At 41.8% G+C, this 40,777-nt stretch carries 43 protein-coding genes; 30 read left to right on the top strand and 13 right to left on the bottom strand.

Annotation, left to right across the window (positions count from 1 at the left end; all coding sequences use genetic code 11):
• Positions 1-27 precede the first annotated feature (27 nt).
• Positions 28-936 carry a replication initiation protein gene (locus AABI99_RS08685; protein WP_338365265.1) on the top strand — a complete coding sequence of 303 codons (909 nt, stop codon included), beginning with the start codon at positions 28-30 and terminating at the stop codon, positions 934-936.
• Positions 937-974: 38 nt separating this feature from the next.
• Here the strand turns inward: AABI99_RS08685 and AABI99_RS08680 are convergent, their stop codons facing one another.
• On the bottom strand, positions 975-1,394 hold the full coding sequence (locus AABI99_RS08680; protein ID WP_338365262.1) for a hypothetical protein: 420 nt from the start codon (positions 1,392-1,394) through the stop codon (positions 975-977).
• A gap of 513 nt (positions 1,395-1,907) precedes the next feature.
• On the opposite strand from AABI99_RS08680, the gene AABI99_RS08675 reads away from it, so the two are divergent.
• From AABI99_RS08675 to envZ, 4 genes are all read left to right on the top strand, one after another.
• Entirely contained in the window at positions 1,908-2,033 is a 126-nt protein-coding gene (locus AABI99_RS08675; RefSeq protein ID WP_338365261.1) for a hypothetical protein, read from the top strand.
• A gap of 266 nt (positions 2,034-2,299) precedes the next feature.
• Positions 2,300-2,509 (top strand): hypothetical protein, encoded by a 210-nt coding sequence (locus AABI99_RS08670; RefSeq protein ID WP_338365260.1) that lies wholly within the window; start codon positions 2,300-2,302, stop codon positions 2,507-2,509.
• 864 nt (positions 2,510-3,373) lie between these two features.
• Positions 3,374-4,093, top strand: a complete 720-nt coding sequence (ompR, locus tag AABI99_RS08665) for a two-component system response regulator OmpR (protein WP_338365259.1) — start codon at positions 3,374-3,376, stop codon at positions 4,091-4,093.
• Positions 4,094-4,098: 5 nt separating this feature from the next.
• Positions 4,099-5,415 (top strand): two-component system sensor histidine kinase EnvZ, encoded by a 1,317-nt coding sequence (envZ, locus tag AABI99_RS08660; protein ID WP_338365258.1) that lies wholly within the window; start codon positions 4,099-4,101, stop codon positions 5,413-5,415.
• 45 nt (positions 5,416-5,460) lie between these two features.
• On the opposite strand, the gene AABI99_RS08655 is transcribed toward envZ, so the two are convergent.
• Positions 5,461-7,503, bottom strand: coding sequence for a glycoside hydrolase family 97 protein (locus tag AABI99_RS08655; protein ID WP_338365257.1), 2,043 nt, complete (start codon positions 7,501-7,503; stop codon positions 5,461-5,463).
• A 159-nt stretch (positions 7,504-7,662) separates the two neighbouring features.
• On the opposite strand from AABI99_RS08655, the gene AABI99_RS08650 reads away from it, so the two are divergent.
• Entirely contained in the window at positions 7,663-8,286 is a 624-nt protein-coding gene (locus AABI99_RS08650; RefSeq protein WP_338365256.1) for a methylamine utilization protein, read from the top strand.
• Positions 8,276-9,505: a hypothetical protein gene (locus AABI99_RS08645; RefSeq protein WP_338365255.1), complete on the top strand. Its 1,230-nt coding sequence runs from the start codon at positions 8,276-8,278 to the stop codon at positions 9,503-9,505. Before AABI99_RS08650 ends, AABI99_RS08645 begins: the two co-directional genes overlap by 11 nt.
• Positions 9,506-9,551: 46 nt before the next feature.
• Here the strand turns inward: AABI99_RS08645 and speE are convergent, their stop codons facing one another.
• The gene (gene speE / locus AABI99_RS08640) at positions 9,552-10,415 is read right to left on the bottom strand and encodes a polyamine aminopropyltransferase (protein WP_338365254.1); all 864 of its coding nucleotides are present in this window, start codon (positions 10,413-10,415) and stop codon (positions 9,552-9,554) included.
• 197 nt (positions 10,416-10,612) lie between these two features.
• Here speE and speA point away from each other — a divergent pair, with 197 nt between their 5' ends.
• Genes speA through AABI99_RS08620 form a run of 4 tightly spaced genes read left to right on the top strand, consistent with a single transcriptional unit; the run spans position 10,613 to position 15,636 of the window.
• Positions 10,613-12,493: a biosynthetic arginine decarboxylase gene (gene speA, locus AABI99_RS08635; RefSeq protein ID WP_338365253.1), complete on the top strand. Its 1,881-nt coding sequence runs from the start codon at positions 10,613-10,615 to the stop codon at positions 12,491-12,493.
• 60 nt (positions 12,494-12,553) lie between these two features.
• Positions 12,554-13,432 (top strand): acyltransferase, encoded by an 879-nt coding sequence (locus AABI99_RS08630; RefSeq protein ID WP_338365252.1) that lies wholly within the window; start codon positions 12,554-12,556, stop codon positions 13,430-13,432.
• 27 nt (positions 13,433-13,459) lie between these two features.
• A complete protein-coding gene (locus AABI99_RS08625; RefSeq protein WP_338365251.1) occupies positions 13,460-14,380 on the top strand; it encodes an acetyltransferase in 921 nt (306 codons plus the stop codon).
• Positions 14,377-15,636, top strand: coding sequence for a mechanosensitive ion channel domain-containing protein (locus tag AABI99_RS08620; RefSeq protein ID WP_338365250.1), 1,260 nt, complete (start codon positions 14,377-14,379; stop codon positions 15,634-15,636). Before AABI99_RS08625 ends, AABI99_RS08620 begins: the two co-directional genes overlap by 4 nt.
• Here the strand turns inward: AABI99_RS08620 and chrA are convergent.
• Positions 15,593-16,744 carry a chromate efflux transporter gene (gene chrA / locus AABI99_RS08615; protein ID WP_338365248.1) on the bottom strand — a complete coding sequence of 384 codons (1,152 nt, stop codon included), beginning with the start codon at positions 16,742-16,744 and terminating at the stop codon, positions 15,593-15,595. The two genes, AABI99_RS08620 and chrA, sit on opposite strands and share 44 nt — an antisense overlap.
• A 181-nt stretch (positions 16,745-16,925) precedes the next feature.
• Between chrA and AABI99_RS08610 the strand changes: the two genes are divergently transcribed.
• Together AABI99_RS08610 and AABI99_RS08605 are read left to right on the top strand one after the other, a co-directional pair.
• Positions 16,926-17,558, top strand: a complete 633-nt coding sequence (locus tag AABI99_RS08610; protein ID WP_338365247.1) for an OmpA family protein — start codon at positions 16,926-16,928, stop codon at positions 17,556-17,558.
• Between the two features lie 95 nt (positions 17,559-17,653).
• Positions 17,654-18,319: a hypothetical protein gene (locus AABI99_RS08605; RefSeq protein ID WP_338365246.1), complete on the top strand. Its 666-nt coding sequence runs from the start codon at positions 17,654-17,656 to the stop codon at positions 18,317-18,319.
• A gap of 14 nt (positions 18,320-18,333) precedes the next feature.
• Here AABI99_RS08605 and AABI99_RS08600 read toward each other — a convergent pair whose 3' ends face one another.
• On the bottom strand, positions 18,334-20,112 hold the full coding sequence (locus tag AABI99_RS08600) for an ABC transporter transmembrane domain-containing protein (protein ID WP_338365245.1): 1,779 nt from the start codon (positions 20,110-20,112) through the stop codon (positions 18,334-18,336).
• A gap of 91 nt (positions 20,113-20,203) precedes the next feature.
• On the opposite strand from AABI99_RS08600, the gene AABI99_RS08595 reads away from it, so the two are divergent.
• Genes AABI99_RS08595 through AABI99_RS08585 form a run of 3 tightly spaced genes read left to right on the top strand, consistent with a single transcriptional unit; the run spans position 20,204 to position 21,418 of the window.
• Positions 20,204-20,602, top strand: coding sequence for a DUF3224 domain-containing protein (locus tag AABI99_RS08595; RefSeq protein ID WP_338365244.1), 399 nt, complete (start codon positions 20,204-20,206; stop codon positions 20,600-20,602).
• 15 nt (positions 20,603-20,617) lie between these two features.
• On the top strand, positions 20,618-20,800 hold the full coding sequence (locus AABI99_RS08590; RefSeq protein ID WP_338365242.1) for a hypothetical protein: 183 nt from the start codon (positions 20,618-20,620) through the stop codon (positions 20,798-20,800).
• Positions 20,801-21,418 carry a LysE family translocator gene (locus AABI99_RS08585; protein WP_338365241.1) on the top strand — a complete coding sequence of 206 codons (618 nt, stop codon included), beginning with the start codon at positions 20,801-20,803 and terminating at the stop codon, positions 21,416-21,418.
• A 22-nt stretch (positions 21,419-21,440) separates the two neighbouring features.
• Here the strand turns inward: AABI99_RS08585 and AABI99_RS08580 are convergent, their stop codons facing one another.
• A complete protein-coding gene (locus AABI99_RS08580; protein ID WP_338365239.1) occupies positions 21,441-22,178 on the bottom strand; it encodes a MipA/OmpV family protein in 738 nt (245 codons plus the stop codon).
• Positions 22,179-22,421: 243 nt separating this feature from the next.
• Here AABI99_RS08580 and AABI99_RS08575 point away from each other — a divergent pair, with 243 nt between their 5' ends.
• Positions 22,422-22,961 carry a PH domain-containing protein gene (locus AABI99_RS08575; RefSeq protein WP_338365238.1) on the top strand — a complete coding sequence of 180 codons (540 nt, stop codon included), beginning with the start codon at positions 22,422-22,424 and terminating at the stop codon, positions 22,959-22,961.
• Here AABI99_RS08575 and AABI99_RS08570 read toward each other — a convergent pair.
• Positions 22,958-24,736 (bottom strand): alkaline phosphatase D family protein, encoded by a 1,779-nt coding sequence (locus AABI99_RS08570; protein WP_338365237.1) that lies wholly within the window; start codon positions 24,734-24,736, stop codon positions 22,958-22,960. The genes AABI99_RS08575 and AABI99_RS08570 overlap by 4 nt on opposite strands.
• Before the next feature lie 66 nt (positions 24,737-24,802).
• A complete protein-coding gene (locus AABI99_RS08565; protein WP_338365235.1) occupies positions 24,803-25,147 on the bottom strand; it encodes a rhodanese-like domain-containing protein in 345 nt (114 codons plus the stop codon).
• A 262-nt stretch (positions 25,148-25,409) separates the two neighbouring features.
• Between AABI99_RS08565 and AABI99_RS08560 the strand changes: the two genes are divergently transcribed.
• Complete coding sequence (locus AABI99_RS08560; RefSeq protein WP_338365234.1) at positions 25,410-25,715, top strand: metalloregulator ArsR/SmtB family transcription factor; 306 nt, start codon at positions 25,410-25,412, stop codon at positions 25,713-25,715.
• 9 nt (positions 25,716-25,724) lie between these two features.
• Here AABI99_RS08560 and AABI99_RS08555 read toward each other — a convergent pair whose 3' ends face one another.
• Positions 25,725-26,402 (bottom strand): nitroreductase family protein, encoded by a 678-nt coding sequence (locus AABI99_RS08555; RefSeq protein ID WP_338365233.1) that lies wholly within the window; start codon positions 26,400-26,402, stop codon positions 25,725-25,727.
• Positions 26,403-26,582: 180 nt separating this feature from the next.
• Between AABI99_RS08555 and AABI99_RS08550 the strand changes: the two genes are divergently transcribed.
• Entirely contained in the window at positions 26,583-27,464 is an 882-nt protein-coding gene (locus AABI99_RS08550) for an ABC transporter ATP-binding protein (protein WP_338365232.1), read from the top strand.
• A 9-nt stretch (positions 27,465-27,473) separates the two neighbouring features.
• Positions 27,474-31,052, top strand: a complete 3,579-nt coding sequence (locus tag AABI99_RS08545; protein WP_338365230.1) for a M1 family aminopeptidase — start codon at positions 27,474-27,476, stop codon at positions 31,050-31,052.
• A 446-nt stretch (positions 31,053-31,498) separates the two neighbouring features.
• Here AABI99_RS08545 and AABI99_RS08540 read toward each other — a convergent pair whose 3' ends face one another.
• From AABI99_RS08540 to AABI99_RS08525, 4 genes are all read right to left on the bottom strand, one after another.
• Positions 31,499-32,164, bottom strand: coding sequence for a hypothetical protein (locus tag AABI99_RS08540; protein ID WP_338365229.1), 666 nt, complete (start codon positions 32,162-32,164; stop codon positions 31,499-31,501).
• A 53-nt stretch (positions 32,165-32,217) separates the two neighbouring features.
• Positions 32,218-32,397, bottom strand: coding sequence for a hypothetical protein (locus AABI99_RS08535; protein ID WP_338365228.1), 180 nt, complete (start codon positions 32,395-32,397; stop codon positions 32,218-32,220).
• Positions 32,398-32,532: 135 nt separating this feature from the next.
• Positions 32,533-33,219, bottom strand: coding sequence for a TorF family putative porin (locus tag AABI99_RS08530; protein WP_338365227.1), 687 nt, complete (start codon positions 33,217-33,219; stop codon positions 32,533-32,535).
• Between the two features lie 276 nt (positions 33,220-33,495).
• Positions 33,496-34,659 (bottom strand): hypothetical protein, encoded by a 1,164-nt coding sequence (locus AABI99_RS08525; RefSeq protein WP_338365225.1) that lies wholly within the window; start codon positions 34,657-34,659, stop codon positions 33,496-33,498.
• A gap of 311 nt (positions 34,660-34,970) precedes the next feature.
• Between AABI99_RS08525 and AABI99_RS08520 the strand changes: the two genes are divergently transcribed.
• The 10 genes from AABI99_RS08520 to rpmD all read left to right on the top strand — a co-directional run.
• Complete coding sequence (locus tag AABI99_RS08520) at positions 34,971-36,941, top strand: AsmA family protein (RefSeq protein WP_338365223.1); 1,971 nt, start codon at positions 34,971-34,973, stop codon at positions 36,939-36,941.
• Positions 36,942-37,220: 279 nt separating this feature from the next.
• Positions 37,221-37,589, top strand: coding sequence for a 50S ribosomal protein L14 (rplN, locus tag AABI99_RS08515; RefSeq protein WP_004589211.1), 369 nt, complete (start codon positions 37,221-37,223; stop codon positions 37,587-37,589).
• A gap of 10 nt (positions 37,590-37,599) precedes the next feature.
• Entirely contained in the window at positions 37,600-37,914 is a 315-nt protein-coding gene (gene rplX / locus AABI99_RS08510) for a 50S ribosomal protein L24 (protein ID WP_004589210.1), read from the top strand.
• A 16-nt stretch (positions 37,915-37,930) separates the two neighbouring features.
• Positions 37,931-38,470 (top strand): 50S ribosomal protein L5, encoded by a 540-nt coding sequence (rplE, locus tag AABI99_RS08505; RefSeq protein WP_010392500.1) that lies wholly within the window; start codon positions 37,931-37,933, stop codon positions 38,468-38,470.
• A gap of 10 nt (positions 38,471-38,480) precedes the next feature.
• The gene (gene rpsN / locus AABI99_RS08500) at positions 38,481-38,786 is read left to right on the top strand and encodes a 30S ribosomal protein S14 (protein WP_004589208.1); all 306 of its coding nucleotides are present in this window, start codon (positions 38,481-38,483) and stop codon (positions 38,784-38,786) included.
• A gap of 21 nt (positions 38,787-38,807) precedes the next feature.
• On the top strand, positions 38,808-39,200 hold the full coding sequence (gene rpsH, locus AABI99_RS08495) for a 30S ribosomal protein S8 (RefSeq protein ID WP_338365219.1): 393 nt from the start codon (positions 38,808-38,810) through the stop codon (positions 39,198-39,200).
• 13 nt (positions 39,201-39,213) lie between these two features.
• A complete protein-coding gene (gene rplF / locus AABI99_RS08490; RefSeq protein ID WP_338365218.1) occupies positions 39,214-39,747 on the top strand; it encodes a 50S ribosomal protein L6 in 534 nt (177 codons plus the stop codon).
• Between the two features lie 9 nt (positions 39,748-39,756).
• Positions 39,757-40,107 carry a 50S ribosomal protein L18 gene (gene rplR, locus AABI99_RS08485; protein WP_004589205.1) on the top strand — a complete coding sequence of 117 codons (351 nt, stop codon included), beginning with the start codon at positions 39,757-39,759 and terminating at the stop codon, positions 40,105-40,107.
• A gap of 9 nt (positions 40,108-40,116) precedes the next feature.
• Positions 40,117-40,623 (top strand): 30S ribosomal protein S5, encoded by a 507-nt coding sequence (gene rpsE, locus AABI99_RS08480; RefSeq protein ID WP_338365217.1) that lies wholly within the window; start codon positions 40,117-40,119, stop codon positions 40,621-40,623.
• A 3-nt stretch (positions 40,624-40,626) separates the two neighbouring features.
• On the top strand, positions 40,627-40,777 hold a 151-nt coding region (rpmD, locus tag AABI99_RS08475; RefSeq protein ID WP_338365263.1), incomplete at its 3' end, for a 50S ribosomal protein L30.

Here is a 40,777-nt window from a genome sequence, read left to right as displayed (position 1 = left end):
GGTGTGGTTATTCCCCATAAATAGGCGATAACGCAGCATAAATGCCAAACAGGCGCTGCCATTGCTCGCGCCCAAAACACCCTCAAATCACGTTACATACAAGCCAATGGGCCAACCCATAAATACTGGTTGATTTTCGATGTGGATTCGCCTGATGCGGCTTTGGGATGGTATGACGTGGGCGCACCGGCCCCGAATATCGTAGCCACCAATCGAGAGAACGGCTATGCGCATTTGATTTATGGCCTTGAAGTCTCGATCCGAACAGCACCAGACGGGCGTAGTGCGCCATTGCGTTACGCTGCGGCCATCGAAAACGCGCTGAGAGAAAAGCTCGGTGCGGACATTAGCTATGCAGGACTTATCTGCAAAAACCCACTGCACCCGCATTGGCAGGTGTCTACGTGGGAGCAAAATCTATATGACCTCGATTGGTTAGCCGACTATTTGGATTTAAGCGCCTACGGTGGTCGTCAGCGGCTGCCTGATTACGGCCTAGGCCGTAATTGCAACTTATTCGACTACCTCAGTAAATGGGCGTACAAAGCTATTCGTCAGGGGTGGCCGAGCTATGAACAGTGGTTTGAGGCGTGTTTCACTCGAGCGCAAGGTTACAATGCCCGGTCATTTAAAGAGCTGCTGCCATTGAGTGAGGTGAAAGCTACGGCCAAGAGCGTGGCGCGGTGGACGCACAAGAACTTTAGTGTAATGGGGTTCCGTGAACGTCAGGCTCGCGTAGGGGCTTTAGGCGGTAAACTATCGAAAGGCGGTGGTAGGCCATCTAAAGCAAAAGAGTATTTACAAACGGTGTTAGAGTTAAAAGCTCATGGTTATTCAAACCGCGATATAGCTCAAGATCTAGGGATTTCAGCCAGCACAGTAAGCTTATATTTAAAAAGTAAATCTGAGTCATCGAAAACAAGCCTTATCAGATAATAGCCCTCGCGAGGGCTATTAATAAATTCAAATGTTCTTTATTTGGGTATTGTTGTTGTATCTTTTGGTATTCTTACCGTTGTTACTTGGACGTCTAGTAAGTTACCATCTGCATCTCTGTAAGTAGTAATGTAAACAACGACTATTTCTGTTGGAGTTTCGTAAGAGGTTGATGTTGTTCCAACACCAGGAACGGATGATAGTGTATTTATCATTCCATTGTTGTTTATTATTTTTTTAGCATTAATAGGTATGTCATCTACAGGAATTACTTTTTCTATATCTCCGTTTGAGTTTTTAGCTACTACATGCCAGCCAGCATTAAGTTTAATAATTTCAGTACACTCATATGAGCAATTTATAGTTTTATTTCTTATATGATTTTCAATAGTTGCTGATGATACTGTGTGAGATAAGAATATAGATAGCGCAATACATATGGGTAAAAAAGTTTTCATTAAATAGTTCCTTAATTTTGAAAATGAAATCCATTCACAAGATTAGCAGTCAATTATTGCAAATCAAGTTCAACAATACAGTTCATGCTGTGCGTGTAACTTTTCCGTGTGCAATTTTATTTAACCTTTGAATTGCAAGGGCTCTAGGTTGATCTCACAGTGCAACCTAGAGCCCTTGCAACGCGATATTATTGTTGAAAAGCTACCCTATTGCTAATGAGGTAGTGATGTTTTTCTAATGCATCCTTTCACACTCAAAACTTAATAGGCACGCCGTCGACTGTCGACAAATTACTGCGTAATTTTCTAACGTCGTGTGCAAAGGGGAAACTCCCTTTAACCCTTTTTAAATATTCTCTTAACTGCATTTCGGATAAGTGCGACTCTCTTCGTTTTCTTCAGGGGCTCAAAAAAAGTGAGATTTTTAATTTTTTTGCGCCCGTTGGAGCTAATTAATTCTGATAGCCTAAATCTAGGCCTGGAATAAGCCAGGCTAAAAAGAGAGGAGCCAATATGAAAATTGAAGTTGATTATAACGTTAAGTTAAAGGGGAAATTCGTTATTGATTTAACGTTAGTGGTAGCGGTTATTCAGCTTGTGTTGAGTGTGCTTAATCGACATGGTGACAAATCGCCGTGAGTTGCTAAAAGCTACATATTGCCTTAGTGGTTGAGGTGTATGGCAGGATAGGACTTAGTGACCTAAGTGTGGTACACCTCAACCATTAAAGTATCGCGTTTTTATAAATGTTATGGCTATGTTTGATAAAGTTTGTGTAAACACATATCGCGCTGATATCAAAATAAAATGAGGGGCAGGACAGGTGAAGTAGGCCTACTTCACAATAACGAATTCGCCTATGGCTCAGCGGGGTTCACCGGTGAAACTTTTGGGAGATTCTAAATATGACTGAAAAACATGACATCGATACGTTGTGTGATGCAATCAATCAGGACTTAAGCAGTGAGCGTGTGCGTCATTTCTATGCACAGTTGCAAGGAGAGAATAATCGCCCACAGGGAGGCGAAGCGGTCGAAGTATGGCTGGCCGAGCAAATACCGCTGGACGTGCCTATCTGGGTATCAAAAAAACAGACGTGTGAGGGGCACAGCTAACACGCGTTGCTTGTTTGGCACATAAAGCCGTTCAGGAATCGCTTGAGCGCGATCCTAAGCCGTTTCATGCGCTTGGTTGGTGGATTTGCATGAAAGGTCTATAAAGGCGTATTAAAAACGCCATTTGGCGCGTCTACGACGAAGAAAAGGTGTTTAACATAATGCCCGATATCGGCTATCGCGACCTTTTTGGTGGTTCAGGTGGATTTCGACTCCAAACGCGTCTTTTTGGTTGTCTTGCTGTGTACGGTCATTTGGCGTAACCTTAGCCCTAATAAAACAAAACCCCGATACTCATTCCAACTTGGCGGGAGGCTTGAGTGATCAGGGTTCGAGATAATTCCGAGAAACTCGAAACTATGTAATCTCAGAGAAATAATAACACATGGATCATACTTCACAAGACGAAACCGCCATAAGCGCGGTGGATTTTGAGTAACAACGTAGTGCAGCTCACGCTGTTTGAGCATCGTTTACCTAAAAAACCGTACCATACGGACGAGTTCGCGACTGGCCTTGCCCTTTGGGTTCTGCCTAGAGGCGATAAACTCTTTGTTGCCTACATGGATGTAGGTAAGGGGCGTGAGCAGGACGCGGAAGCTTTGCTCGGTTTTTACTTATTCTTACATGGATGTAAGTCATTAGAATAACGCAGGAGCAGTTATCGAGCCCACTAGGTTACAAACCTCGCGCCGCGATTTGATCGCCCCTAGATTGAACAAACTTAGATCCGCAAAGATTAACACGCCCTAAAAATTAAGCTTTGAAATGTTCAGTAACAATCTAAGCGCGCAATTAGATTTTGATTATTAAGTTTTTCATTTATATTAACTATTAATTGGAAATAAAAATAAGAAACAAACAATGGGACACGAAACCACAAAAGTATTAGTTGTAGATGACGACATGCGCCTGCGCAGCTTACTAGAGCGTTATTTAGTAGAGCAGGGGTTTATTGTTAGAACCGCCGCAAACTCAGATCAAATGGACAGACTCATTGAGCGAGAAAACTTTCACTTAATGGTGCTTGATTTAATGCTACCAGGCGAAGATGGCTTATCAATTTGCCGCCGGCTACGCCAAAAAGAAAACGAAATTCCTATTGTGATGCTGACAGCTAAAGGCGATGAGGTCGACCGTATTATTGGTCTGGAGCTAGGCGCAGATGACTACATCCCTAAACCGTTTAACCCGCGCGAATTACTGGCTCGCATTAAAGCTATTTTACGCCGCCGCGCTAAAGAAGTGCCTGGCGCACCCGCAGCAGAAGAAAACCTTATTGCGTTTGGCCAATTTACACTTAACTTAGCCACCCGTGAAATGAGCGAAGGCGATAAAACTATTTCGCTCACCAGTGGTGAATTTGCTGTACTCAAAGCTCTTGTATCGCACCCGCGCGAGCCATTGAGTCGCGATAAACTAATGAACCTTGCTCGAGGGCGGGATTACAGCGCCCTTGAGCGCAGTATAGACGTGCAGGTATCGCGACTTCGCCGCATGATTGAAGAAGATGCCGCCAATCCGCGCTATATTCAAACGGTTTGGGGTTTAGGTTATGTGTTTGTTCCTGACGGTGAAAAGTAGTTTATATGGGATTTTTTCCGCGAAGTGCGTTTGGACAGACCGTATTTTTAGTGGCCGCTTTACTGCTAATTAACCAAATAGTGTCATATATAACCGTAAGCTTTTACGTTGTAAAACCGACCATAGAGCAAGTAAATCTCATGCTTGCAAAGCAAATTAAAACGGTGTTTATAGACTGGGAAGACGGCGTAGAAATTAACGACGAAGTATCTGAAAAATTTTTTGAAATTACCGGCATAGAAGTGATGACGCAGCGCGAGGCAATGCGTCAAGGGCTTGGGCAAACCCGAGAATACTCGATGCTGTCGCGTAGTATGTCTGAGCAATTAAATGGCTCGGCGCGGGTGCGCATTAGCCAAACCGACCCACTGATTTATTGGGTAGAAGCACCGCAAGCGCCAGGGTATTGGGTAAAGGTGCCGCTTAGCGGGTATCAAGAAAATAATCTTGAATTTTTAACCTTTTACTTATCAAGTATTGGTTTTTTAAGTGTATTAGGCGGCTGGCTATTTGCGAGGCACTTAAACCGGCCATTAAAGGCGTTGCAGCAAGCTGCTGTGAAAGTAGGTAAGGGCGATTTTAGCTCTAAGCTTGAAGAAGAGGGCTCCAGCGAAGTGATAGAAGTGACCCGGGCATTTAATCAAATGTCGCGCGGCATTGCTGCGCTTGAAAACGACCGTCGTCTACTCATGGCTGGTGTCTCCCACGATTTACGCACGCCGCTAACGCGTATTCGCCTTGCAACCGAAATGATGAATGATGAGGATGACTATCTTCGTGAAGGTATCATTTACGATATTGAAGATATGAACGGCATCATCGATCAATTTATTGAGTATTTACGCCACCACAAAACAGATGAGCTAGCCTGCGAAGATATTAACGCGCTAGTGGCTGAGGTGGTCAATTGTGAGCTTAAACATCAGCGTAATATTACCTTTAAAAGTAATCCTAGCGTGGGACTTGTTCCATTAAGCAGTGTCGCTATTAAACGTGTAATTACGAATATGATTGAAAATGCCCTGCGTTATTCTGACGGCGACATAGAAGTATTAAGCTACTTTAATTCTAATAAAAAATACGTTGTGATAGCGGTAAACGACAATGGCCCAGGGATACCCGAAAGCGAACTCGAATCGGTGTTTGAGCCCTTTAAACAAGGAGATGCAGCGCGTGGCAGTGAAGGTAGTGGTTTGGGGCTTGCTATTATTAAGCGTATTATTGATATGCACGATGGTAAAGTTAAGCTAGAAAACCGCCCAGAAGGTGGCCTAAGTGCTCAAATTTATTTGCCTATAAAAGTACAAAACTCTGCACAGTAAACTGTGCAGAGCTGGTTATTTACATATCTTTAATTGTGTTACAACTTAAAGTGCCTTAAAGCGGATTGCCGTACCACCACTTGTTGCTAGTTTTAAAGTTAGCTTGTCGTTTGCGCTAACTATGCGCTTTTCGATATCTAAATCGTACGGGTTGTTTTTCCATTCTGCATTTTTACCATCTTGGTATATGTGCGCTTCAAACTTTTTACCCTTTTCTAAAAAGTCGAGTTTTACCTCAATAGTACGGGCTTCTTCGTCGGTTACGGCCCCTAAATACCAATCGTTTCCTGGGTATTTATCGCGTTTGCGCTCTTTACGGGCAAACACAATAAAGTCACCTACTTCACCATCAAGCGCAATACTTTGCTGCCAATCGGTGGGTACGTCTTGAATAAATTGAAATGCATCAGGCTTAGCTAAATAGTTTTTAGGTAAGTCGGCGGCCATTTGAATCGGGCTATATAGCACTACATACAGTGCAAGCTGCTTGGCAAGCGTTGTTTGCGGGCGGTTTGTATCATCGCCTAAGCCATTAAAGCCCATATCAAAAATGCCGGGGGTAAAGTCCATAGGCCCTGCCAGCATTCGGGTAAACGCCAGCATAGGAATGTGCTCTGGTGGGTTAGGCGGCGTGCCCCATGCATTAAACTCTTGGCCGCGTGCCCCTTCGCGGGCAATCCAGTTTGGGTAAGTACGGCGCAGGCCGGTGTCTTTTATTGGCTCGTGGGTGTTAATACTAATTTTATGTTTAGCAGCCAGCTTTACGTTGTAAAGGTACTCGTTAACCATAAATTGGCCATCGTGCCATTCATGGCGGGCAATGCCGTTTTCGTCTATGCGCTTTATATTACCGCCGTCGGCCACATAACCCGTTTTAACTTGGCTTACATTTGATTTTTCGTAAAGAGCAAAGGCATCGTCCATTTGGTTTCGGTAGTTACTTACGTTACCCGATGTTTCGTGGTGGCCAATTAACTGCACGCCTTTTTGTTTGCCGTATTGAGTGAGAGCGGCTATATCAAAGTCGTCGTAAGGTTGTGTAAAGCTAAATACATCGCCATTAAAAAACCAGTCGCCGTCCCAACCTATGTTCCAACCTTCTACTAATACGCCATCAAAGCCATACTCTGCGGCAAAGTCCATGTAGTATTTAGTGGTTTGAGTTGTGGCGCCGTGCTTATCGCCGCTGCCCCAAGTTTGCGTATTTATGTGCATACCCCACCAAATGCCCACGTATTTACCTGGTTTTACCCACGACACATCACCGAGTTTATTAGGCTCGTTTAAATTTAAAATTATGTCTGAATTGATTAAGCCAACGGCGCTGTCGGCAATTTGAATAGTACGCCAAGGGGTATTAAACGCTCCTTGTTTTTTTACGGCAATACCGTCTGACCACGGTGTTAAATCGGCATTAAATGTACCTGGGCGGCGCTGATTAAGCACCATGCCTGCGTAATCAACAAGGGCAGCTTCGTGAATGCTGATATGGGTGCCGTCTTGCGTTTTTAACGTAAACGGCGTGTGCGCAAGGGGGACGTCATTTAATGCAGTGGTGTTATAAACATATTCGTATCGGTTCCAGCCGCGGGCGGGGATCCACCATGCTGTGGCATCGTTACTATTATTAATTGCAAACTCGGTTAGCTCTTTGGTGATGTATGTTTGCTCAAAGCCAGCTTGGTTTGGTATTTCGTACCTAAACCCAACGCCACTATCGAAAGCTCTAAAGCGTACTGTGTATGTTGCACCGTTGGTGCCATCTTTTTCAAAGGTGACCGCCACTTCGTTGTGATTATCAGTAACCGTTTGTCGCTCGCCCCAGGGCTGTTGCCATTGGGTATTAGCACTTTGCTGCTCAATTTGGGTAATTTTAAAACCATCTCTAAACGCGGCTTGGGTTTTAAATTCAAAACCAAGACGTGACGTATTTATAGCTGGTTTGTTTTTAAAGCTAATAGCGTAGCTGGGGGTGCTATTTTCATCAGTTATTGTGACTTTTATTTGTGAGTCTGGTGATTCAACTACAGCGGTTTGTGCAAAGCTATTGCCAACAAACGCCAGTAGAAAAAGTGCGGATGTTCTCATTGTGTGTCCTTTGATGAGTCGGTGGTGACTCTTAAGGATAATGTCACTTAGTTGTTAATACGACTGCCTACATACGTATTCAATGTTTTAAAAAATAGAAAGAATTTAATTGCTTACTCGGTCTATAATGTAAATAAGTTGATAATAGTGATAAACCCCATGATAAAACCCTTACTGATTTTGTTTTTGCTGAGTATGAGCTCCTACGCAATGGCAACAACAATAACGATAAAAAATGCGAGCAACCAACCTTTAGCAAATGCGGTGGTGTGGCTAAGCGGGGCATCAATTCAGGCCGGCAATCAAGCAAGTAAAACCTACGCAATGAGCCAACAAAACCGCGAGTTTACGCCGCGTACGTTAGTTGTTCCGCAAAATGCAAAGGTAGAGTTTCCTAATGCCGACTCCATTATGCACCACGTCTATTCGTTTTCTGAGGCTAAAACTTTTGAGCTTAAGCTATATAAGGAGCAACCTAAAGCGCCAATCATATTTGATCAAACAGGTGTAGTGGAGCTTGGCTGTAATATTCATGACTGGATGTTAGGGTACATTGTGGTAGTAGATAGCACCATTTTTGCCATTACTGACGATAAGGGGGCGGTTAATTTAACCGTTCCAAATGGGCAATACACTTTGAGTATATGGCATTCTGGGTTTAGTGATATAAGCAACGTAGAAACCCAAAGCATTAATGTGGGCGAGTCACCTATACATTACACCGTAAAGCAGGCCATAACCGAGCAAATAGACTTTGCTACGGATGAATTTGATGACTATTAATAAGCGCAATAATACACTATTACTTGGCTTACTTTTCACCAGCCTACCAGCTTTTTCGCAAGTTAAAGGGTTTATTCAGGTGCGTGCGGTTGCAACTGACGATACGCAAAGCTTTCAAAATGGCGGTATGGGTTTATATCGCCATGGAGGTGGCAGTGATAACCTCTTGCTATCGCAAGGTATTTTAGACTTTAAGGCCGATTTAAGTAGTGCTTGGAGCGCACATGCTGTGCTTAATGCAAACCAAGAGCCGAAAACGACATTAGGATTAAGTCAAGCGTATTTACAGTATCAGCCGTTAGTAAACAGCCGCTATAAATGGCATGTCAAGGTAGGTGGTTTTTACCCTGGTATGTCGCTCGAAAACCCTGATATAGGCTGGACTTCACCTTATAACTATACAAACTCGGCAATTAATAGCTGGATAGGCGAAGAGATTCGCACTGTTGGTGGAGAGGTTACAATTAAGCGCCCCGGGAAACGCTTTAATTCCAAGCACAGCTTTAGTATGAGCGCTGCTATTTACAAAGGAAACGACCCAACAGGGACGCTGCTTTCGTGGCGGGGGTTTGCGCTGCATGACAGGCAAACAACCTTTAACGAAAGCATTGAGTTTGCACCTATTGAGGCATTAAATAGTGATGAATTACGCTGGCAAGCTAACCAAGTATTGCCATTTGAAGAAGTTGATGGCCGCTTTGGCTATTATGCAGGCGTGCATTGGGACTATTTAAAACGCTCGCAGTTTAGGCTCTATTATTATGATAATAACGCTGATCCTAATGTGTTTAACCGAACTACAGGACAGTATGCGTGGCATACTCGCTTTGCCAGTGCGGCGTGGTTATATAAATTTACAGGTAAAACTCGCTTTATTGCTCAGTTGATGGATGGTAAAACCGAAATGGGCGCTAATAAGCTAATTTATAATTCTTTTTATAGTCATTACTTAATGCTCAGCCGCAAAGAAGGTAAGCACAGGGTATCGCTAAGGTATGATTATTTTAAAGTAGATGACGATGACACTACCACGTTTGATCCTAATGCCAGTAATGGCGAAGGGTTAACGGCTACATGGCGTTACCAATTAACCGATACGCTTCAAATAGGTGTTGAGGGATCGGCGCTACATAGTTTTGTGCAAAATAGGCTGGGCAGTGGGTTTGCTCAGCGAATATCACAGCAGCAACTGATGGCCAATGCGCAATGGCGCTTTTAAAAAGATAGATTTTAAAAAAAGGGAGCCTTATAGGCTCCCTTAGTGTTTATTTTTTATTAAATGCGCGTTTCATAAAGTTTGGTGTAGCAAGTGCTCCATAGTGAACACCGCTGTTGTAATATTCGCTTTGCTGCGCAACTTGCTCGGCATCGGCTTCTCTAAAACCATTAAACGCTTGTGATTTACGCGCAAGTGTTACCGACCATAAGCCGCTTGGGTAAATTGGCTGCGGGAATGGCAGAGTTTGTAAATCGTTAAACCCTACACTTAACATAGCTTCGCGCATTTCAACTAATAATGGCATGTGCATCAGTGGCGATTCGCTTTGTTGTACTAAAATACCGCCTGGGCGAAGTGCATTTAGACAGCTTGTATAAAATGCATGGTTAAATAAACCTTCACCAGGACCTACAGGGTCAGTGCCATCAACAATTACTACGTCGATAGACTCGCCAGCGGCTTCGCGCATGTATTTAATACCATCATCAAACATCACTGTTGCGCGTTCATCGTTATTAGACTCGCAAAGTTCCGGGAAGTATTTTAACGACATTTGCGTTACTACTTCGTCTATATCTATTTGCGTTACGGTTTCAACACCTGGGTGCTTTAAAACTTCACGCAATGTGCCGCAATCACCGCCACCAATAATAACGACGTTTTTAGGGTTCGGATGCGATAAAAGTGCAGGGTGGCTGATCATTTCATGGTAAAAAAAGTTTTCGCGGGTTGTCACCATAGTACAGCCATCGATGATCATTAAATTACCAAAGTCTGTGGTTTCGAACATTTCTACTTTTTGAAAAGGAGACTGTTTTTCATCTAACTTTTTGTTAATACGTAATGAAAATGCGCTGCCATCGCGGTCGCTAATTTCTGTAAACCACTTACTTTGATCTAAATTTGCCATAGTTGCTTTTACACTTTTTAAGTTGAGTATGAAAAGGGGGCAATTCTGCCAGTGCTTCGCGTTTTGCTCAATGAAATTTTAACTGCATTGCTAATAAAGTTAGCCAGTATCGAGTTAAAGTTCAATTTTTGTTAGCGTAGGGGATAGTGACGTATTAAAATGCGCCTTTATAGCTAATTGATTAAAGAAGAGTTGCCATGACTTGGGGTTTAGAAACAGCACGCGCTACATATAATGTTGCTCATTGGAGCGATGGTTATTTTGATATTAATGCACAAGGCGAGCTAGTTGCCTACCCAGATGGCGACCAATCTAAAAATGCGATTTCTTTAACGCAGCTAACAGAGCAATTTAAACAACAAGGCTTAACTTTGCCTGTACTGGTGCGCTTTACTGATATTTTAAAAAATCGGGTTGATACACTTACTAATGCGTTTACCTTGGCATGTAGTAACCGTGAATACAAAGGTGAGTATACCTGTGTATACCCAATAAAGGTTAATCAGCAGCGTTCTGTGGTAAGTAAACTATTAGCACACCCAAGCGGTTTAGTGGGTTTAGAAGCCGGCTCAAAGCCCGAGCTTATGGCGATTTTAGGTATAGCTGACAAGCCCATTACTATTGTGTGCAATGGCTATAAAGACAGTGAGTTTTTACGCTTAGCTTGTATTGGTCAAGCCATGGGGCACAGCGTTAAAATAGTCGTCGAAAAACTCTCAGAGCTAACTACCTTACTTGAAGAAATAGATAACCTAGGCATAGAGCCTGCTATTGGCATTCGTATTCGCTTAAACTCGGTAGGTAAAGGCAAGTGGCAAAATACCGGTGGTGAAAAAGGCAAATTTGGCTTAACCGCAGGCCAAGTACTCAGCGCTGTTGAGGTACTTAAAAAGCATAATAAATTGCATTTAATGCAAATGGTGCATTTTCATATAGGTTCTCAAATTGCCAACATACGCGACATACACCGCGCCCTGCGTGAATGTGCGCGCCACTTTGCTGAACTTACCCAGTTAGGCGTGCCGCTCAATACAGTGGATGTAGGCGGTGGTTTAGGCGTTGATTACGAAGGCTCTGGCTCGCGCAGCGCCTGCTCGATGAACTACACAGTAGAAGAATACGCACGTAACGTAGTAAATGCCTTTGCAGAGGTGTGCGACCAACATCAACTTACACACCCCGCTATTATTACTGAATCTGGGCGAGCTTTAACGGCGCATCACGCGGTGTTAATTACCGATGTGATAGACGTAGAAAAAGCGCCAAATCATCCAAACCCTGAGCCACCACTTAAAAATAGTGCGTTAGTGCTTGATGAAATGTGGCAGTGTTTACAGCGTTTAAACCCGCGTATGGCGCTCGAGATTTACCACGATGCAATGCACTTATTTAGCGAGGCGCACGACCAATACGTGCATGGTTTAGTAAGCATGTTAGAGTGGGCCAAGATAGAGCAGTTATATTTTACTATTTTGCACCGTGTGCGCGCATCACTTAGTAATAATGCTCGCGCTCACCGCGAAGTGCTCGACGATCTCCACGAAAAGCTAGCCGACAAATTATTTGTTAACTTTTCATTGTTTCAATCGTTACCAGATGTATGGGGGATTGAGCAGTTATTCCCGGTAATGCCAATCGAAAACCTCGATAAACCGCTTACCCAGCGCGCTATTATTCAAGATATTACTTGTGACTCTGACGGACAAATTCGTGAGTATGTAGAAGGCGCGGGCATAGAAACCAGTTTACCTATACCTGAGTACCAACACGGTGAGCAATACCATATAGCTATGTTTATGGTGGGGGCTTACCAAGAAATTTTAGGTGATTTACATAACTTATTTGGCGACACTGACTCTGTGCATGTAGAGCTTAACGACGAGGGTTATATATTAACCAACGCCATTAAAGGTGATAGCGTTAAGGATGTATTAAAGTTTGTTGACTATGATAGCGCCCTTTTGGCAGAAAACTTTGAATTATTAGTCAACAAGCTAGCCGTGTCTGAGCAATGCAAAGCAGGGTATTTAGCCGAGCTTAATGCTGGGCTTGCAGGTTATACTTACTTTGAAGATTAACCTACCGAGAATTAAAAGCGTTGCTGTTTGGGCGCGCATTGTTTAAAGGAAAGTAAATAAATGTCAGTAATTCGTAGTGTATTCAGTATCTTACTTTATACAATAAACACGCTTGTTTGGTTTTTACCTATTTTTATTTGTGGGCTGTTAAAGTTAATTCCTATCAAGCCTATGCAAAAGCTTTTAAGCTGGGTTGCTAAACAGTGTGCCACTATTTGGGTAACAGTTAATAGTGTAAATCAACGCTTATTCACGCCAACGAAAATTAATGTTACCGGCCTTGAAGAAACTAAATTAAAAGACTGGTACTTAGTGATTGCTAACCACCAAAGCTGGGTTGATATATTAGTACTGCAACGCGTATTTAACCGTAAAATACCTTTTTTAAACTTCTTTTTGAAAAAAGAGCTTATTTACGTGCCGATTTTAGGGGTGTGTTGGTGGGCGCTCGACTTCCCGTTTATGACGCGTACTAGCAAAGCACAGTTAAAAAAGAATCCAAAGCTACGTGGTAAAGATATAGAAACAACCCGCAAAGCCTGTGAAAAATTTAAAGAAATGCCGGTCAGCATTGTTAATTTTGTAGAGGGCACACGCTTCACTAAGCAAAAACATGCTCGTCAAAATAGCCCTTTTCCACACCTATTAAAGCCAAAGGCAGGCGGGATAGCTTTTGTAATGCAAGCCATGGGTGAGCAAATTTCAAAAGTGGTTAACGTGACCATTCATTATCCCGATGGCATCCCTACGTTTATGGACTTTGCTGGCGGCAAGGTTAAGCAAATTAACGTACATGTAGACATTCGCCCTGTAAGCGAAGAGCTAATTGGTGATTACACTGGCGACTCTGAGTTTAGGGTTGGCTTTCAAAGCGAACTAAACCGTTTATGGGAAGAAAAAGAGCAAACGCTTTTGCAGCTCGAGCAAAAACAAAAATAACATGGCAATAAAAGTGGGCTTACAATTATGCTAAAAAAATGGTTACCAAACTGGCTTAACGGCTTAATTGTAAGCTGCGTGATTTTTTTAAATGTGATTATTTTTGGTACCCTAGTTTTGCTACTAGGCTTAATAAAGCTTGTACTGCCTTTGCCAATAATTAACACTATTTTGCATAGTATGTATCGAGGCTGGTGTAAGGGTAACCGCTTAGGCTTATGGCTTGGCTGTGCTGATATAAACATCAATATTAACGGTGATGTTAATACTAAAAGTTGGTACTTACTAATATGTAACCATATGAGTTGGCTAGATATTGTTGTGCTTAGTTCAATTAATGTATTACCTGCGCCAAAGTTTTTTTTAAAAGATGAATTAAAATATGTGCCGTTTATTGGCTCTGGTGCATGGGCTATGGGCATGCCTTTTATGAAGCGTGTGACAAAAGCACAGCTTGCTAAAAACCCCAAACTAAAAGGGTTAGATGTTGAACGCACAAAGCACAGCTGCCGCAACTTTAGGAATAATCCCACCACTATTATTAATTTTGTAGAGGGTACCCGCTACACACCAGCAAAGCACAAACGCCAACAAAGCCCATTTAAAAATTTATTAAAGCCTAAAGCGGGCGGAATTGCTTTTGCGCTTGAAGTATTGGGCGAACAATTTGATGCTATGTTAAACACCAGTGTGGTGTATAGCGGAAAAAGTAGCCATATTTGCCGTAATATTTTAAAAGGCGAACTCGATGCTATCTATGTTTCTATAAACGTTATGCCTATAAATGAGCAAATGCTAGGCAGCTATCAACACGACAAAGCATTTAGAAGCCGCTTTCAAAAGTACGTCAATGAGCTTTGGGTTGCTAAAGATGCGCAACTAACCAGTATTTATGCTCAACACGATTTACCTGAGCCACACATTAGTAAGGAAGTAGAAACACTATGACCCATACCCACCTACAGGAGTTAATTGCTCCTTGGTTTGAAAAAGTACCCGACGCAGATTTTTTAAGTGCAATTACTGCAGCCTCTATTGGTGTGCTTTCTTTGCTGATGGTGTATTTGTTTACACGCCGATTAATGTTGCCGGGCATTCAAAAAGTGGTGACTAAGTTATCTCCTGAACGTATAGGCTTGCTTTCGCCGTTGCTCACCAAATTGAATAAGCGCATAGCAGGTATGTTATGTAGCGTGCTTTTTTTAGCAACCTTCGACAGTGTTTACCCTGTTAATGAGCTCAGTGCAGAAATACTTAAAACCATTGGCCAAGGCATTTTAATTATTTATGTAGGCTTTATTTTTAGCAGCATTGTAAGTATTGCTGGGGCCATTTATAACCAGCTAGATTTTGCTCGTGAAGTGCCAATACAGGGGCTATTGCAGGTTGTTAAGCTTATTACTTTTATTGTGTGTGCAATATTAATTGTAAGCATAGTGCTTGAAAAATCACCTACTTATATTCTCTCTGGCTTTGGTGCGATTGCCGCCGTTACTTTGTTAGTATTTAAAGACACTATTTTAGGTTTTGTGGCCAGCATTCAAATTGCGGCAAATAGGCTGGTTACTTATGGTGATTGGATCCAAGTAGATAATTACGGTGCCGACGGTGAAGTAATAGATTTAGGCCTAAATACCGTAAAAGTACGCAACTGGGATAACACCATTACCACTATACCTACTTATATGTTGGTAGCGGGGTCGTTTAAAAACTGGCGCGGTATGCAAGATTCTGGTGGTAGGCGCATCAAGCGCTCACTCAATATTGATATGCACAGCATATGCTTAGTAAGTGATGAATTTAGAAAGCAGATAGATGCAGCTATACCGCTGCACGAATATATACGTGTTACCTCTTTGCCAAACCCAGTTTCTAACTTGGGCTTGTTTCGTCGCTATGCCGAGGGCTATTTAAAACAGCACAAAAAAATAAATACTTCTCTGACCCTTATGGTTCGTGAGTTACAACCTTTGAACCATGGTTTACCCATAGAGTTTTATTGCTTTAGTGAAGACAAGCGCTGGATATCTTACGAGCATTTACAAGCCGAAATTATGGATCACTTACTTGCTGTACTGCCAGTATTTGGTTTAAGAGCGTATCAAAGCGTTAGCGGGCAATTAAGCCCGCCTAATACACAGCAAACCGATAAGCCGACATTTAAAGTAATGGCAAATAGTGCTGAACAAGACCCACAGCAATAAATAAAGCTAATAGCCACCAAATAGGTGGCTTTTTCATTCTTAGCCATGCAAAAGCCGCAACAACTAATGCAACCTGCCATAGGTTGTGAACGGCTGATGTCCAAATAGGTGAGTACAATGCCGCCGCTAAAAAGCCAACTACAGCAGCGTTAAGTGCCGCAATAGAGCTTGCAAAGCGAGGTTTACTTGCCAGGTTTAACCAGCTTTTTTGAAACGCCAGCATTAATAAAAAGCCCGGTGTGAAAATAAGTAGGGTTGCAATAACAGCGCCTACTAATGGCTGCTCTGTGGTTAACTGTGCGCCTAAATAGGTCGCAATGCTAAACATAGGCCCAGGCACTGCCTGTGCACTAGCATATGCACTTAAAAATTGATCGTCGCTTAGTGTGGGTAAGCCTGCTTGTAGTATTGGCAATACCACATGCCCCCCACCAAACACCATTGCACCGGCCTGATAAAAAGCAGCAAACACATTGGTATTTTGCCCTAAGGGTGCAAAGCTAATGGCAAGTAAGAGTGCAAATGCGCTTAAAGCAATCCAATTTACCTTACTTTTACTACAATCAGGGGAGCTTGATTGATTAAGTTTTAGCATAGGCCAAATAGCGCCAATGGTGGCGGCAATAACTAAAATAGCTATTTGTGTACCCAACATTGGCATAAATATTAGCGCCAATGTACTTAGTACAGCTAGTAACTTTAAAACATAATTAGTACAAAAGCTTTTAGCCATACTCAACGTGGCATCGGCCACAATAACGACTGCAAACAATTTTAATCCCGCAATAACCGCAAAATAAACAGCGTCAAACTGATGCGCACTTATAGCTAGTAATAACATGATTAAAAAAGAAGGGAGGGTGAATGCAATAAATGCGGTAATACCTCCTAATAGGCCAGCTCGTTCTACGCCTATCGCAAAGCCAACTTGGCTAGACCCCGGCCCTGGTAATGCTTGGCTTAAACTAATTAATTGGGCATAGCGAGTGTCGGTTAGCCAATTTAATGTATCTACAAAGTGGCGTTTAAAATAGCCTAAATGCGCAGCGGGGCCACCAAAACTCATGCAGCCAAGTAAAAAAAACTGCCTAAAAATAGCTAATAACATTGAGCTAGAGTCCTTTTTCAAAATCATTAAATTGTCACAAAAGAGTATGACATTTTTATTAAACGCATGCAGTGATTCGTTATTCAAAAATAAAGTGAACTGCTTTTAACATGCTCTTCATGGTTTGTTCATAGATGTATTTGCATACTCTTGTTAATTCTAGAACGAACAGGACATCATCATGACATTAACTAAATCACTAATAAGTGCATCTGTTATTGCGGTATTACTTAGCGGCTGTGAAATGAATAACACCGGTAAAGGTGCTGCAATTGGTGCAGCCGCGGGTGGCGTATTAGGTAAAGCAACGGGTAATCATAAAGACAAGCGTATTTTTATTGGTGCTGCTATTGGCGCACTAGCCGGTGCTGCTGTAGGTGATTACATGGATAAGCAAGAAGAAGCGTTTCGTGATGAACTAGCAGGCTCTGGTGTGGAAGTTGTACGTGAAGGCGATAATTTACGTTTAGTTATGCCATCTAACATTACCTTTGCGACAGACCAATCTTATATTTCATCAGGCTTTAACGATACCCTAAACGCTATTGCTAAAGTAATGAACAAATACGAAAAAACTTACTTAAGCGTAGAAGGCCACACAGATAGCACAGGTAAAGACAGCTACAATATGAACCTATCGCGCGAGCGTGCGCAAAGCGTTAAAAATTACTTAGTGAACCAGCAAATTATGGCTGCACGTATTAGCACTACAGGCTACGGCGAAACCCGCCCAATAGCCACTAACGATAGCGCCAATGGCCGTGCTCAAAATCGCCGCGTAGAAATTCAAATAGTGCCAAATACCGAAGGTTAATAACTAGAATTGCGAAAATACGTGGTTTTGTTTATTTTAATGGCACTTTTCCCTGCGTTAGCTGTCAAAAATAGTTCTTCTACAAGGACATATTTATGGCAGCGTGGCGCACGGCGATTATTTTATCTGTATGTTTACATGGATTAGTTTTGGTTTTTGTTGCCACGTTAAAAGCACCTAACATAAAACCACAACAATCAACTCCAATCAAAGCTTATATGATAAATGTGCCAGCTAAAATTAAAGCAACACAGCAACCCTCTCAGCAACGCGCTCATACAAATAAGAATACAGGAATGAATTCTATTGCGCCTGACAGTGCACTCCAATCAAAACCACTGAATCCTAGTTATAAAAAAACAGAGAAAACGACTAAGCCGCTCAATACCAAAACAAAAAATACCCAGTCTGTAATTTTAAAGCCTTATAAAAAGATTGATTTAAACAAAGGACTCAACAGCATTTTAAAGCAACAAACTGGCTATTCTGATACTGCAAAGAATGACCCTCAGAAAAAGCGTATTTCAGTCCCAAAAGAGCATGCAAGTAAGATAAAGCCACTATTAAAAATAGAGCAGCAAAATATGCAATTTACCACGTATCGACGAGGTGATAGCTGTTTTAGAAAGGTATCCATTGGTGCCGGAGTTATGCCCAAAAATGATTTGCCCGATAGTTACATAGCTGGTGTAAAGTGCGATAAAACCAAGCTAACTGAGGCTTACGATACCGCAATGAATAAATGGCTTGAAAAAAAGTAGCGGCTAAAATGTAATTAATCTTTATTGAACTGTAATTCACACAGCTTTTGATATAGCGGGTTACTTGCCACTAACTCTTGGTGGGTGCCCGTTGCTTTTATTTCTCCATTTTCCATGACAACAATCACATCTGCATGTTTAACCGTGGCCAGTCTATGGGCAATAATTAACGTGGTGCGGTTTTGCATTAAATGCTCAAGCGCGGCTTGAACGTGGTGCTCACTTTGCGCATCGAGTGCACTGGTTGCTTCATCTAAAAGCAGTATTTCTGGGTCTTTTAAAATAGCGCGTGCCAATACAATACGCTGCTTTTGCCCACCCGAAAGCCTTACGCCTTGCTCACCTAAAAAGCTGTTATAGCCTTGTGGTAATTGTTTAATAAATTCATCAGCATGGGCATGCTTTGCCGCGGCATATACTTGCTCGTCAGTGGCGTTTGGGTTGCCGTAACGAATGTTATGCATTACATCTGAGCTAAATAAAATAGGGTTTTGTGCCACCATGCCCATTTTGTCCCTTAAGGTGGTAAGCGATACGTCTTTAATATTTACATCATGAAATTTAATCGCGCCGTGAGCAGGGTCGTAAAAGCGCTGTAGCAATTCAAATAACGTAGTTTTACCTGCGCCAGAGGGGCCTACAATAGCCACGGTTTTGCCTTGCTCTACAGTTAAGCTTATTTTGTTAAGCGCGCTGACATCGGGACGAGATGGGTAGTTAAAGCTTATGTTTTCAAATGCTATAGCGGGGCTATTAGTGTTTACTAATAGCTTTTCGTCTTGTGGAGTGACAGGGTTTTCTATTTCACTTTTAACTGCAAGTAGCTCCAGTAAGCGCGCTGCTGCTCCAGCTGCTCGTTGTAGCTCGCCGTAAACCTCGGCTACGGTTGCCACCGACATGGCTACCATAATGGCGTAAAACACAAAGGCGCCTAGCTCACCGCCAGTCATTGTACCTGCTAATACATCGCTACCGCCTACCCAGAGCATAACGCTAATCGCGCTAAAGGTTAAAAATATGACCGCAGCAATTAAAAAAGAGCGCTGTTTTATACGGCTTTTGGCAACGTTAAAGGCTTTTTCTGTTTCTTGAGCAAAGGCGTGTTGCTCACGCTGTTCGTGGCTATAGCTTTGTACCACTTTAATATTTTGAATGATCTCGCCGGCATAGGTGCTTATATCGGCTATGGCATCTTGGCTAGAACTTGCAAGCTTGCGCACCTTTTTGCCAAATACCATCATGGGCACTAATACCAGCGGCACGCATGCAACCACGACGAGTGTAAGCTTTAAGTTAGTTACTAACAGCATTACCAAGCCACCCACCAACATTAATGCACTGCGCAGCGCCATAGAAAACGAAGAGCCAATAATTGATTGCAGCAAGGTGGTGTCGGTTGTTAAACGCGACATAAGCTCACCACTGCGGTTTTCTTCAAAGTAGCTTGGGTGCAAGGTAACAATGCGATTAAATACGGCTTTGCGAATATCGTTACTAACGCGTTCGCCAATCCACGACATTAAGTAAAAGCGGCTAAAGGTGCCCACGGCCAATAAACTAATTAAACCAATAAGCACCAACACAGCTTGTTGTAGCTGCGCTTGGGAGCCAGCAATAAAGCCATGATCTATAACAAACTTAACGCCTTGCCCTAATGATAAGTTAACACCTGCGGTGACTAAAAGGGCAGCAAGTGCCGCCACTACCATCCATTTATACGGTTTAATAAACGCAAAAATAGGTAATAAACTACTAAAGGCGGCTTTTTCGGGCTTAGGTGTTGTTTTTGACATAGTGGATTCTTTTTAAAGGTTAAGGTATAGATATGGCACTAAGATAATAAAAATCAATACTTTTAAACATTAGCGCCAATAAGGAAACGTTATGATTACTGCAACTGTAAGTGGAGAATTTAATGTAAATCTTGCCCCAATAGAAGGCTACGCAAGCGGCCAAAACGGCGTTAATTTAGGGCGTATGTCGATAGATAAAACATTTAAAGGTAGCTTAAATGCCACCAGCCAAGGCGAAATGCTAAGCGCCATGACTCCTACGCAGGGCAGTGCTGGTTATGTAGCCATAGAGCAAGTAATAGGCGAGCTTGAAGGTAAAAAAGGCAGCTTTGTATTACAGCATTTTGGTACTATGGATAAAGGCCAAGACAGCCTAATTTTAAATGTCATTCCCGACTCAGGCACTCATGAGCTAGAGGGGTTAGCGGGCAGTATGACAATACGTATTGAGCAAGGGGTTCACTACTACGATTTTGAATACACCTTATAATACACAAGGATTAAAATGCAAAAAGTAATCGAATTTAGAAAGACCCGTTTTTTGGGTGGCGTAGATATAGCCGCACTAAATGACCGCATACAGGAATTAAACCAAGATGGCTGGAAAGTAATAAACGCAATGCCATTAGCGGGTTTTTATGGGCAAGTGCACGGTTATACATTACTTATTGAAAATGAAGAGCTTTAAATGACACTTTCAGTATGGTTAAGCCTAGCGGCTATTTGTATGATGGGCGCAATGTCGCCAGGGCCAAGTTTAGCGGTGGTTTTAAAGCACTCTCTTAATGGCAGTATGAAAAACGGCATGCTTGCCGCGCTCAGCCATGGTACTGGTGTGGGGTTATACGCAGGTGCATCGTTATTAGGGTTAGGTGCGTTAATGACACAGTTTCCAACCGTTTATCAAATACTCGTTTACTTAGGAGCTGCCTATTTGGCGTATTTAGGCATAAAAATATTGCTAGCAAAACCAAGTAATAACGAACTTGAAGTACAAAAAAGTGAAGTCAGTGCAGGCCAAGCTTTACAAGATGGCTTTGCCATTGCCTTTTTGAACCCCAAGCTCGCTATTTTCTTTTTAGCCTTGTTCTCACAGTTTATAGACCCTCAGCTACTTACTTTAAGCGTGGGCATAATTATGTGTTTAACCGTGTTTGTCATTGATACCGGCTGGTATTTACTGGTGGCGTTACTGACAGAGGTTTCAAAAAATCGCTTTGGTTTTACCAAGCAAAACCCATGGCTTGATAAAATATTGGGAGTCGTATTTATTGCCCTTGCGATAAAAGTAATTTTTAGCGTGTAAAGGTTGTACACGCTAAAACATATTAAAAACGATAGTTAACCGACATCATAAAGGTTGTGGTGTTGTCGGTATCAATAATGGGTGAGTCTTCAATGTCGGAATCGAGCTGTTGATAGTTAGCCATGAAATTTACGTTCCAGTTTTTATTAATGTAATACATTAAAAATAAATTCGCATTGTAGTTTACTGTAGAGCTAAGTTCGTAAGGCGCATAGGTGGTAGATTCACCTTGGGCTACACCATAATAGTAGTTAGATACATCACTGCTATTTAGCTCAACACCCACAGAGGGAACGAGCATTAGTTGTTTAGATAACTGAATAGGGTAACTGTAATTGGTTTTAAATTTAGCGCCATCGCCGTGGCCTATTACATCATGAGTCGCACTGGCGCTTATTTTACCAAAACCCGCAGCGTAGCTAACCTTAGTGCCTGCGTAGAGTGATAGCTTTCTATCGTCTAAGGCTTTTATGGCTGCAAGGTCTGAATCTGATGTATCAAAGTTATCGCCTGGCTCTAGTACCAGTGACCAGTTAAAACCTTGCTGCTCCACTAATTTATAATCAAGCGACAAGCCTTTAAAACTGAGCCTTTCACCTTCGTAGGTAATGATAGGTAAAAATAGCGTTTCACTGTCGGTGCCGGCATAAGGTGAGCTGGTAGAAATAACGCCGCCCCCTAAAGAAAACTGCGACTCAGCTTGTACAGCAATACTGCCAAGTGTAAGAGTGCCAACTAATATCCGTATTGAATTTTTCATATAAGTGTTCATTAAAAGCCTTAGGTGTTAAATAAGTAAAAAGATAAATTGCTGAGACAATTTAAGTGCAGCTCAAAACTAATAGGCATTAGTGTAGCTATATTTACTGTTGGTGTTTGTAAGAGAGTGTGTGAAAGTTTATTTGAATGTTAGTGGCTAAATTGCATTGAAGCGGTTGTTCACGTAAGTTAAATAAAGGCATACGTTTGATTAGATTAATAAAATGGGTATGAGGATAAACCTATGAGCAACCCTATTTTAAAAAGTGCCAGTTTTGATCCCAAAGTGAAACGATACTGGATGACCATGGCATGCTTTTTTAGTGCCGTTGCATTAGTGACCATTCCACTTATACCTGTGGTGTTAATTATTGTTTGGCTGGTGGCAGGTAAAATATTGGCCGCTATGTCGGCGCAATTACTCACGCAAAAGCTGGTGGTTAAACGCGGTATTTTATTTAAAGAAGAAAAATCGATACCGCTTGAAAAAATAACCGATGTTGGGCTGAGCCAAGGGCCGCTTATGCGCTTTTTTGGCTTATACCGGTTAAGCTTTGAAACTGCCGGGCAGTCTGGCCATGGCGCATTGGTGTCATTACTTGGTGTTGAAAATGCCAGTGAGTTTAGAGAAGCCATACTTGAGCAAAAAGATAACTTAGCTGCGCAAGCCCCTAAAGCACAAGATCTGGCTGAAGAGCACCTCAACCAAGCATTACTTGCTCGCTTAGTTGAGGTAGTAGAGCGCATAGATACGCGTTTGGCTAGCTTAGAGGCGAAGCGCTAAGCGCTTTGTAATTGAGCCTGGCCCGCCAGCATGCTTAGCTCTTTACTACGGCTTTCTACAACCTGATATTCGCGCGCTTTAATTGTGCTTATATAGTTCCATTTAGCACTGGCTTTTGTAGGTGTGAATGTAACGGTTAAATAGCCGCGCTCCACTAAATTATTATAAGCAAGGTCATCAATTAATAAGGCAATTACTTGTTCTATTTGCGCTACGGTTTGTGCATCTTGTGTGTTTAGCGCTAAATACTTTTCAAGCCCAGGAGATGAAACCGATGCTGTTGCAAATTCTACCCCGGCATTTTGCGAGGCTGCAATAGGGTTATTGACATCAGTTTTAAGCTCTCCTGCCCAGCCGTTATGAGTATCTCCGGCTAAAACTACTAGGTTTTTTTGTGCTGCAATAGCGGTGCCTAATAACACTTCTCGCTCGTAGGCATAGCCATCCCATGCATCAAGGTTATACGGTATAGTGGTTTCTACCCGTGCAAGCTCAGCGGCTGTAACGCTTGGGTCACCTGCTAATACTCGGCCTTTAATTTGCGCCAGCTCTGCAAATAAAGCATTGGCTTGTGCGAGTAAAGCACTAGGATCGCCACCATTTGCTTGCGTACTTTGTAAGCTAGCTAGTAGCAGCATTACTTCTACAGGTAAATGCATTTTGGTCATCAGTACTTGTTGCCCTAATACTTGCCACTGTGTGCTTGAAGTAGTGATGGCATCGCTAAGCCAAGTAAGTTGTTCACTGCCTAATAATGCGCGATCACTCGCACCAATTGCTGCCGCAAATGCACTTTGTCCCGCAGGGGTTGTGAGATCAAAATCGCTATAGCTAAGCTGTTCATCACGGGCCAATATGCGGGTATCTAGCATGTATAAAGAAACTAAGTTACCAAATTCAAAGCGGCGGTAAATCCGTTCTTTATCGGCTACATTACGAATTGGCATCCACTCAAAGTAAGCTTGCAGGGCATTAAGTTTGCGTTGGCTAAATTCGCCTTCACCTTCGTTATGGTTTTCTGCGCCTTCGCGCCATGTGTCGTTGGTAATTTCGTGGTCGTCCCACACCGTTATAAATGCACAGTGGCTATGGGCTGCTTGTAAATCGGTATCGAGGCGATAATTTGCATAGCGTTTTCTGTAATCGGTAAGCGCTATAATTTCACTGCTGTTATCGAGGGGGAGAAGTCGGTCTAATTGTGCTGCGTCTTCGGTTGCATAGCCAGTATTACTGTACTCGTAAATATAATCACCTAAATGTAATACGGCATCTAAATCGCTTTGCTTAGCAATTTCACCATACACATTGAAATACCCGGCAGGGTAATTTGCGCACGATACAACGGCCAGCTTTACTTGATCAACTTCACCCACAGGCAATGTTTTACCCTGACCGATAGGGGAGGTTTTTCCGTGCGCATTAAAGCGATAGTAATAAACGGTGTTGGCATCGAGCCCTTGTAAATCAACTTTAAGGGTAAAGTCGGTGGTATCACTTATGTTTGCTTCACCATCATGGACAATATTAGTAAAGCTTTTATCGGTGGCGGCTTGCCATTGTACTTTTAATGATTTAGTTGTTACATCGAGTGGGGTTACGCGGGTCCAAATAATTAAGCTATCGCTTAGCGGATCGCCACTGGCAACGCCGTGATCAAAGCTAACAGGAATGTCGTCATCGTCGTCAAACCTGCAACCTGTTAAACCAAGTGATAATACGGCAGCACCAAATCCTGCTGCCGATGCTTTTAAAAAACCTCTTCGTGTAAACGCCATTGCCTTGTACCTATTAAGTGTAAAAAGCAAAGTGTAGACAATTTAGGTTACTTTTTTGTGAAACAATTAAAAAACTTCACTTACTTGCGTTGCGTTACATGTAATAACCGTAACGTTTTCGTAGCCAACGCGCGTTAGCGCTTCTGCGCTTAATGTGGCGCGCGCACCGCTGGCACAATGTAAGTAAATAGGGCGCGCAGCGTCTTTTTCTATTTCCATTAGCTTCATTTCGAGTAATCCGCGTGGAATATTTATAGCTCCAACTGCCGCTACATTGGCATGCTCAGCAGGTTCACGAACGTCAATAAGTAGTCCTTTATTTTGTTCAAGCTCTTGCTTAGCTTGCGCTGCATCAATACGGCGTTGGTTAGGTGTGATAATTTTTAGTAAATCAGGAATCGAAGTAAGCATGAGTAGGTAAATCCTCCTTTATGCAAAAGACATTAACGAGCACCACTTGGTGTAATTTGATTGCACTAAGTTAATGCTAATTAATGTGTTAAAAATTGAAAGCGACTTTCAACAAAGTAGCTTAACAACACTAAAATTGTAACGACATAGTGCCTAATTAAAGCGAACGACATTAATATTAGTAAGGTCTAATGTTAATTATATTAGAACTTACTAATGTGAAAGTCTATAATTAAAACACGCACAACAACTAAGTAACAAAATGAATATTGAACAACTTGCAGAAAACGCCCAGCAGGCAGAGCAGTTTTTAAAATTAATGGCAAATAAAAACCGTTTAATGATTTTATGCAGTTTATTACAAGGCGAGCAAAGTGTAGGTGAGTTAAATCAAAATGTTCCGTTGGCACAGTCTGCTTTGTCTCAGCATTTGGCGAGTTTACGTAACGCCCAGCTAGTGGCAACTCGCCGTGATGGGCATACTATTTATTATTCGCTAATCGACCCAAAAGTTGAGTCGATTATTGCGTTACTTTACGAGTGGTTTTGTAAGCAAAGTAAAGTCTAACTGTTTGCTTTAAATAAAAGTGGCAATCTCGTCGAGCGACTTTTTATTTAGCGCATGGGCGGGTACAGTTGCATCGTTACTTGGGTAGCCCGCAATAAGTAACATGTATGGGCGTTCGTTGTCTTTGTCGCGCTTACAAATGTCGGTTAAAAAGCTCATTGGTTTTGGGGTATGGGTAAGTGTTGCTAAACCACTACGGTGCAGCGCTTGAATTAAAAAGCCGGTAGCTAAGCCAACTGACTCATGCACATAATAATTGGTGTTTTTATCATCGGTGTTTACGCCGCCCTTTTTTTGACTAAATACTGCAATAAGCCAAGGCGCGTGTTCTAAATAAGGTTTATTGGCGTCGGTACCTAATGGTTTTAGCGCATCAAGCCACTCTTCTCCCGCTCTACCTTCGTAAAAAGAGCGCTCTAGTTTTTCGGCGGCCTCTCTTATTTGTTTTTTTACATCGCGACTGTTTATAGCCACAAAATGCCACGGTTGGTGATTAGCTCCACTTGGCGCAGTACCTGCCGCTCTTATGCAGGCTTCAATTATATTTTTTGGGACGGGTCGGTCGCTAAAGCTGCGAATACTATGGCGGCGCTGGCTGGTTTGTAAAAATTCGTTTGCACGTTTTAGCATTTCATCGTGAGGGTATTCTATAAAGTCGTTTAGTGGCTGGCTTTGATGTTTTTGCATGGCTTTACGCTTCTTATAAATAGTGTGTGTGGTTTTTATACCGACTGAATAAATACGAGGCAAGTAATATCCTTTGTTTATTTATTGTTACAAAATTAACCGTGGTGTAACTTATGTTCCTTTTTTTAATGTGGTATAAAAAGCGCAATAAAAAAACTATTAAAATTCAAGGAAGTAAAAATGCTCTCAATAACAGGGTTATCTAAAACCTACGATAATGGCGTACATGCACTACAAGGTGTTGATTTATCTATAGGAAAAGGGATGTTTGGACTGCTTGGGCCAAATGGCGCGGGTAAATCTTCCCTAATGCGTACTATTTCAACGTTGCAATCTGCCGATGCGGGCTCAATTACTTTTGATGGTATTGATGTTTTTAAAGACCCACAGGCTCTACGTCAACGTTTGGGTTATCTACCGCAAGATTTTGGTGTTTACCCTCGCGTTAGTGCTTACGACTTGCTAGATCATATGGCTGTTTTAAAGGGCATTCATGACAAAGGCGAGCGTAAAGAGTCGGTGGAAGGCTTGCTTGCACATACTAATTTGTATCAACATCGCTCAAAAGCGGTAAGTGGCTTTTCAGGCGGTATGCGCCAGCGTTTTGGTATTGCACAAGCCTTGCTAGGTGATCCCGATTTACTCATTGTTGATGAACCCACAGCGGGGCTTGATCCTGAAGAGCGAAATCGCTTTCATAACTTATTAGTAAGCTTAGGCGAGCAAAAAGTCGTTATATTATCGACCCACATTGTTGAAGATGTAGCAGAGCTTTGCCCAAACATGGCCGTACTGGCAGGCGGAAAAATACTATTAGAGGGCAACCCGATAGCCCTTACCGATAAACTCCAAGGCCAAATTTGGCGCAAAGCCATGAGCCAAGAAGAAGCACTAGAACTTGAACCGCAACTGCCTGTTATTTCAAAACGCTTATTTGCTGGGCAAACCATATTACATGTATTAGCCGAACAGGCCCCTGAAGGTTTTGAGATCAGCAGTGCAAACCTAGAGGACGTGTACTTTTCTACGTTGCTTAATCACCGTAATAGCCAAGTAGCATAAGGGGGCGCTATGTTTTTTAATATGCTCGCGTTTGAGCTGCGCTATTTTGTGCGCCAGCCTTCGTTTTATGTGACCTCATTAATCTTCTTTTTTATGGCGTTTTTTATAAGCTCCAGTAGTAAGTTTCCGCTAGGTGGGGCTAATGTTAATATGAACTCGCCTTATACCATTATGCTTTTAACGGTTACCTTTTGTACGCTTGCTATGTTTTTAGTGGTTAACTTTGTTGCAAGCTCAGCGATTCGCAATAGCGAGACCAAAATGGATGAGCTAGTGTTTAGTAAGCCCGTTAACCCGCTTGCTTATCAATCAGGACGTTTTTTTGGTGCTTACTTGGTTGTGCTCGTTGTTTTTTTAACTGTGCCATTAGGCGTGTTTTTGGGAACTCAATTTGGTTTGTTGGTTGGCTGGCTAGATAGTGAGCTAGTAGGCCCTAATAAGTTTATATATTACGCTGCGCCTTTTTTATATTTGGCGGTGCCAAGCTTATTGGTCCTCAGTGCTATTTTTAATAGTGTGGCGGTTTATTTTAAAACCATAATGGCGGTATATGTAACGGCCGTGGTGATCTATATAAGTTACCAATTGGCGAGTATCTATTTTGACGATTTAGTGTTTAGAAATATTGTTGTTTACGCAGACCCATTTGGCACTGGTTCATTAATTGACTTAACCCGTTACTGGACTGTAAGTGATAAAAATACTGAAGTGTTAACGCTTTCGGGCGATTTTTTAATTAACCGTATTTTATGGGTAGCAATAAGCTTAGCGATGTTTTTTGGCCTCGGAAAGTTAGGTAACCGCGTAGTCACTAAAAAACAGAAAAAGCAATTTGCTGTCTCTACGTTTGTACAAAATAAACAAGCAGCACTTATTAGCAGCGCTAAAAATTACAAGTCAAAAGGGGTCAATACGCAATCGCAATTAGTAATGCGCAGCTTATTTGAGCTTAAGCAGGTTATATTAAGTGCTCCTTTTATGATTTTAGCGGGTGTCAGTATTATTACGTTACTCGCACCACTTTTTGCGCCGATTGGCGCATATGGCACAACAGATTGGCCGCTTACACAAAACATGGTGGGCATTATTCAAAACGCCTCCGCTTTGTTTATGTTTATTATTATTGCTTATTACAGCGCAGAGCTAGTTTGGCGAGAACGCCACAGTGGTATGGGCGATATTGTTGACAGTTTCCCAGTGCATAATAGTGTGTTTTGGGTATCTAAAATTATTGCGCTAATCACTGCGGTTTGTGGCCTTTATTTAGTAGGCATGATGTTTACCATTACAGTGCAACTATTTAAGGGGCAATTTAACCTTGAGCTTGGCCAGTACTTATTTAGGTTGGGTTACCTTACATTACTGCCTTTAATTATGATGGCTATATTAGCGTTCTTTTTACAAATAGTTAGCCCTAATAAATACATAGGTATGGGCTTGTTTATTTTGTATTACATTGCCCAAATGGTAATGGGTGCTTACGGGTTTGAGCATCATATGTATCATTTTTCACAAAGTAGTAGCGTACCGTATTCTGATATAAATGGTTATGGGCATTTTTTACCAGGCGCGCATTGGTATACCCTATATTGGGGTGCATTGAGTGTGTTTTTAGCTATTGTAGGGTTTGCTTTATGGCATCGCGGCCCATCGCAAACATTGCGTACGCGTTTATCTTTAGTGCGTTACAACATGTCTTTAAAAGGCCAGATTGCAGCGGTTATAAGTTTACTGGTATTTGTGGGCGCGGGTTATAACATTTATTACAACACCCGTGTAATCAACGAGTTTGTAACAAGTGATGAGACCGAAGCACTGCAAGTAAGGTATGAGCAAGAGTTTTCACAATACAAAGATTTGCCACTGCCTATAATAACCGATGTTGACTTACACATTGATATTTATCCTAAAAAGCGTGCTTTAAACGCCGTGGCTAAAATTAAATTTACCAATACCGCAAATGAGCCAATAACCCGTGTGTTGATTAACGAGCCTAGCCACGCTAAAAGCTGGGATGTAAAAATGGCAGGTGGGAAAATAGTTGAGCGTTTAACCGATTTTGGCATGGTATGGTTTGAGTTTGAACAGCCACTAATGCCTAACGAAGTGCGCGAAGGAGAGCTGTCTGTTATTCGTGAGCATGACGGTTTTGTTGATAGAAGATCGGATACTCAACTCGTACATAACGGTACTTTTATAAATAATAGAGAATTACTACCGCGTTTTGGTTATCAAAAGTATTATCAAATTGCCGATAAGTATGAGCGCCGTAAGCATGATTTACCCGAACTTGAACGCGCACATAAACTAGATGACAGCCGCTTTTATACGCAAAATGAGTTTGGTCCTGCCAATGGCTTTATAAACTACAAGGCAACGGTAACTACCGATGAGTCACAATTTGCTATTACACCAGGCTACTTAAAAAGTGAGAGTGTAAAAGACGGACGACGTACTTTTGTTTATGAAATGGACGCCCCTATTTTAAACTTTTATTCTGTGCTTTCGGCAGAGCTTGAAAGCAAAAAGGTTGAGCATAACGGTGTAAATATTGAGGTCTACTACCACAAAGATCATGCATGGAATGTTGACCGTATGATTGAGTCGGTACAAGACTCACTAGATTACTACACACAAGCCTTTGGGCCATATCAGCATAAGCAGTTACGTATTATTGAGTTTCCTAAGTACCGCTCGTTTGCGCAAAGCTTTGCCAATACGGTACCTTACTCAGAAAGTATTGGCTTTATTACAGACCTAAGAGATGAGAGTAAAGTTGACCTACCTTACTATGTAACCGCACATGAAGTTGCGCACCAATGGTGGGGGCATCAAGTATCGGGAGCTAATGTAGAGGGTAGTGCTGTTATTTCTGAAACACTTTCCCAGTACAGTGCGCTTATGGTGCTAAAAAAGCGCTTTGGCGCCGAGAAGCTTCGTAAATTCTTAAAGTACGAGTTAGACAAATACTTAATGGGCCGCACAGGTGAAGCGTTTGAAGAAATGCCGCTGTATAAAACGCAGGCTCAACAATACCTTCACTATAATAAAGGTTCGGTTGCTATGATGGCTTTGTATGACCGATTAGGTGAACAGCGTCTAAATGCCGCACTTAAAGCGTTTTTGAATGAGTTTAGGTACCAAGCAACGCCATACCCAACCACACTTGATTTACTTAGTTATTTAAAACGAGATGCAACACTAGCTGAACAACGTTTTATTGATGATCAGTTTAAATATATAACGCTTTATGAGCTTGAAATGAAAGCAGTGTCGGTTACAGATGATGTTGATAGCGACGGCTTTTATACAGTAACACTGAATGTTGAAGCAACTAAGCAGCATGCCGATGGACAAGGTGAAGAAACCGAGCAACCACTCGATGAGCTAATTGATATTGCATTATTTAGCGATGACCCTGAAAACCTACTCGCTGAAGACTTTGTTATTTACTCGCAAAAACATCAAATAGTCTCTGGAACTAATACTATTGAGCTAAAAGTTCAAGAAAAGCCCGTGTACGCAGGGGTAGATCCTTACATTAAGCTTGTAGATAAAGACAGTAAAAATAATTTAGCTAAGTTCTAAATATTATTATGTGTCCCGCCCTGAAATAGGCTAGCGGTCTAAATTAAAGACTTAGTGCGAAAGCGCTAGGTCTTTTTATGCACTTTTTGGAAACCTAAATCGGTCGCATTGGATTGTATATGAAGAACGATTCTTCAACGAGCAGTTATAACTCTGCATGTTGCGACATTTATTAGAGCTAGTAGTAAAGATACGTGGGATGTATTACAAATATGCAAGTTGCTAGTCATAGCAAACTACACCACATAGGCTCTGCCTTACCTAAATAGCAAAAATAATGGACGTGAGTTATTTTATGGTACTTTTTAAAGTACAGTAGTGATTGATGCCGGTTACTCATGGCTTAATGTACTTATAGAATCTAGCTTTACTGCTTTATAGCAGTAAAACTAGATTCTAATATATGATGGAAAATAGCTTTCAGTATTATACGTTGTTAACGAGAATTAGTTATTTGAAAGAGTTAATTGGCTAGGGTCTTCAGTTGCAATATAAAGGGCTTTTAATTTTTTATCACCACTTTCGGTTTCAGTAAATTGCTGAAAAGAATAGTTTTTAGAAAAACTTGAAAGAGTATCAATAGATGCTTGATTACTACTTTGTGTATAGGTAACCTCTAGTGCACAAACTTTACCTGCACACTCGAGATCTTGCTGTAAAATAGTTACGTCTTTTAATTCATTTAGGATAAACTCATTTAGCTTATCTTTACGTATTTGTGCTATTTCAGAGTATTCTATATTAGACATACGCTCGAGTAGCTGTGATGTTTCCGTTTTAAATACGTCGTCTAATGCCTTTTTTGAAACAAATTCTTTTCCATCCTCAGTTGAAACAAACTCTTCAGAGAAAGCCTGAGGGCTTGAAATAGGCAATTTAGATATCGACGCCACTTTTTGTTCTGCAATGTTGTGCTGTTTGACTGATGGTGCGGCAGCTTTGATTAATAGGGCTTTGGGCTCAATTGGCTGCTTAGTGTCTTCATTACTAAAGGTAGTTTCATCAGTAGGTTGCAAGTGGGTTAGCGGAGGTTTTGAGGGTTGTCCTGTGTTTAAAATACTAATGCCTATGGCGGCGGCAATAACAAGTGCAATTACAAATATATATTTCATTTTACTATCCTTAGAAAAGAAAGGCGTACGCCTTTCTAAGTAACGCTTAATTTTTATTTTATCATGCAAGTAATACGACCACCGTCAGAGCAAGAGTAACTTACAGTGTCGCCATCATGTACAACAGTCATGCTACCTGATGAGCAACTGCATGTCATGGTTGCATAACTTAATGAACTCATTGTAATTAGCGTAAGTGCTATAATAGTGGTCATTTTTTTTGATAAATTCATAATAATCCTTAATCGTGATTTAGAATCTAAATGTTATCTTATTGTTTTTTTTGTAAATACTTATTTGTTGGGTGGTTTGTATATAAAAAAAGGGCCAAAGGGCCCTTAGTGTTGCAGCAAGTAACACATTCTGTTTTAAAGCGTAAAGTCTACCGCGTAGCCTACGTAAACTTTAACATCTGACTCATCCATGTCGGTGTCAGATACGCCAAAAGTAAAACCATCTTTTGATACAGAAATACCGTAATCAATAATATTGTCATCGCCAATAAAGTCGCCAGAGTAGTGACCTAAGTGCAAGGCAACCTCAGTACCATTACTGCCAACAGCAAAGCTATAATCGGCATTTAGGTAGAGTGAATCGCCAAAGTCGGTGCCATCACCATCTGCGGCTGAAGTGGCAAGAACTGCCGCACCAAAGGTGAAACCTCCTGTGCTGATGCTACCGTAAATCTCAGAGAAATCTGCATCTGCCTCAGAAGCTGCATCTGGATAAGCGTAATAAATGTAACCTACATCGTAGCTAAATGTGTCGTTAATATCGCCGCCAAAGCCAGCGTATAGGTCTAGCTCATAAGTCATTTCATCGGCCCAAGATGCATTTGAGACCCAAGTGCCTGCATAAAAGCCCGACTCGTTAGCGTAATCAATACCGCCAGAAATAGCAGCATCGCCCCCAGTTTGCTCTTGACCACGCCATAAGTAGTTAGACGTAGCTGCTGCGTTTGCTGTTACTTCTGCATGTACGGCTGTTGATGTTAAAGATGTAGCACCCATTAATGCTATTGCGCTAATAGCGATGGTTTTTTTTAGTTTTAGCATGTCCATTTCCCGTTATATGATTTTTATCGCCTAGGTTTTTATTCTCTTATTGGCAACCCTTCGACTGGCGGTGTTTTATTGTTTAACTGGTAATGCAATTGCACTGTATGTGCCAGCTTAAAATAATTTCTATAAAACTGATTTTTTACTTTTATAAAACAATATGTTGAGCAATTTTAGAAGAGGGAATGATTGAGGTGGCTAATCAAAAAACGCACGCTGCTGGTGCATAAATTAACCTAGCTGCACCAGAAGAATACAGCTAGGTTAGTAAATTTAGCCAAATATAGTGCGCATAAGACTAATTGTTTCGTTTACGCCGCGACCTTTTTGTACTTCGCTAATAATAGAGTCGCGTTTACTGCGAATATGCTCGGGAATGTCATCGGCTGCAAGTGCGCGATCTACCAGTATTTCGGCTGACTCTTTACCTCTACGCTGCGGTTTTCCGGCGCTTGTTGTGCTGCGTTTAGGTTTATTTAATAACTTAATATAATTTGAGTTCTCGGCAGTGCTGGCATCTGCGTAGTAAAAAAAGCACGGTAATAACGCTTTTATATTAACCAGTTGCTCTTCTAGTTCATTGTTGCCATTAGCCATGGTAAACCACGCCATTGCATGAATGCTTTGTACTATATCTTGCCAGTAGCGCTCAAAATCGCGATTATTTAATTTTGTAATACCTAACGCTGCGCATAGAGCATCAAGGCGGTTATTACTAATTGGCGTAAACACATCTGGGCGGCGCATGGCTAATAAACGTGTAGCAGGAGCAAGCGTTGGTTTTTCATCACTGCCATTAAAGGCAAGTAAATAAGCAACAACAAACTGCTGGTAATCATCTTGGCTCACTTCCCCTTCAAGTGGGATGTTAGCAAGTGCATCGTCAAACGCACCAGGTAAGTCGGCTAGCATTTGATGAAAACCCTTTGCGCTTTTTGTTGATGCAAACCACTCAACATCAAAGTCATAGGTGCTTGGGTCGAGCGTAGCAGTGTGTTTACCACTAAATGCTAGTAAATCCTCTGGGATCATATCTTTTAATGCTTGCTCACGAATAGTGTGCAAATACGTGGTAAGGCGAAGCTGTTCTTCCAGTGCAATAACTTCTTTATGTTGCTCTACAAACATACTAATAACAGGCCAAGGGGCTACACGTAGTGTTTTAAGCTGTAAAAAGCTAATTGCCGAAGTTAGCTGATCGTGCAGCTTTTTTAAAGTAGGTAATTGTTTTGGTTCTAGTAAATCGTAATTTATGCGGTCTTTACTTGCACTGAGTAGCTCATAACACCAGCCTAAAAAATCCTCTGGGTGGTTTTCTACTTTCACGGCCATTAGGTTTAGGCTTAAATCTGAAGCTTGCTTCAAGATGTTTTGGTAAATTTGACTTTCTTGTTCGCCTAGCGCCATTTTTGACGGTGAAATTAGCAGTTTTTTCATGCCTTGTAGAGTCTCCGAGTAGATACATTTTTTAGCTGCTTTATTTTAGCGCAAATACGCCAATAGCAACAGGGCCGTGCATCATACCTAACAATTCAAGGGATGCAATGTTGTAGGGTTTAATACTTGGTTAGATTTAAATTTAATGAGGTTTACTTTTTGTTACTAATTCCGCAAAGTTTACTTTTAAGCATAAATTCATTTCAAATTAAATAAATTACAATAAACAGCTTTTTTGTCACAACGACAATGATTTTAAAGCTAACACTCGCTATGATAAAAACATTATTTGCACGTTTGAAAGGATGATCATGAAAACCTTACTCAAAATTGTTGGTGTAATACTCCTACTTTGTATTGCGTTAATTATTGCCGCGCCGTTTTTAATCCCAACTGATACTATTTTTAATAAAGTATCTGAGCAGGTTGAAAATACAACAGGGCGTACACTTACTATTAAAGGTGACAAAACCCTTAGTGTATTTCCTGCATTAAAGTTGGAGCTTAACGATGTGCACTTTGCAAACATGCAAACAGGCTCACGTAAAGACATGGCAAGTATGGAGCAGTTAGCTGTGCACATTCCGTGGTTATCGTTATTTGGCGGCGAATTCAAACTAGATAAGTTTGTTATTACCGAGCCTAATATTTTATTAGAAACTGATAAAAACGGTAAACCTAATTGGCAGTTGTTTGATGCTGTAGCAGAGCAGCCGCAAGAGCAAACTCAATCTGGTGGGGCTGTTAAACTACCAGAGAACTTTGACATAGAGTTAGGTGAAGTGGCTATTTATGGTGGCACGTTTACTTATTTAGATGGGCAAACAGGCGCTAAACAACAAATTAGTGATCTAGAGCTGGCTATTTTATTACCATCACTGCGTAAAACATTAGAGATCAAAGGCGGCATTACATATATGCAAGAGCGCTTTGAGCTAGATGTAAAACTAGATACGCCAGCAAAGGCAATTGAAGGGGCGACGTTTGACGTTACGCAAAGTGTCGACTCTCGCTTAGTTGACCTAGCTTTTAGCGGCAGTATTGCTCAGCAAGGAAAAGATATAAAGGGTGAGCTGGCACTCAGCGGTGACTCGGTCAAAGAGCTTGCAGCTTGGCAGGGTGTAGACTTAAATGCTAAACAAAACGCGTTTAATGCCTTTAGTGTTAACGGTAAAATGCACCTAGCGGGTGAAACATTTAATCTTGAAGAGCTAATTGCGACGTTAGATGAACTAGAGATAAAAGGCAAAAGTGAGCTTAACCTAGGTAATCGCTTAGCTGTAAACGCCGATATTGACTTAGGTATGCTCGATTTAAATCCATACCTACCAGAAACAGTAGCAAAGCAGCAAGAGCCACAGAGTGAAGAACCTAGTGAAGCACAGCCTATTGTCTGGGATGATACTAAAATTGATTTTAGTGCGTTAAATGCACTTGATGCCAATGTAGTTATTCGTTCAAGCGGTTTAAAAGCCAATGATATTACGCTTGGTGAAAATCAGTTAACGGTAAACCTAAAACGTGCTGTAGCTAAAATTAGCCTAGACAAGTTTGTTGCTTATGAGGGCAACGGTAAAGGTGTAGTAACCGTTAATGCCAAACAAACACTTTATAAAATTAGTACAAACTTTTCGTTAGATAAAATCGATGCACAACCGCTACTGAGTGATGCAGCTGGCTTTGATAAACTCATGGGTAAAGGATCTCTAAACTGGAACTTAACGACTACAGGGCAAAGTCAAAAAACCTTTATTAATGCATTAAACGGTGAGCTAGGTTTTGAGTTTGCTGATGGGGCCGTCAAAGGCGCTAATATCGCTGAAATGGTTCGCAAAGGTAAAGAGCTTATTACTGGTAACTTAAGTGCAGTGAGTGAAGGCTTAGATACAGGCTTTGAAGAATCTAAGCAAACTGACTTTTCGGCGCTCACCGGTAGCTTTAACTTTACTAATGGGGTGGGCCATAATAATGACCTATCACTGATGAGCCCACTTATTCGCATTACCGGTGAGGGTGATGTAGATTTGCCTAAAACCAATGTTGATTATCGCTTAGTGACCGGCATTGTTGATTCGATTGAAGGGCAAGGCACTACAGATGACAGTACAGGCTTTAAAATCCCACTGCGTATAAAAGGCCCATTTCATGATGTTGGCTTTAAGTTAGATGTAAGTAATGCGCTTAAGGATAAAGCGAAGCAGAGGCTTGATGATGCAAAAGAAAAAGCAAAAGAAAAAGCCAAAGACAAAGTTAAAGATAAGCTAAAAGGTCTCTTCGGTTAGGTTTTGCTTAAACTCATAAATTAATAAACAAGGCGCTAATTGCGCCTTGTTTGTTTTATAACCACTTGTAAAATAGCTACATAGCGGTTTTTACTCAGTTTTAATCTGCCCTTGTATTAAATTAATTAAAAAATAACCTACCACTCACTAGCCAATGCTGGTACAATTGCCCGCCCTTAAGAGACAACTCTGTTGTTAATTGAGTGGGATTTAATCGAAGTGCCTTGATTTTAAACAAATTTAAGGCAAGTTGTAATTACTACACCGGAGGTCATTAACATGATCCAAATGCAAACTCAGCTGGAAGTTGCTGATAACAGCGGCGCTCGCAAAGTGCAGTGTATAAAAGTCCTTGGTGGTTCACACCGTCGCTATGCGGCAGTTGGCGATATCATTAAAGTTTCTGTAAAAGAAGCTATTCCTCGCGGTAAAGTGAAGAAAGGTGATGTTAAAAACGCGGTAGTTGTGCGTACCAAAAAAGGCGTTCGTCGTCCGGACGGTTCTCTGATCCGTTTCGATAGCAATGCGGCTGTTATCTTAAATGATAACTTGCAGCCAATTGGTACTCGTATTTTCGGCCCTGTGACTCGTGAGCTTCGTAATGACAAGTTCATGAAAATCGTTTCACTAGCCCCAGAAGTACTGTAAGGAGTCTATCATGGCAGCAAAAATCCGTCGTGATGACGAAGTAATCGTACTAGCAGGTAAAGACAAAGGTAAGCGCGGTAAAGTGCTTTCAGTTGTTACTGAGTCTGGTCGAGTATTTGTCGAAGGCATTAACTTAATCAAGAAACACCAAAAGCCGGTTCCTCAATTGAACCAAGCTGGCGGTATTGTTGAAAAAGAAGCGTCTATCGACGTATCAAACGTTGCGATCTACAACTCGGAAACGAGTAAAGCAGATCGTGTAGGTTTCAAGATTGAAGATGGTAAGAAATTACGTATCTTTAAATCTACTGGTAAAACTATCTAATAGTTGGAGTAGAATGATGGCGAAACTGCATGAAGTATATAAAGACAAAGTAGTTGCTGAGCTTCAAGAGAAGTTTGGTTTCAGCTCTGTCATGCAAGTCCCTCAGATCGAAAAGATCACATTAAATATGGGTGTGGGCGAAGCCCTAGCTGACAAGAAGATTTTAGATAACGCTGTTGCGGATCTAGAAGCTATCTCTGGTCAGAAACCTTTAATCACTAAAGCACGCAAATCTGTTGCTGGCTTTAAAGTGCGTGAAGGCTACCCAATAGGCTGTAAAGTAACCTTACGCGGCGAGCGTATGTGGGACTTTTTTGAGCGTTTGGTATCAATCGCTATCCCACGTATCCGTGACTTCCGTGGTGTAAGTGCTAAGTCTTTCGATGGACGTGGTAACTACAGCATGGGCGTACGTGAACAAATCATCTTCCCAGAAATTGATTACGATAAAGTAGACCGTGTACGCGGTATGGATATCACAATCACAACTTCTGCGAAATCTGATGAGGAAGGCCGTGCGTTGTTAGAAGCGTTTAACTTCCCATTCAAGAAATAAGGGTAGGGTTATGGCAAAGAATTCTATGAAAGCGCGCGAAGCAAAGCGCACTAAACTAGTTGCTCAGTACGCTGAAAAGCGTGCAGCACTAAAAGCTATCATCAGCGATGTTAACGCATCTGAAGATGATCGTTGGGACGCGGTACTTAAGCTTCAAGCTTTACCACGTGATTCTAGCCCTGCACGTCAACGTAATCGTTGTAACATTACGGGCCGCCCACATGGTTTCCTTCGCAAATTCGGCATGAGCCGTATTAAAGTTCGCGAAGCAGCTATGCGCGGTGAAATTCCTGGCCTTAAAAAGGCTAGCTGGTAATAGTATCACGGGAGTAAGACTATGAGCTTGCAAGATCCTATCGCGGATTTGTTCACACGTATCCGTAACGGTCAATCAGCGAAGAAAGTATCTGTAACGATGCCAACTTCAAAGCTGAAAGTAGCAGTAGCTAAAGTATTAAAAGACGAAGGTTACATCGCAGATTACGCTGTAAACAGCGAAGCGAAACCTGAGCTTTCTATCGAGTTGAAATACTTCGAAGGCAAAGCTGTAATTGAAAACATCCAGCGTGTTAGCCGCCCTGGTCTACGTATCTACAAGAAACGTGACGAATTACCAAAGGTAATGGGTGGTCTTGGTATCGCTATCGTATCAACTTCTAAAGGCCTAATGACAGACCGCGCAGCACGTAGTGCTGGTGTTGGTGGTGAGATCATTGGCTTTGTAGCTTAATCGGAGGGGAACTATGTCTCGCATAGCAAAGGCACCAATCAATGTTCCTGCCGGTGTAGAAGTTACATTAAAAGGCCAGGACATCACAGTTAAAGGCAAAAACGGTGAATTAACGCGTACTATCAACGATGCTGTTGAAGTACAACTTAACGACAACGTTATTACAACTTTACCTCGTGAAGGCGTAGCTAATGCATGGGCTCAAGCAGGTACTGCTCGCGCTCTAATCAACAACATGGTTGTTGGTACGCATGAAGGTTACGAGAAGAAACTTCAGTTAGTAGGTGTTGGTTACCGTGCTGCAGCTAAGGGTAAAGTTTTAGACTTAACTCTTGGTTTCTCGCACCCAGTTAATTTCGAAGTTCCTGAAGGAATTACGATTGAAACTCCAAGCCAAACAGAAGTTCTAGTTAAGGGCGTAGATAAGCAGTTAGTTGGTCAAACAGCTGCTAACATTCGTGCATACCGTAGACCTGAGCCTTACAAAGGTAAAGGTGTTCGTTACGCAGATGAGAATGTACGCCGTAAAGAGGCTAAGAAGAAGTAAGGTAAGACGATGGATAAAAAAACAGCTCGTCTACGTCGTGCTAAACGCACTCGTAGAAATTATATTGAACAAGGCACAACGCGTCTTGTTATCCACCGCACGCCACGTCACATTTACGCTCAAGTAGTTAATGCTGAGGGTACTGTACTGGCTGCTGCTTCTACTGTTGAGAAAGCGATTAGCGAAACAGTTAAAGGCACAGGCAACGTTTCAGCTGCACAAGCAGTTGGTAAAGCGGTTGCAGAACGTGCGGCTGACAAAGGCATCGAAAAGATTGCTTTTGATCGCAGTGGCTTTAAATATCACGGCCGTGTGAAGGCGCTAGCTGATGCTGCGCGTGAAGCCGGTTTGCAATTCTAGGAGTAGACTATGGCTAACGTAGAAGCAAAGCAACAACAGCCTGATTTAGCTGAAAAGCTAATTGCGGTAAACCGTGTGTCTAAAGTAGTTAAAGGTGGTCGTATCTTTAGCTTCACTGCACTAACTGTAGTTGGTGATGGCGCAGGTAAAGTAGGTTTTGGTTATGGTAAAGCTCGTGAAGTTCCAGCTGCTATTCAAAAAGCAATGGAAAAAGCACGTCGCAACATGATCAATGTAGACCTTAACGGTAACACGCTACAGCACCCAATTAAGGGTCGCCACGCGGGTTCTAAAGTATACATGCAGCCTGCTTCTGAAGGTACAGGTATCATCGCCGGTGGTGCGATGCGTGCAGTACTAGAAGTAACTGGTGTACAGAACGTATTGTCAAAAGCATACGGTTCAACTAACCCGATCAACATCGTTCGTGCAACGATTGCTGCTCTAGAGAACATGAACTCTCCAGAGTCAATCGCTGCTAAACGTGGTCTTAGCGTTGACGAAATCACGGGGTAAACCATGGCAAATAAAACTGTAAAAGTAACACAAGTAAAGAGCTCTATCGGTCGTTTACCGAAGCATAAAGCTACATTACGCGGTCTTGGTTTGCGTCGTATCAACCACACTGTTGAGTTAGAAGACACAGCATGTGTACGTGGTATGATCAACC

This window comes from uncultured Pseudoalteromonas sp., from assembly GCF_963922945.1.
In the GTDB taxonomy this organism is placed as follows: Bacteria; Pseudomonadota; Gammaproteobacteria; order Enterobacterales; family Alteromonadaceae; genus Pseudoalteromonas.
This window is presented reverse-complemented; position numbering and strand designations above follow the sequence as displayed.

What these genes read in the sequence shown, in the direction of transcription:
- AABI99_RS08680 (WP_338365262.1), bottom strand. Translation starts at nt 1,394, where the DNA reads ATGAAAACTTTTTTACCCATATGTATTGCGCTATCTATATTCTTATCT.
- AABI99_RS08675 (WP_338365261.1), top strand. Translation starts at nt 1,908, where the DNA reads ATGAAAATTGAAGTTGATTATAACGTTAAGTTAAAGGGGAAATTCGTT.
- AABI99_RS08670 (WP_338365260.1), top strand. Translation starts at nt 2,300, where the DNA reads ATGACTGAAAAACATGACATCGATACGTTGTGTGATGCAATCAATCAG.
- ompR (WP_338365259.1), top strand. Translation starts at nt 3,374, where the DNA reads ATGGGACACGAAACCACAAAAGTATTAGTTGTAGATGACGACATGCGC.
- envZ (WP_338365258.1), top strand. Translation starts at nt 4,099, where the DNA reads ATGGGATTTTTTCCGCGAAGTGCGTTTGGACAGACCGTATTTTTAGTG.
- AABI99_RS08655 (WP_338365257.1), bottom strand. Translation starts at nt 7,503, where the DNA reads ATGAGAACATCCGCACTTTTTCTACTGGCGTTTGTTGGCAATAGCTTT.
- AABI99_RS08650 (WP_338365256.1), top strand. Translation starts at nt 7,663, where the DNA reads ATGATAAAACCCTTACTGATTTTGTTTTTGCTGAGTATGAGCTCCTAC.
- AABI99_RS08645 (WP_338365255.1), top strand. Translation starts at nt 8,276, where the DNA reads ATGACTATTAATAAGCGCAATAATACACTATTACTTGGCTTACTTTTC.
- speE (WP_338365254.1), bottom strand. Translation starts at nt 10,415, where the DNA reads ATGGCAAATTTAGATCAAAGTAAGTGGTTTACAGAAATTAGCGACCGC.
- speA (WP_338365253.1), top strand. Translation starts at nt 10,613, where the DNA reads ATGACTTGGGGTTTAGAAACAGCACGCGCTACATATAATGTTGCTCAT.
- AABI99_RS08630 (WP_338365252.1), top strand. Translation starts at nt 12,554, where the DNA reads ATGTCAGTAATTCGTAGTGTATTCAGTATCTTACTTTATACAATAAAC.
- AABI99_RS08625 (WP_338365251.1), top strand. Translation starts at nt 13,460, where the DNA reads ATGCTAAAAAAATGGTTACCAAACTGGCTTAACGGCTTAATTGTAAGC.
- AABI99_RS08620 (WP_338365250.1), top strand. Translation starts at nt 14,377, where the DNA reads ATGACCCATACCCACCTACAGGAGTTAATTGCTCCTTGGTTTGAAAAA.
- chrA (WP_338365248.1), bottom strand. Translation starts at nt 16,744, where the DNA reads ATGTTATTAGCTATTTTTAGGCAGTTTTTTTTACTTGGCTGCATGAGT.
- AABI99_RS08610 (WP_338365247.1), top strand. Translation starts at nt 16,926, where the DNA reads ATGACATTAACTAAATCACTAATAAGTGCATCTGTTATTGCGGTATTA.
- AABI99_RS08605 (WP_338365246.1), top strand. Translation starts at nt 17,654, where the DNA reads ATGGCAGCGTGGCGCACGGCGATTATTTTATCTGTATGTTTACATGGA.
- AABI99_RS08600 (WP_338365245.1), bottom strand. Translation starts at nt 20,112, where the DNA reads ATGTCAAAAACAACACCTAAGCCCGAAAAAGCCGCCTTTAGTAGTTTA.
- AABI99_RS08595 (WP_338365244.1), top strand. Translation starts at nt 20,204, where the DNA reads ATGATTACTGCAACTGTAAGTGGAGAATTTAATGTAAATCTTGCCCCA.
- AABI99_RS08590 (WP_338365242.1), top strand. Translation starts at nt 20,618, where the DNA reads ATGCAAAAAGTAATCGAATTTAGAAAGACCCGTTTTTTGGGTGGCGTA.
- AABI99_RS08585 (WP_338365241.1), top strand. Translation starts at nt 20,801, where the DNA reads ATGACACTTTCAGTATGGTTAAGCCTAGCGGCTATTTGTATGATGGGC.
- AABI99_RS08580 (WP_338365239.1), bottom strand. Translation starts at nt 22,178, where the DNA reads ATGAAAAATTCAATACGGATATTAGTTGGCACTCTTACACTTGGCAGT.
- AABI99_RS08575 (WP_338365238.1), top strand. Translation starts at nt 22,422, where the DNA reads ATGAGCAACCCTATTTTAAAAAGTGCCAGTTTTGATCCCAAAGTGAAA.
- AABI99_RS08570 (WP_338365237.1), bottom strand. Translation starts at nt 24,736, where the DNA reads ATGGCGTTTACACGAAGAGGTTTTTTAAAAGCATCGGCAGCAGGATTT.
- AABI99_RS08565 (WP_338365235.1), bottom strand. Translation starts at nt 25,147, where the DNA reads ATGCTTACTTCGATTCCTGATTTACTAAAAATTATCACACCTAACCAA.
- AABI99_RS08560 (WP_338365234.1), top strand. Translation starts at nt 25,410, where the DNA reads ATGAATATTGAACAACTTGCAGAAAACGCCCAGCAGGCAGAGCAGTTT.
- AABI99_RS08555 (WP_338365233.1), bottom strand. Translation starts at nt 26,402, where the DNA reads ATGCAAAAACATCAAAGCCAGCCACTAAACGACTTTATAGAATACCCT.
- AABI99_RS08550 (WP_338365232.1), top strand. Translation starts at nt 26,583, where the DNA reads ATGCTCTCAATAACAGGGTTATCTAAAACCTACGATAATGGCGTACAT.
- AABI99_RS08545 (WP_338365230.1), top strand. Translation starts at nt 27,474, where the DNA reads ATGTTTTTTAATATGCTCGCGTTTGAGCTGCGCTATTTTGTGCGCCAG.
- AABI99_RS08540 (WP_338365229.1), bottom strand. Translation starts at nt 32,164, where the DNA reads ATGAAATATATATTTGTAATTGCACTTGTTATTGCCGCCGCCATAGGC.
- AABI99_RS08535 (WP_338365228.1), bottom strand. Translation starts at nt 32,397, where the DNA reads ATGAATTTATCAAAAAAAATGACCACTATTATAGCACTTACGCTAATT.
- AABI99_RS08530 (WP_338365227.1), bottom strand. Translation starts at nt 33,219, where the DNA reads ATGCTAAAACTAAAAAAAACCATCGCTATTAGCGCAATAGCATTAATG.
- AABI99_RS08525 (WP_338365225.1), bottom strand. Translation starts at nt 34,659, where the DNA reads ATGAAAAAACTGCTAATTTCACCGTCAAAAATGGCGCTAGGCGAACAA.
- AABI99_RS08520 (WP_338365223.1), top strand. Translation starts at nt 34,971, where the DNA reads ATGAAAACCTTACTCAAAATTGTTGGTGTAATACTCCTACTTTGTATT.
- rplN (WP_004589211.1), top strand. Translation starts at nt 37,221, where the DNA reads ATGATCCAAATGCAAACTCAGCTGGAAGTTGCTGATAACAGCGGCGCT.
- rplX (WP_004589210.1), top strand. Translation starts at nt 37,600, where the DNA reads ATGGCAGCAAAAATCCGTCGTGATGACGAAGTAATCGTACTAGCAGGT.
- rplE (WP_010392500.1), top strand. Translation starts at nt 37,931, where the DNA reads ATGGCGAAACTGCATGAAGTATATAAAGACAAAGTAGTTGCTGAGCTT.
- rpsN (WP_004589208.1), top strand. Translation starts at nt 38,481, where the DNA reads ATGGCAAAGAATTCTATGAAAGCGCGCGAAGCAAAGCGCACTAAACTA.
- rpsH (WP_338365219.1), top strand. Translation starts at nt 38,808, where the DNA reads ATGAGCTTGCAAGATCCTATCGCGGATTTGTTCACACGTATCCGTAAC.
- rplF (WP_338365218.1), top strand. Translation starts at nt 39,214, where the DNA reads ATGTCTCGCATAGCAAAGGCACCAATCAATGTTCCTGCCGGTGTAGAA.
- rplR (WP_004589205.1), top strand. Translation starts at nt 39,757, where the DNA reads ATGGATAAAAAAACAGCTCGTCTACGTCGTGCTAAACGCACTCGTAGA.
- rpsE (WP_338365217.1), top strand. Translation starts at nt 40,117, where the DNA reads ATGGCTAACGTAGAAGCAAAGCAACAACAGCCTGATTTAGCTGAAAAG.